The 57671-nt window shown below is 72.0% G+C and carries 50 protein-coding genes and 1 riboswitch (1 of these 51 only partly in view); of the genes, 33 read left to right on the top strand and 17 right to left on the bottom strand.

The window, feature by feature from the left end; all coding sequences use genetic code 11:
• Positions 1-1257: the 3' portion of an RsmB/NOP family class I SAM-dependent RNA methyltransferase gene (locus IEY91_RS25915; protein ID WP_189175889.1), read on the top strand. 210 nt of this gene lie to the left of the window's left edge; only the last 1257 of its 1467 coding nucleotides appear in the window; its start codon lies off the left edge, out of view; the stop codon is at positions 1255-1257.
• A 1-nt stretch (position 1258) separates the two neighbouring features.
• On the opposite strand, the gene IEY91_RS25910 is transcribed toward IEY91_RS25915, so the two are convergent.
• A complete protein-coding gene (locus IEY91_RS25910; protein ID WP_229697232.1) occupies positions 1259-3391 on the bottom strand; it encodes an MMPL family transporter in 2133 nt (710 codons plus the stop codon).
• A 236-nt stretch (positions 3392-3627) separates the two neighbouring features.
• Between IEY91_RS25910 and rpe the strand changes: the two genes are divergently transcribed.
• From rpe to IEY91_RS25875, 7 genes are all read left to right on the top strand, one after another.
• Positions 3628-4314, top strand: coding sequence for a ribulose-phosphate 3-epimerase (gene rpe / locus IEY91_RS25905; RefSeq protein WP_164326436.1), 687 nt, complete (start codon positions 3628-3630; stop codon positions 4312-4314).
• Between the two features lie 133 nt (positions 4315-4447).
• A complete protein-coding gene (locus IEY91_RS25900) occupies positions 4448-5500 on the top strand; it encodes a sugar-binding transcriptional regulator (protein ID WP_164326437.1) in 1053 nt (350 codons plus the stop codon).
• A 144-nt stretch (positions 5501-5644) separates the two neighbouring features.
• Positions 5645-6052 (top strand): guanyl-specific ribonuclease, encoded by a 408-nt coding sequence (locus IEY91_RS25895; protein ID WP_189175887.1) that lies wholly within the window; start codon positions 5645-5647, stop codon positions 6050-6052.
• Positions 6053-6092: 40 nt separating this feature from the next.
• A complete protein-coding gene (locus IEY91_RS25890) occupies positions 6093-6488 on the top strand; it encodes a barstar family protein (RefSeq protein WP_164326439.1) in 396 nt (131 codons plus the stop codon).
• A 192-nt stretch (positions 6489-6680) separates the two neighbouring features.
• A complete protein-coding gene (locus IEY91_RS25885; RefSeq protein WP_164326440.1) occupies positions 6681-8123 on the top strand; it encodes a GuaB1 family IMP dehydrogenase-related protein in 1443 nt (480 codons plus the stop codon).
• 341 nt (positions 8124-8464) lie between these two features.
• Positions 8465-9958: an amino acid permease gene (locus tag IEY91_RS25880; protein ID WP_164326441.1), complete on the top strand. Its 1494-nt coding sequence runs from the start codon at positions 8465-8467 to the stop codon at positions 9956-9958.
• A gap of 25 nt (positions 9959-9983) precedes the next feature.
• A complete protein-coding gene (locus IEY91_RS25875; protein ID WP_164326442.1) occupies positions 9984-10439 on the top strand; it encodes an Lrp/AsnC family transcriptional regulator in 456 nt (151 codons plus the stop codon).
• Between the two features lie 59 nt (positions 10440-10498).
• Here IEY91_RS25875 and IEY91_RS25870 read toward each other — a convergent pair whose 3' ends face one another.
• Positions 10499-11131, bottom strand: coding sequence for a Repetin (locus IEY91_RS25870; protein WP_189175886.1), 633 nt, complete (start codon positions 11129-11131; stop codon positions 10499-10501).
• A gap of 386 nt (positions 11132-11517) precedes the next feature.
• Between IEY91_RS25870 and IEY91_RS25865 the strand changes: the two genes are divergently transcribed.
• Both IEY91_RS25865 and IEY91_RS25860 read left to right on the top strand, forming a co-directional pair.
• Positions 11518-12351: a carbon-nitrogen hydrolase family protein gene (locus tag IEY91_RS25865; protein ID WP_189175885.1), complete on the top strand. Its 834-nt coding sequence runs from the start codon at positions 11518-11520 to the stop codon at positions 12349-12351.
• Between the two features lie 69 nt (positions 12352-12420).
• On the top strand, positions 12421-14115 hold the full coding sequence (locus IEY91_RS25860) for a flavin monoamine oxidase family protein (protein ID WP_189175884.1): 1695 nt from the start codon (positions 12421-12423) through the stop codon (positions 14113-14115).
• Positions 14116-14121: 6 nt separating this feature from the next.
• On the opposite strand, the gene IEY91_RS25855 is transcribed toward IEY91_RS25860, so the two are convergent.
• Together IEY91_RS25855 and IEY91_RS25850 are read right to left on the bottom strand one after the other, a co-directional pair.
• Positions 14122-14844 (bottom strand): DUF5995 family protein, encoded by a 723-nt coding sequence (locus tag IEY91_RS25855; RefSeq protein WP_268240911.1) that lies wholly within the window; start codon positions 14842-14844, stop codon positions 14122-14124.
• Between the two features lie 198 nt (positions 14845-15042).
• Positions 15043-16425, bottom strand: a complete 1383-nt coding sequence (locus IEY91_RS25850) for a uracil-xanthine permease family protein (RefSeq protein WP_189175883.1) — start codon at positions 16423-16425, stop codon at positions 15043-15045.
• A 193-nt stretch (positions 16426-16618) separates the two neighbouring features.
• On the opposite strand from IEY91_RS25850, the gene IEY91_RS25845 reads away from it, so the two are divergent.
• Positions 16619-17926 (top strand): alginate lyase family protein, encoded by a 1308-nt coding sequence (locus IEY91_RS25845; protein WP_189175882.1) that lies wholly within the window; start codon positions 16619-16621, stop codon positions 17924-17926.
• 88 nt (positions 17927-18014) lie between these two features.
• Here the strand turns inward: IEY91_RS25845 and IEY91_RS25840 are convergent, their stop codons facing one another.
• A complete protein-coding gene (locus tag IEY91_RS25840) occupies positions 18015-19262 on the bottom strand; it encodes an MFS transporter (RefSeq protein WP_189175881.1) in 1248 nt (415 codons plus the stop codon).
• Between the two features lie 169 nt (positions 19263-19431).
• On the opposite strand from IEY91_RS25840, the gene IEY91_RS25835 reads away from it, so the two are divergent.
• A complete protein-coding gene (locus IEY91_RS25835) occupies positions 19432-20604 on the top strand; it encodes an ROK family transcriptional regulator (protein WP_189175880.1) in 1173 nt (390 codons plus the stop codon).
• 196 nt (positions 20605-20800) lie between these two features.
• Here IEY91_RS25835 and IEY91_RS25830 read toward each other — a convergent pair whose 3' ends face one another.
• Entirely contained in the window at positions 20801-23125 is a 2325-nt protein-coding gene (locus IEY91_RS25830) for a chitinase C-terminal domain-containing protein (protein WP_189175879.1), read from the bottom strand.
• Positions 23126-23363: 238 nt separating this feature from the next.
• A riboswitch (FMN riboswitch) is annotated at positions 23364-23494 on the top strand.
• 205 nt (positions 23495-23699) lie between these two features.
• On the opposite strand from IEY91_RS25830, the gene ribD reads away from it, so the two are divergent.
• From ribD to IEY91_RS25775, 10 genes are all read left to right on the top strand, one after another.
• On the top strand, positions 23700-24971 hold the full coding sequence (ribD, locus tag IEY91_RS41960) for a bifunctional diaminohydroxyphosphoribosylaminopyrimidine deaminase/5-amino-6-(5-phosphoribosylamino)uracil reductase RibD (RefSeq protein WP_373288022.1): 1272 nt from the start codon (positions 23700-23702) through the stop codon (positions 24969-24971).
• Positions 24972-25610, top strand: coding sequence for a riboflavin synthase (locus tag IEY91_RS25815; protein WP_189175878.1), 639 nt, complete (start codon positions 24972-24974; stop codon positions 25608-25610). It begins immediately after the preceding gene.
• Positions 25607-26272, top strand: coding sequence for a nicotinamide mononucleotide transporter family protein (locus IEY91_RS25810; RefSeq protein WP_164326451.1), 666 nt, complete (start codon positions 25607-25609; stop codon positions 26270-26272). The genes IEY91_RS25815 and IEY91_RS25810 overlap by 4 nt, the downstream gene beginning before the upstream one ends.
• Positions 26269-27600 (top strand): bifunctional 3,4-dihydroxy-2-butanone-4-phosphate synthase/GTP cyclohydrolase II, encoded by a 1332-nt coding sequence (locus IEY91_RS25805; protein WP_268240910.1) that lies wholly within the window; start codon positions 26269-26271, stop codon positions 27598-27600. The genes IEY91_RS25810 and IEY91_RS25805 overlap by 4 nt, the downstream gene beginning before the upstream one ends.
• Before the next feature lie 45 nt (positions 27601-27645).
• On the top strand, positions 27646-28152 hold the full coding sequence (ribH, locus tag IEY91_RS25800; protein ID WP_164326452.1) for a 6,7-dimethyl-8-ribityllumazine synthase: 507 nt from the start codon (positions 27646-27648) through the stop codon (positions 28150-28152).
• 13 nt (positions 28153-28165) lie between these two features.
• On the top strand, positions 28166-28438 hold the full coding sequence (locus IEY91_RS25795; RefSeq protein ID WP_016641674.1) for a phosphoribosyl-ATP diphosphatase: 273 nt from the start codon (positions 28166-28168) through the stop codon (positions 28436-28438).
• 52 nt (positions 28439-28490) lie between these two features.
• Entirely contained in the window at positions 28491-29339 is an 849-nt protein-coding gene (hisG, locus tag IEY91_RS25790; protein WP_189175877.1) for an ATP phosphoribosyltransferase, read from the top strand.
• A 20-nt stretch (positions 29340-29359) separates the two neighbouring features.
• Positions 29360-29854, top strand: a complete 495-nt coding sequence (locus tag IEY91_RS25785; protein ID WP_189175876.1) for a PH domain-containing protein — start codon at positions 29360-29362, stop codon at positions 29852-29854.
• 254 nt (positions 29855-30108) lie between these two features.
• A complete protein-coding gene (locus IEY91_RS25780) occupies positions 30109-31644 on the top strand; it encodes a hemolysin family protein (RefSeq protein ID WP_189175875.1) in 1536 nt (511 codons plus the stop codon).
• Positions 31641-32732, top strand: a complete 1092-nt coding sequence (locus IEY91_RS25775; RefSeq protein WP_189175874.1) for a hemolysin family protein — start codon at positions 31641-31643, stop codon at positions 32730-32732. Before IEY91_RS25780 ends, IEY91_RS25775 begins: the two co-directional genes overlap by 4 nt.
• A gap of 174 nt (positions 32733-32906) precedes the next feature.
• Here IEY91_RS25775 and IEY91_RS25770 read toward each other — a convergent pair whose 3' ends face one another.
• Positions 32907-33587 (bottom strand): response regulator, encoded by a 681-nt coding sequence (locus tag IEY91_RS25770; RefSeq protein WP_164326457.1) that lies wholly within the window; start codon positions 33585-33587, stop codon positions 32907-32909.
• A gap of 499 nt (positions 33588-34086) precedes the next feature.
• On the opposite strand from IEY91_RS25770, the gene IEY91_RS25765 reads away from it, so the two are divergent.
• Positions 34087-34275, top strand: a complete 189-nt coding sequence (locus IEY91_RS25765) for a hypothetical protein (protein ID WP_189175873.1) — start codon at positions 34087-34089, stop codon at positions 34273-34275.
• 143 nt (positions 34276-34418) lie between these two features.
• Here IEY91_RS25765 and IEY91_RS25760 read toward each other — a convergent pair whose 3' ends face one another.
• The 3 genes from IEY91_RS25760 to IEY91_RS25750 form a co-directional block, all read right to left on the bottom strand.
• Entirely contained in the window at positions 34419-36449 is a 2031-nt protein-coding gene (locus IEY91_RS25760) for a sensor histidine kinase (protein ID WP_189175872.1), read from the bottom strand.
• A 186-nt stretch (positions 36450-36635) separates the two neighbouring features.
• The gene (locus IEY91_RS25755) at positions 36636-38507 is read right to left on the bottom strand and encodes an AAA family ATPase (protein ID WP_189175871.1); all 1872 of its coding nucleotides are present in this window, start codon (positions 38505-38507) and stop codon (positions 36636-36638) included.
• Positions 38508-38971: 464 nt separating this feature from the next.
• Complete coding sequence (locus IEY91_RS25750; RefSeq protein WP_189175870.1) at positions 38972-39640, bottom strand: uridine kinase family protein; 669 nt, start codon at positions 39638-39640, stop codon at positions 38972-38974.
• Between the two features lie 231 nt (positions 39641-39871).
• Here IEY91_RS25750 and IEY91_RS25745 point away from each other — a divergent pair, with 231 nt between their 5' ends.
• Complete coding sequence (locus IEY91_RS25745) at positions 39872-41287, top strand: C39 family peptidase (RefSeq protein ID WP_189175869.1); 1416 nt, start codon at positions 39872-39874, stop codon at positions 41285-41287.
• A gap of 67 nt (positions 41288-41354) precedes the next feature.
• Here IEY91_RS25745 and IEY91_RS25740 read toward each other — a convergent pair whose 3' ends face one another.
• On the bottom strand, positions 41355-42842 hold the full coding sequence (locus tag IEY91_RS25740) for a M1 family metallopeptidase (protein WP_189175868.1): 1488 nt from the start codon (positions 42840-42842) through the stop codon (positions 41355-41357).
• Positions 42843-43048: 206 nt separating this feature from the next.
• Here IEY91_RS25740 and IEY91_RS25735 point away from each other — a divergent pair, with 206 nt between their 5' ends.
• A complete protein-coding gene (locus IEY91_RS25735) occupies positions 43049-43210 on the top strand; it encodes an SCO1431 family membrane protein (RefSeq protein WP_164326463.1) in 162 nt (53 codons plus the stop codon).
• Here IEY91_RS25735 and IEY91_RS25730 read toward each other — a convergent pair.
• Genes IEY91_RS25730 through IEY91_RS25720 form a run of 3 tightly spaced genes read right to left on the bottom strand, consistent with a single transcriptional unit; the run spans position 43188 to position 45766 of the window.
• A complete protein-coding gene (locus tag IEY91_RS25730; RefSeq protein WP_189175867.1) occupies positions 43188-44156 on the bottom strand; it encodes a hypothetical protein in 969 nt (322 codons plus the stop codon). The genes IEY91_RS25735 and IEY91_RS25730 overlap by 23 nt on opposite strands.
• A gap of 42 nt (positions 44157-44198) precedes the next feature.
• Positions 44199-45161, bottom strand: coding sequence for a DUF6114 domain-containing protein (locus tag IEY91_RS25725; protein WP_189175866.1), 963 nt, complete (start codon positions 45159-45161; stop codon positions 44199-44201).
• The gene (locus tag IEY91_RS25720; protein WP_164326465.1) at positions 45152-45766 is read right to left on the bottom strand and encodes a DUF6230 family protein; all 615 of its coding nucleotides are present in this window, start codon (positions 45764-45766) and stop codon (positions 45152-45154) included. The genes IEY91_RS25725 and IEY91_RS25720 overlap by 10 nt, the downstream gene beginning before the upstream one ends.
• 140 nt (positions 45767-45906) lie before the next feature.
• Here IEY91_RS25720 and IEY91_RS25715 point away from each other — a divergent pair, with 140 nt between their 5' ends.
• Complete coding sequence (locus IEY91_RS25715) at positions 45907-46575, top strand: TetR/AcrR family transcriptional regulator (protein ID WP_164326466.1); 669 nt, start codon at positions 45907-45909, stop codon at positions 46573-46575.
• Positions 46576-46631: 56 nt separating this feature from the next.
• Here IEY91_RS25715 and IEY91_RS25710 read toward each other — a convergent pair whose 3' ends face one another.
• Positions 46632-47894, bottom strand: coding sequence for a glycoside hydrolase family 18 protein (locus IEY91_RS25710; RefSeq protein ID WP_189175865.1), 1263 nt, complete (start codon positions 47892-47894; stop codon positions 46632-46634).
• Between the two features lie 383 nt (positions 47895-48277).
• Between IEY91_RS25710 and IEY91_RS25705 the strand changes: the two genes are divergently transcribed.
• Positions 48278-49450, top strand: coding sequence for an acyl-CoA dehydrogenase family protein (locus IEY91_RS25705; RefSeq protein WP_164326468.1), 1173 nt, complete (start codon positions 48278-48280; stop codon positions 49448-49450).
• On the opposite strand, the gene IEY91_RS25700 is transcribed toward IEY91_RS25705, so the two are convergent.
• Positions 49413-49982: a hypothetical protein gene (locus IEY91_RS25700; RefSeq protein WP_189176031.1), complete on the bottom strand. Its 570-nt coding sequence runs from the start codon at positions 49980-49982 to the stop codon at positions 49413-49415. The genes IEY91_RS25705 and IEY91_RS25700 overlap by 38 nt on opposite strands.
• A gap of 322 nt (positions 49983-50304) precedes the next feature.
• On the opposite strand from IEY91_RS25700, the gene IEY91_RS25695 reads away from it, so the two are divergent.
• Both IEY91_RS25695 and IEY91_RS25690 read left to right on the top strand, forming a co-directional pair.
• The gene (locus IEY91_RS25695) at positions 50305-51432 is read left to right on the top strand and encodes an Rv3169 family protein (protein WP_189175864.1); all 1128 of its coding nucleotides are present in this window, start codon (positions 50305-50307) and stop codon (positions 51430-51432) included.
• Between the two features lie 32 nt (positions 51433-51464).
• The gene (locus IEY91_RS25690) at positions 51465-52565 is read left to right on the top strand and encodes a phosphotransferase family protein (protein ID WP_164326470.1); all 1101 of its coding nucleotides are present in this window, start codon (positions 51465-51467) and stop codon (positions 52563-52565) included.
• Between the two features lie 43 nt (positions 52566-52608).
• On the opposite strand, the gene IEY91_RS25685 is transcribed toward IEY91_RS25690, so the two are convergent.
• A complete protein-coding gene (locus IEY91_RS25685) occupies positions 52609-53049 on the bottom strand; it encodes a hypothetical protein (RefSeq protein WP_164326471.1) in 441 nt (146 codons plus the stop codon).
• 237 nt (positions 53050-53286) lie between these two features.
• On the opposite strand from IEY91_RS25685, the gene IEY91_RS25680 reads away from it, so the two are divergent.
• The 4 genes from IEY91_RS25680 (at position 53287) to fxsA (ending at position 57542) form a co-directional block, all read left to right on the top strand.
• The gene (locus IEY91_RS25680; RefSeq protein ID WP_016642637.1) at positions 53287-53727 is read left to right on the top strand and encodes an Lrp/AsnC family transcriptional regulator; all 441 of its coding nucleotides are present in this window, start codon (positions 53287-53289) and stop codon (positions 53725-53727) included.
• A gap of 113 nt (positions 53728-53840) precedes the next feature.
• A complete protein-coding gene (locus IEY91_RS25675) occupies positions 53841-55496 on the top strand; it encodes an amidohydrolase (protein WP_189175863.1) in 1656 nt (551 codons plus the stop codon).
• A 530-nt stretch (positions 55497-56026) separates the two neighbouring features.
• The gene (locus IEY91_RS25670; protein WP_164326473.1) at positions 56027-56821 is read left to right on the top strand and encodes a polyprenol monophosphomannose synthase; all 795 of its coding nucleotides are present in this window, start codon (positions 56027-56029) and stop codon (positions 56819-56821) included.
• 124 nt (positions 56822-56945) lie between these two features.
• Positions 56946-57542 carry an FxsA family membrane protein gene (gene fxsA / locus IEY91_RS25665; protein WP_189175862.1) on the top strand — a complete coding sequence of 199 codons (597 nt, stop codon included), beginning with the start codon at positions 56946-56948 and terminating at the stop codon, positions 57540-57542.
• Positions 57543-57671: the final 129 nt, after the last annotated feature.

Here is a 57671-nt window from a genome sequence, read left to right as displayed (position 1 = left end):
TTCGACGCGCGGGACGCGGCGTTCGCGACGGAGCTGGTGTACGGGACGCTGCGCAGGCAGGGGACGTACGACGCGATCGTCGCCGCCTGCATCGACCGGCCGCTGCGCGAGGTCGACCCGCCCGTCCTCGACGTACTGAACCTGGGCGTCCACCAGCTGCTCGGCACCCGCATCCCGTCGCACGCCGCCGTGTCCGCGTCCGTGGAGCTGGCGCGGGTCGTGCTCGGCGACGGGCGGGCCAAGTTCGTGAACGCGGTGCTGCGGAAGGTGGCGCGGGACGATCTCGACGGCTGGCTGGAGAAGGTCGCGCCGCCCTACGACGAGGACCCCGAGGACCATCTCGCGGTCGTGCACTCGCATCCGCGCTGGGTCGTCTCCGCGCTGTGGGACTCCCTCGGCGGCGGCCGCGCCGGGATCGAGGACCTGCTCGAAGCCGACAACGAGCGGCCCGAGGTCACGCTGGTGGCGCGGCCGGGTCGGTCCACCGCCGACGAGCTGCTCGACTCGCTGGACGCGGATTCGGTGCTTCCGGGGCGCTGGTCGCCGTACGCCGTTCGGCTCAGCGAGGGCGGCGAACCGGGATCACTGGAGCCGGTGCGCGAGGGGCGGGCCGGAGTCCAGGACGAGGGAAGCCAGTTGGTGGCGATCGCACTCGCGAACGCGCCGCTCGAAGGACGCGACGAGAAGTGGCTCGACGGCTGCGCGGGCCCCGGCGGCAAGGCCGCCATGCTCGCCGGTCTCGCCGCCGAGCGCGGCGCCGTGCTCCTCGCCGCCGAGAAGCAGCCGCACCGGGCCCGCCTCGTGAGCCAGGCCCTCGCGGGAAACCCCGGCCCCTACCAGGTCGTCGCCGCCGACGGGACCCGGCCGCCGTGGCAGCCCGGGACCTTCGACCGGGTGCTGATGGACGTGCCGTGCACGGGACTCGGCGCCCTGCGGCGGCGGCCGGAGGCGCGGTGGCGGCGCCGGCCGGAGGACCTGGAGGGCTTCGCCCCGCTGCAACGTGGGCTGTTGCGCACGGCGTTGGAGTCCGTGCGGGTCGGCGGCGTCGTCGGATACGCCACGTGCTCCCCGCACCTCGCCGAGACCCGCGCCGTCGTCGACGACGTGCTCAAGCAGTGGGGTGCCGCGGAGCTGGTGGACGCCCGCGCGTTGATGCCCGGGGTGCCGGCGCTCGGGGACGGGCCCGATGTGCAGCTGTGGCCGCATGTGCACGGTACGGACGCGATGTATCTGGCGGTCATCCGGCGTACGGGGTGAGTCACCGCTTCTCGGCTCGTCCTCGATCGCCGGGCGGGCTTGAAGTACGAGCGTCGGTCTCGTGCGCCAGCTTGCTCGGCCACCACACCTTCGGGCCCACGTCCAGGAACAGGGACGTGACCAGGACCGAGCGGACGATGAAGGTGTCCAGGAGCACGCCGAGTGCGACTGCGAAGCCGATCTCGACGAAGGCGACCATCGGGATCGTGCTGAGGGCGGCGAAGGTGCCCGCGAGGACCAGGCCCGCCGAGGTGATCACGGCGCCGGTCGCGGAGAGGCCCGTCAGGACACCGGGGCGGGTGCCCTGACGGGCCGCCTCCTCGCGGATGCGGGTCGTCAGGAAGATGTTGTAGTCGATGCCCAGCGTCACCAGGAAGACGAACACGAACAGCGGGAAGTCCGTGGATTCGCCGGGGAAGTCGAAGACGTGGCGGAACACGAGCGCGCTGATGCCGAGGGCCGCCGAGAACGACAGGATGACCGTCCCGATCAGCAGCAGCGGGGCGACGACCGCGCGCAGCAGGGCGCCCAGGATGAGCAGCACGACCAGCAGGACGAGCGGGATGATGAGCTTGTCGTCACGGATGGTCGCCTTGTCCATGTCGAGCAGCGTCGCCGTGCCGCCGCCGACGTGGGCGTCCGCGCCCGGCACGTCGTGCACGGCGTCACGGACCCGCTCCACGGTGTCCTTGGCCTTCTTGCCGTCGGCCGGATCGGTGAGGGTCGCCTCGAACAGCACCTTGCCGTCGTGTTCGGCCTTCGTCCCCGGCGGTACGCCGACGCTGCCCTCCTGCACGCCCCGGGTGCCCTGGACGGCGCGGCTGACGTCCTCGGCCCGGTCCTTGTCCGCGATGACGACCATCGGGTCGCCGCTGCCCGCGGGGAAGTAGTCGGCCTTGACCTTCTGACCCGTCACGGAGTCCGGTTTGTTGATGAAGGAGTCCTCGTTGCTGACCCCGGCCGCGCGCAACTGGAGCAGGCCGAGGGCGAGGGCCGCGAGCGCCAGCGAGGTGACGATCCAGGTCTTCCGCGGCCGCCCGGCGATCCGGCGGCCCATCCGCGCCCACACGCCCTGCTCGGCGGGGTCGGCGCTGCCGTGGTGCGGGACCACCGGCCAGAACAGCCAGCGCCCGAAGATCACGAGCAGTGCGGGGAACAGCGACAGCATCGCGAGCACCGCGACCGCCACGCCGATCGCCGCGACCGGGCCGAGCCCGCGCGTGGAGTTCATCTCGGACGCGAGCAGCACCAGCATGCTCAGGACGACGGTCGCGCCGGACGCGAGCACGGCGGGCCCCGCGCGGTGCAGGGCGAGCGCCATCGCCTCGTGCCGGTCCTCGTGCCGGCGCAGCTCTTCCCGGTAGCGGGCGACGAGCAGCAGGGCGTAGTCCGTGCCCGCGCCGAAGACGAGGACGGTGAGGATGCCCGCGCTCTGGCCGTTGACGGTCAGGCCCGCGTGCTCGGCCAGCAGATAGATCAGCGCCTGCGCGCCGTACAGCGACACGAACGCGGAGATCAGGGGGATGAAGAGCAGGACAGGGCTGCGGTACGTGATCAGCAGGGCCACCACGACGACCGCGCCCGCCGTGAGCAGCAGCGTCGAGTCGATCTCGGCGAACGCCTCGGAGAGGTCGGCCGAGACGCCCGCGGGCCCGGTGACGTACACCTCCAGGCCGTCACTGCCCTCGCCCACCTTGTCCTTGACGTCGTCGACGGCGTCCGGCAGGTCGTTCCAGAGGTCGTTGTCCATCGTGAGCGGCACATACACCTGCGCCGCCCGCGCGTTGGCGCCGGACTTGTCGAAGGCCGGGCCGCGCGTCTCGTCGCCGCGGATGAAGTGCGAACGCAACTGCTTGATCTCGCTGACGCCGTCCGCGATCCGCGCCCGGTCCTTGTCGGTGAGCGGGCCGTCCTCGCGGGCGAACAGGATCACCATCGGCATGGTCTCGGGCCGGAACCCGTCGGAGGTGTTCAGGACCCGGGTGGACTCCGCGGACCGCGGCACCCAGGACGAGGCGGTGTTGTCCTGCTGGTCCGCGAGCTTCGACGCGAGCGGCGCGGCCACGACCAGGGCCACCAGCCAGAACAGGAGCACCAGCCACTTCGTGCGTGGCCCGCAGACCAGCCAGGCCACTCCCTGGCGTGCAGGGCCCTTCCCGTTCGCGTTCCCGTCCGAGCGAGTACCAGACCGAACTCTGGGAGTACTGGGCATGGCTGTCCCCCTGCCGCCCCACGCGCTGCCGGTGGACGGACAGCATGGCACGCGGTGCGCGGGCCGGGGGAGGTCGCTTTCACACCCCGTACGCGCCCCTTCGTGACCTTGGCGGGACCGCGGCGGGCAACCACCGCCGGGCATGGCAGGCTTGGGGCATGGCCGCGCAGATCAACCCCAGCATCCTCTCCGCCGACTTCGCCCGCCTCGCTGACGAGGCGCGGGCCGTTCAGGGCGCAGATTGGCTCCATGTCGACGTCATGGACAACCACTTCGTACCGAACCTCACCCTGGGGGTGCCGGTCGTAGAGTCTCTGGCACGGGCGACGGACACGCCCCTGGACTGCCATCTGATGATTGAGGACCCCGATCGCTGGGCCCCGCAGTACGTCGAAGCGGGCGCGGGTTCGGTCACGTTCCACGTCGAGGCGGCCGCGGCGCCCGTGCGGCTCGCGCGCGAGATCCGCGCGAAGGGCGCCCGCGCCTCCATGGCCCTGAAACCGGCCACGCCCATCGAGCCGTACGAGGACCTGCTGCCCGAGCTGGACATGCTCCTGATCATGACCGTCGAGCCCGGCTTCGGCGGCCAGTCCTTCCTCGACATCATGCTTCCCAAGATCCGCCGCACCCGTGAGCTCATCAGCAAGCACGGTCTCGAGGTCTGGCTCCAGATCGACGGCGGGGTCTCGCCCTCCACCATCGAGCGCTGCGCCGAGGCCGGCGCCGACGTCTTCGTCGCCGGATCGGCGGTGTACGGGGCGGACGACCCGGCGGAGGCGGTACGTGCACTGCGCACTCAGGCCGAGTCGGCCACGGCGTCCGCCGGGTGGGCGTGCCGCCACTGAGCCGTACAACGGGCACGACAAAGCCGCCGCGCGGCCGACGGCTTGGCCACGGGAACGTGAACGCGGCCCATCAGGGCTGATCAGGTACGCCGGATCTGCAAGGATGAACAGCGAATCCAGGTGTACGAATGTTGTGAACAGCAGTGAGGAGAGCGCCGTGTCGGCCATGTCGGCGGGTCGGTCAGCCATGCGGATGGGCCCCGCGGAGCTGGTGCAGGCGGCGGCCATGGCCCGCCGCTTCTACCTCGAGGGCAAGTCCAAGATCCAGATTGCCGAGGAGTTCGGCGTCAGCCGCTTCAAGGTGGCGCGGGTCCTGGAGACCGCTCTTGAACGTGACCTTGTACGAATCGAGATCCGTGTGCCCGCGGAACTGGACGCCGAGCGCTCCGACGCGCTGCGCGCCCGCTACGGCCTGCGGCACGCCGTCGTCGTGGAGTCCCCGGCGGCCACGGAGGACATCGAGGATTCGCCCGACCCGGAGAACCTCGGAGAGGTCGCGGCCGGGCTCCTCGGCGAGCTGGTCAACGAGGGCGATGTGCTCGGCCTCGCCTGGGGGCGCTCCACCATCCACATGGCGGCCGCGCTCGATGTGCTGCCGCCGTGCACGGTCGTGCAGCTCACGGGCGTGTACGACGCCGGGACGGCTGAGCGCGGCTCGGTCGAGGCAGTCCGGCGGGCCGCGCAGGTCTCCGGGGGCGACGCCCACCCGATCTACGCGCCGATGCTCCTGCCGGACGCGGCGACCGCCACCGCGCTGCGCCACCAGACCGGCATCGCGCGGGCCTTCGAGTACTTCGACAAGGTCACCGTCGCCGCCGTGTCCATCGGCTCCTGGGAGCCGGGCATCTCCACGGTCCACGACATGCTCACCGACGAGGAGCGCGCGCACTACGCCTCGCTCGGCGTCGCCGCGGAGATGTCGGCGCACCTCTTCGACGCGGAGGGCCGCCGGGTCGGGCGGGACCTGGGCGAGCGGTGCATCACCGTCGAGGCGGACCGGCTCCGCCGCATCCCCGAGGTCGTCGCCATCGCCGGGGGCCAGCGCAAGGCCGCCGCGATCGACGCGGTGCTGCGGTCCGGCCTGGTCACGAGCCTGGTCACGGACACGGCCGCGGCGGACCAGCTCCTGGTCGCCGGGTCTGCGCCGCGGCCCGCGCTGGACCGGGCGGACCCGGACGGAGAGTAGGGCTCGGGGCGAGGGCAGGGGGCACGGGGGTGCTGGGGGGCCTTGGGCGGTGGGGCTGCTCACCGTGGGGGTGGTGACCGGCGCGTGGACGTCGGTGCGGACGCCGGCGCGCGCCGGTGCGCGGAAGCTGACAGCATCGGGCGCATGATCCTCCGGTCCCTGGGCCGTCCGCTGAGCGCGCTCCTCCTCTGTCTCGTCGTCCTGGTGACCGGCTGCGGCACGGAACGGCAGAGCGCCACGGGCGACACGGCGTCTACGCCCGCGTGGGCCCGCGGCATGGACACCGTCGAGGCCGCCCGGCTGCCCGCCGAGGCACGGCGGACGCTGCGCCTCATCGACAAGGGCGGGCCCTTCCCGTACGGCAAGGACGGCAGCGTCTTCGGCAACTTCGAGGGCGAGCTGCCGCGCGAGGCCCGCGGCTACTACCGCGAGTACACCGTCCGCACGCCAGGAGAGCGCGACCGCGGGGCCCGGCGCATCGTGACCGGCCGCGAGGGAGAGACGTACTACACGGACGACCATTACGCGTCGTTCAGGGCGGTGCTGAGATGAGGGCCGTTCGGAGCGGTACCGAAGTGAGGGAGGCGACGCCGTGACGACGGCTGACAGTGCGGATCAGGTACCCGAGGGCGGCCCCCTCGCGCCCGTGCTCGACGCCGTGCGTGGCGGCGGCTGGGCCACGCTCCCGCTCGACCTGAGCGGCGTGCGCGACAAGGCCGCCTTCCTGGACCGGTGCGCCACGGCGCTGACCCTGCCCGACTGGTTCGGGCGCAACTGGGACGCGCTCGCCGACTGCCTCTCCGACCTGTCCTGGGCGCCGGGGGAGCGGGGGCGGCTTCTCGTCGTCTCCGGGTGGCGGGAGTACGCCGATCAGGCACCGGGCGACTGGGGCGTCGCGCAGGACGTGTTCGCCGACGCGGTCGCGTACTGGCGGGGCCGGGAGCAGGGCCTGGAGGTCGTGCTCGTGGTGGAGCCCCCGACGGGCTGAGCCACCGCCGGAGTCCCGTGGCCCGGACCGTGGCCCGGACGCGCGCTTGGAGGATCCGACCAGGGGCTTCGCGGGCCGTCTGGGGGATCGTCCCAGGCGGCGCGATCCCCGCGGCATGGGACAATGAAGTACGTGCTTTCCCCCGGCTGTCCTGTTCGGGGGCCACCTCTGAACGACTGGGATGAGCAGCACGTGCGTTTCCTCAACGACATCCAGCCCGCGTACGACCTGACGTACGACGACGTCTTCATGGTGCCGAGGCGCTCCGCCGTGGGCTCGCGCCAGGGCGTCGACCTCTCGTCCCCGGACGGCACGGGCACGACGATCCCGCTGGTCGTCGCCAACATGACCGCGATCGCGGGCCGCCGCATGGCCGAGACCCTCGCCCGCCGCGGCGGTCTCGTCGTCATTCCGCAGGACATCCCGATCGAGGTGGTCACGGACGTGATCTCCTGGGTGAAGACGCGTCACCACGTGCTGGACACCCCGATCGTCCTGGACCCCGCGCAGACCGTCGCGGACGCCCTCGCGCTGCTGCCCAAGCGCGCCCACAACGCGGGCGTCGTCGTGGACGCCGACCGCAGGCCCGTCGGCGTCGTCACGGACACCGACCTGACCGGCGTCGACCGCTTCACGCAGCTCTCCGAGGTCATGTCCAAGGACCTGCTGCTGCTCGACGCGGACATCGACCCGATCGACGCCTTCAACAAGCTGGACGGCGCCAACCGCCGCTACGCCCCCGCGGTGGACAAGGACGGCCGCCTCGCCGGCATCCTCACCCGCACCGGCGCCCTGCGCGCGACGCTCTACACCCCGGCCGTGGACGCGAACGGCAAGCTCCGCATCGCCGCCGCCGTCGGCATCAACGGCGACGTGGCGGGCAAGGCCAAGCAGCTCCTCGACGCGGGCGTCGACACGCTCGTCGTGGACACCGCGCACGGCCACCAGGAGTCGATGATCGCCGCGGTCAAGGCCGTGCGCGCGCTCGACCCGCAGGTCCCGATCGTGGCCGGCAACATCGTCGCCGCCGAGGGCGTGCGCGACCTCATCGAGGCGGGCGCCGACATCATCAAGGTGGGCGTCGGACCCGGCGCCATGTGCACCACGCGCATGATGACGGGCGTGGGCCGCCCGCAGTTCTCCGCGGTGCTCGAATGCGCCGCCGAGGCCAAGAAGTTCGGCAAGCACGTCTGGGCCGACGGCGGTGTCCGCCACCCCCGCGACGTCGCCATGGCGCTGGCCGCCGGCGCGTCGAACGTCATGATCGGCTCCTGGTTCGCGGGGACGTACGAGTCCCCGGGCGACCTCCAGCACGACGCGCAGGGACGTGCGTACAAGGAGTCCTTCGGCATGGCATCGGCCCGCGCCGTGCGCAACCGCACCAGCGAGGAGTCGGCCTACGACCGCGCCCGCAAGGCGCTGTTCGAGGAGGGCATCTCCACCTCCCGGATGTTCCTCGACCCGGCCCGCCCCGGCGTCGAGGACCTGATCGACTCGATCATCGCGGGCGTCCGCTCCTCCTGCACCTACGCGGGCGCGGCCTCCCTCGCGGAGTTCGCCGAGAAGGCGACCGTCGGCATCCAGAGCGCCGCCGGTTACGCCGAGGGCAAGCCCCTGCACGCCAGTTGGAGTTAGGGCACCCCAACTCCCCGACGGCCCCCGCGAGTTGATCGCGGGGGCCGTCCGCGTTTCCGCCCCGGGAGCCCTTCTCGCGAGCCGCCGTCCAACCCGGGACAAATCCTCCCCGACGCAACGGACGAAACGGACGGCGCAACGAACACGCGCTCAGCCCCGTCGCACGCAACGATCTTGTGTGGATGCGCAACGTTGCTGCATTACGGGCGGGAACTGACACCTCATAGAGTCATGCGCTGTACGTGGCGTGGCGGGGACTGCCTGCTCGGTGGTTCCCGTTTCCTGTGTGGACTGCCGCGGCTCCCTGCCACCTCGACCGGCAGCGATGAAGGAGCCAGCGCGTGCTCGATCAGGGCGCACCCCCGCAGTCCCGCCAACGCCCCCAGGGCGCGGCGGGCCTTGGCACTCGACTGATGCGGCGCAAGCCGGTGGAACGCCTGGTCGCGGAAGGCGGCCAAGGTGAGGGCGGCTCGCTGCGGCGCACCCTCGGCATGTGGCAGCTGACCATGATCAGCATCGGTGCGACGCTCGGCACCGGCATCTTCGTGGTGCTCGGCGAGAGCGTCCCCAAGGCCGGTCCCGCGGTGACGGTGTCCTTCGTCCTCGCCGGGCTCACCGCCCTGTTCTCCGCCCTGTCGTACGCCGAGCTGGCCGGCTCGATACCGGTCGCCGGCTCCTCGTACTCGTACGCATACGCAACCATGGGCGAACTCGTCGCCTGGGTGTGCGGCTGGTGCCTGGTCCTGGAGTACGGCGTGTCCGTCGCGGCCGTCGCCGTCGGCTGGGGCGAGTACCTGAACGAGCTGCTCGACGGCACCATCGGCGTCACCATCCCGGACGCGCTCTCCGCCGCGCCCGGCGAGGTCGACGGCGCCATCATCAACCTGCCCGGCCTGATCGTGGTGCTGCTCGCCATGGTCTTCCTGCTGGGCGGTGCCAAGGAGTCCGCGCGCGCCAACACGATCATGGTCGTCGTGAAGATCGTGGCCCTCGTGCTGTTCTGCGCCGTCGGCTTCACCGGCTTCAAGTCCGGCAACTACGCCGACTTCATGCCGCTCGGCGTGGCCGGCGTCAGCGCCGCCGGAGCGAGCCTGTTCTTCTCCTACATCGGCTTCGACGCCGCCTCCACCGCCGGTGAGGAGGCCAAGAACCCGCAGCGCGACCTGCCGCGCGCGATCATGCTGTCGCTGATCATCGTCACCGCGCTGTACGTCCTGGTCGCCGCCGTCGCCGTCGGCGCCTGGCACTGGAAGGAGTTCGAAGGCTCCGAGGCCTCCCTGACCGCGATCATGAACGACGTGACCGGCCAGAGCTTCTGGGGCACGCTGCTCGCGGCCGGCGCGGTCATCTCCATCGCCAGCGTCGTCCTGACCGTCCTCTACGGCCAGACCCGCGTGCTGTTCGCGATGTCCCGCGACGGACTCGTCCCCAAGACCTTCGCCAAGGTCAGCGGCAAGACCGGCACGCCCCGCGTGAACACGGTCATCGTGTCGCTGTTCTGCGGCGCCCTCGCCTCCGTCATCCCGCTCGGCAAGCTCGTCGACGCCACCAGCATCGGTACGCTCTTCGCCTTCGGCCTGGTCAACATCGCCGTGATCGTGCTGCGCCGCACCCGCCCGGACATGCCGCGCACCTTCCGGGTGCCGCTCGGCTGGCTCTTCCCGGTGCTCGGCTTCGGCTTCTGCGCCTACAACATGTACAACCTCGACGTGGCCACCTGGAAGGTGTTCGGTGTCTGGATGGTCGTCGGGCTCGTGTTCTACTTCCTTTACGGGATGCGCCGCTCCCGCCTGGAGACCGATCCGCCCGCCGCGGAGGTCCCCGCAGTGAAGTGACACGCAGAGAAGTGAACGACCCCCAGTGCGACTGAACGATCTCGACGAACGCATCGTGCACGCCCTCGCCGAGGACGCCCGCCGCTCCTACGCCGACATCGGCCAGCTCGTCGGCCTGTCCGCGCCCGCCGTGAAGCGGCGCGTGGACCGGCTGCGGGCCACCGGAGCGATCACCGGGTTCACCGTCCGCGTCGATCCGGCCGCGCTCGGCTGGGAGACCGAGGGGTTCATCGAGATCTACTGTCGCCGCAACACCTCGCCGGAGGCGATTCAGCGGGGTCTTGAGCGGTACCCGGAGATCGCGTCCGCCTCCACCGTCACCGGGGAGGCAGACGCGATCGTCCAGATTTTCGCCGAGGACATGCGGCACTTCGAGCGGGTTCTTGAGCGGATCGCGGGGGAGCCGTTCGTGGAGCGGACCAAGTCCGTGCTGGTGCTCTCGCCGCTGATGCGGCGCTTCTCGTCCGGCTCGCCCGCCTAAAGGGGTGCCTTCAGGGTGCTGCCGCCTGACCCCCGTCCGGGCGGCAGCACCCTGGTGTGTCAGGACGTGGGGTACGGAACCTTCCACGGGACCACGTTGAAGTCGCCCGTGCCCTTCTTGACCTTCTCGAACGGGGCCGCGCTGTTGCACTTGGTGAGCTTCTTCGTGCCGTCGGGGCCGCCTGTCGCGGCCCAGCTGTAGCCGAGGCGGTCGTTCCTGCCCTGGTCGTGGACGCTGAAGCCGACGCGGCTGCCCTTCAGCTTCTTGATGTTGGTCTCGGTGATGATGCCGGTCGTCGTCGCCACCTTGCCGCCGGTCACCAGGCAGTCGATGCGGCCCTTGGCCCAGCCGCCCTTGCCGCCCGGCTTCTCCAGGTGCACGAACTTGAAGGTGCCGGTCGCCCTGTCGGGGCGCTTGACGTCCTTCTTGGCCAGGTGCGCGTCGAACGTGAAGGTGATGTCCTCCGTGGTCTTGCGGAACAGCTTGGCCTTGCCGGTCAGCGCGGCCGCCTCGCGGGGCTCGGCCTGCTCACGCGGCTCGGCCTGCTCGGCGGCCGCGTGCCCGCCGACCTGCTTGCCGGGGTGCGTGACGTCCTCCCCGGACGCCACGGCCACTCCGGCCGCGCCCGCGGTGATCAGGAGCGCGGCGCCCACGGCGAAGGCGCGGTTGCGGGTGAAGGCGTTACGGCTCACGGGAAGCCCTCCGTCTTTCGTTCAGGCTGGTCACCCGGCGTTTCCGGGTGAGAGAACGATCCCGCGGCAGGGGCCTTCGGGGCGTCCGGCCCAGGTCTGCACTGTGCTTCCGCCGCGCGGGGGAGGAGCCGCCGCCGGGCATGCGCCCGCAGGCTGAGCCCTCACAGGCTGAGCCCCCGCACCACCCCGGCCGTGCACCGCGCGCGACGACCGGCCCCGGACGGCGCGCAACGAATCGCTGCCGCCCCCGCCCCACGCGCAACAAATCGCCCAGAGGGGTGCAACGGTCGCGCCTTGCCCGGTCATGGCCGCGGAACGTACCGTCTTTGCGAACCCCTGACGCGTTTTCGCCCCTTCCTGTCCCTCCGCACGCCCCGAGGTCAGCCATGCCGCCGCTGCGCACCGCCCTGCTCCAGAGCTCGGGGCGTCCCGGCTCCGTCGCCGCCAACCTCAAGGTCATCGAGGAAGCGGCGGAGCGCGCCGCCGCCGCGGGCGCCCGGCTGCTCGTGACGCCCGAGATGTTCCTGACGGGCTACGCGATCGGCGACGACGTGCCCCGCCTGGCCGAGCCCGCCGACGGCGAGGCCGCGGACGCGATCGCCGACATCGCCGCACGCCACGGCCTCGCCGTCGCCTACGGTTACCCCGAGCGCGCCGGAGGGGGGCACCTCCCGCTCGAGCGAAGCCGAGAGTGGGGGAAGGTCTTCAACTCCGTCCAGCTCATCGGCCCCGACGGCGCCCGCCTCGCGAACTACCGCAAGACCCACCTCTTCGGCGGCTTCGAGCGCGATCACTTCACGCCCGGCGAAAAGACCGTCGTCCAGGCCGAGTTGGACGGCATGCGGATCGGCCTGATGATCTGCTACGACGTGGAGTTCCCGGAGAACGTGCGCGCGCACGCCCTCGCGGGCACCGACCTGCTGCTCGTCCCGACCGCGCAGATGCACCCCTTCCAGTTCGTCGCCGAGTCCGTCGTGCCGGTGCGCGCCTTCGAGAACCAGATGTACGTGGCGTACGTCAACCGCGTCGGCCCCGAGGGCGAGTTCGAGTTCGTCGGCCTTTCCGCGCTCGCCGGGCCCGACGGTGTCGCCCGCGCGCGTGCCGGGCGCGGCGAGGAGCTGGTGTTCGCCGACGCGGACCCGGCCTTCCTGGCCGCGTCCCGCGAGGCCAACCCCTATCTGAGCGACCGCCGCCCCGGCCTGTACGCGTCCCTGACCTGAGGGTCCGAGCCTCCCCACCTCCTCTTCTGCTTCCCCCGTTCTGCCGTTCCCGCAAGGAGTCCGTACCTCATGACGTCCACGGTGCCCAACGCCGTCCAGCACACCGACGCGCAGCCGCCCATCACCATGTTCGGTCCGGACTTCCCCTACGCGTACGACGATTTCCTCGCGCACCCCGCGGGCCTCGGCCAGATACCCGCGACCGAGCACGGCACCGAGGTCGCCGTCATCGGCGGCGGGCTCTCGGGCATCGTGGCCGCGTACGAACTGATGAAGATGGGCCTCAAGCCCGTCGTGTACGAGGCCGACCAGATCGGCGGGCGCCTTCGCACCGTCGGGTTCGAGGGCTGCGATCCGTCGCTGACCGCCGAGATGGGCGCCATGCGGTTCCCGCCGTCCTCGACGGCGCTGCAGCACTACATCGACCTGGTGGGCCTCAAGACCCAGCCCTTCCCCAACCCCCTCGCGGAGTCGACGCCTTCGACGGTCGTCGACCTCAAGGGCGAGTCCCACTACGCGACGTCCGTCGACGACCTCCCGCAGGTCTACCGCGACGTGATGAACGCCTGGAACGCCTGTCTGGAGGAGGGCGCCGACTTCTCCGACATGAACCGCGCCCTGCGCGAGCGCGACGTATCGAAGATCCGGGAGATCTGGGCGAAGCTCGTCGAGAAGCTCGACAACCAGACCTTCTACGGCTTCCTCTGCGAGTCCGAGGCGTTCAAGTCCTTCCGGCACCGCGAGATCTTCGGCCAGGTCGGCTTCGGCACCGGCGGCTGGGACACCGACTTCCCGAACTCCATCCTGGAGATCCTGCGCGTCGTCTACACCGAGGCCGACGACCACCACCGCGGCATCGTCGGCGGCAGCCAGCAGCTCCCGCTGCGCCTGTGGGACCGCGAGCCGCAGAAGATCGTGCACTGGGCGCTCGGTACGTCGCTCAGCTCGCTGCACGAGGGCGGCGCGCCGAAGCCCGCCGTGACGCGCCTGCACCGCACCGCCGGAAACCGTGTCACCGTCACGGACGCGTCGGGCGACATCCGCACCTACCAGGCGGCGATCTTCACCGCCCAGTCCTGGATGCTGCTCTCGAAGATCGAGTGCGACGACACGCTGTTCCCCATCGACCACTGGACGGCGATGGAGCGGACCCACTACATGGAGAGCTCGAAGCTCTTCGTGCCGGTGGACCGGCCGTTCTGGCTGGACAAGGATGAGGAGACGGGTCGTGACGTGATGTCCATGACCCTCACCGACCGTATGACGCGCGGGACTTACCTGCTCGACGACGGGCCGGACAAGCCCGCCGTCATCTGCCTCTCCTACACCTGGTGCGACGACAGCCTCAAGTGGCTGCCGCTGTCGGCGAACGAGCGCATGGAGGTCATGCTCAAGTCGCTCGGCGAGATCTATCCGAAGGTCGACATCCGCAAGCACATCATCGGCAACCCGGTGACCGTGTCCTGGGAGAACGAGCCCTACTTCATGGGCGCGTTCAAGGCGAACCTGCCGGGCCACTACCGCTACCAGCGGCGCCTGTTCACGCACTTCATGCAGGACGACCTGCCCGCGGACAAGCGCGGCATCTTCCTCGCGGGCGACGACATCTCCTGGACGGCCGGCTGGGCCGAGGGCGCCGTGACGACCGCGCTGAACGCCGTGTGGGGCGTCATGCACCACCTGGGCGGCGCGACGGACGCGACGAACCCCGGGCCGGGCGACCTGTACGAGGAGATCGCGCCGGTGGAGCTGCCGGAGGACTGAGGCTGCTCAGTCCGGCAGCGGTGTGAGCAGCATCCGTCCCACGAGCCCCACCGCGTCGTCCAGGCGCCCCCGCAACTCCTCCGCCACGCCCGGGAAGTCCCGCAGCGCCCACAGCACGCGGGCCGCCGACCACGCGCCGTCCCGGGCGCGGTCCAGGCTCCAGGAGCCGAGCAGGTGGGTGAGCGGGTCGGCGACCTGGAAGAGGTCCGGGCCCGGCATCAGGTCCTCGCGGATGCGCTCCTCCAGGGAGACGAGGATGTCGCCGACCCGGTCGAACTCGTCCTCCAGGTCGGCCGGTTCGCAGCCGAGGCCGTGGCAGGTGTCCACGACGGCGAGCGCCAGGTCGTGGCCGATGTGCGCGTTGATGCCGGCGAGCGCGAACTGCAGGGCCCGTACGCCGGGGTGGCGGCGGAGCTGGAACAGGGGGCGCCAGCACGCGGGCGTGAGGCGGTCCGCCGTGGCCGCCTCCACCGCCTCCAAGTAGCGCTCGGCGAACCGGACGTCGAGGGTGACAGCCGCCCGCGCGTCCGGGAACCGGCCGACGGCGACGCCGCGGCCGACCTCCTGGGTCACCGCCAGATACACGCGGTTGAAGACGGCGACGCCGTCGCGGCGCGGCCAGGAGGCGTCGAGGACACGCATCCGCGCCGCCACCGCGTCGACTCCACGCGCCGCGGCCGCTGCGCGCGTCGCGTGCGTGCGGTCGGCCAACCCCTCGGTCTGCCCCATGGGGGCAGGGTCCCAGGCGGGGGCCGAGGCGGCGCGGCGGCTGGCTGAGGTTTCCCCGAAACGGGGGATCTGGCGGGGCGCCTTGTGCGGACTGTACGCCTTGGGCCAGGGGCCTATGGGGCCTTCGCCCCCCCTCCCCCCTTTTCGGCCTTCGGCCTCGTCCTCAAGCGCCGGACGGGCTGGTTGTCTCCGGGCCGGCTATCTCGTCTGCTCGTCGTCGTACTTCGACGTTCCCGCGTCCAGGAGGGGTTCCTGGGTCTTCAGGTGGGGCGGGGCGAATGCCCGCAGTACGTGGTAGCCGGTGATGACGACGATCGTGCCCAGGGCGATGCCGCTCAGGGAGAAGGTGTCGGTGAACTCCAGGGAGACGTTGCCGACGCCGATGATGATGCCCGCGGCGGCCGGGACGAGGTTCAGCGGATTGCGCAGGTCCACGTCGGCGTTGATCCAGATCTGCGCGCCGAGCAGGCCGATCATGCCGTACAGGATGACCGTGATGCCGCCGAGGACACCGCCGGGGATCGCGGCGACGACCGCGCCGAACTTGGGGCACAGGCCGAAGAGGAGGGCGAAGGCGGCCGCCGCCCAGTACGCCGCGGTGGAGTAGACGCGGGTCGCGGCCATCACGCCGATGTTCTCGGAGTACGTCGTGTTGGGCGGGCCGCCGACCGCGGTGGAGAGCATGGACGCGGCGCCGTCCGCGGAGATCGCGGTGCCGAGCTTGTCGTCGAGCGGGTCGCCGGTCATCTCGCCGACGGCCTTGACGTGCCCCGCGTTCTCCGCGACCAGCGCGATCACGACGGGCAGTGCCACGAGGATCGCCGACCACTCGAAGCTCGGCGCGTGGAAGGACGGCAGGCCGATCCAGTCCGCGTGGCCGACCGCCGACAGGTCAAGGCGCCAGTGGTCGGTCAGCTTGCCGGCGGCGTCCGTCGAGTGGATCTTGCCGAAGACGGAGTCGAGGACCCAGGACAGGGCGTAGCCGAAGATCAGGCCCAGGAAGATCGCGACACGCGACCAGAATCCGCGCAGGCACACCACGGCCAAACCGGTGAACAGCATCACGGACAGCGCCGTCCACTGGTCCTGCGGCCAATAGGTCGCGGCCGTCACCGGCGCCAGGTTGAAGCCGATCAGCATCACGACCGCGCCCGTGACGATCGGCGGCATCGCGGCGTGGATGATCCGCGCCCCGAACTTCTGCACCGCGAGCCCCACCAGGAACAGCGCCGCGCCGACCACGAACACCGCGCCCGTCACCGTCGCGCTGGACCCGCCCTGCGCCCGGATCACCGCGGCCACGCCCACGAAGGACAGCGAGCAGCCGAGGTAACTGGGCACCCGGCCGCGCGTGGCGAGCAGGAAGATGACGGTCGCGACGCCCGACATCATGATCGCGAGGTTGGGGTCGAGGCCCATCAGGACCGGGGCGACGAACGACGCCCCGAACATCGCCACCACGTGCTGGGCGCCGAGGCCGAAGGTCCGGGGCCAGGACAGCCGTTCATCGGGGCGGACGACGGCTCCGGGCGCGGGGGTGCGCCCGTCCCCGTGCAGTCTCCAGCGCACGCCGAGATCCATGGTGAGTTCGCTTTCTGTGCGCGAGGACGAGCGGTGTCGTCGCAGGGACGGGCCGTGTCGTCATGTCGACGATCAGCGTCGACATGTTAATGCGACGTAAGGGTGGCTTCTTTCCGGCGTTCTTCCGGTACGTTGACATGGCCAGATCACTGAACAGAGTTCACGTATCTGAATCACGGATGATGGGAGAGGGATGAGTGCCCGTACGCGCATCGGCGCCCTGCTCACCGCCACGGCCGCCGTCGCCGCCGTCCTGGTGACGGCCGTCCCGGCGGCACCGGCACCGGCGGCCCCGGTGGCCCCGGAGTTCGCGGCCGCCGCGAAGCCCAAGGTCCCCGACACCGCCGTCCTCGACGGCAGTCGCCTGGCCGACGCCAAGCGGCGCCTCGACCGGGGCGACCCCCAACTCCGCCGGGCCCTCGGGGACTTGACGGCCCGCGCCGACAAGTGGCTCGGCAAGGGCCCGTGGACGGTCGTCGACAAGCCGAAGCCCGCGCCCGGCGGCGACCCCCACGACTATCTGAGCCAGGCCCCCTACTGGTGGCCGACCAAGCCCAAGACCCCCGACAACCCCTGGGGCTGCCCGTACGAGCAGCGCGACGGCGAGCGCAACCCCGAGGTCGACACCGGCACCGACCGGCGCGACGTGGAGAACGTCTTCGACTCGACGTACGAACTGTCCCTCGCCTGGTACTACACGGGCGACAAGAAGTACGCCGAGCACGCCGCGAAGGTCCTGCGCACCTGGTTCCTCGACCCGGCGACCCGGATGAACCCGAACCTGGACCACGGGCAGTTCATCCCCTGCAAGTACGACGGCCGGGCCATCGGCATCATCGACTTCTCGCAGTCGTACACCTCGGTGGTCGACGCCATCGCCCTCCTCGGCGCGGGCGCGCCGGGCTGGACGAAGTCCGACCGCACGAAGATGACGTCCTGGACCAAGAGCTTCCAGAAGTGGCTGGTGAACAGCGACTTCGGCAAACAGGAGGCCGCCGCGAAGAACAACCACGGCACCTTCTACGACATGCAGCTCGCCGCCCTCGCGTACGCCAACGGCGACAAGGCGCTGGCCCGCAAGACCGTCCTGAACGCCCGCGCCAAGCGCATCGACCCGCAGATCGCCGCCGACGGCAGCCAGCCGCAGGAGCTGACCCGCACCCGCAGCTGGCACTACTCGACGTTCGACCTGGTGGCGTACACGCGCCTCGCCGACATAGGCAAGCGGGTCGGCGTGAACCTGTGGGCGTACGAAGGCTCCGACGGGCAGAGCCTGTTCAAGGCCGTGGACTATCTGCTGCCCGCCGCGACGGGCGCCGCGAAGTGGCCGCACCCCGAGCTGGAGTTCTTCCGGTTCGCGGCGAGCGACATCGTGCACGCGGCCGCCGACGCCGGTTCGGCCACCGCCAAGGCGGCGGTGCCGAAGCTGGAGACGCCGCCCGGCGGGGACCTTTGGGCGCTGCGGCCGGCGGCGGAGCAGTTGGACTCGATCGCGGGGTGAGGTGCGCCCGCCGCGTGGCGCTTCCGGGCGGGGGTGCCGACTCCCGCCCGGAGGCGGTCGGTCGACCACCCAGGGGCCCGCAGGCCCGTCAGGACTTGCGGTCCGCCGGTGCCGTCTTCGCCTCCGCCTCCGCCGAACCGGCCCGCACCGACGGCGCCGGGCGGCCCGCCGTGCGCAGTACCCCCGCGAACGCCATGAGCCCGCAGGCCAGCACCGTGACCAGGCAGAAGGACGCCACCAGGCTTGTCGCGTCGGCGAGTGCGCCGATCATCGACGGGGCGACCAGGCTGGAGGTGTACGTGATGGTGGCGACGCCCGCGATGGCCTGGCTCGGGTTCGTGCCGCTGCGCCCGGCCGCGGCGAACGCCAGCGGGACGACGACCGCGATGCCGAGGCCCATGAGCGCGAACCCGGTCATGGCCATCGGCGCGTTCTGCGCCGTCACCACGAGCAGCCCGCCGAGCGCGGCGCACGCCCCGCCCGCGCGCACTGTGCGGACCGCGCCGAACCGGTCGACCACCTTGTCGCCCGCGAACCGCGCGACGGCCATCGTGAGCGTGAAGCCGGTGGTGCACGCGGCGGCCAGGCCCGCGGAGGAGTCGAGCACGTCCTTGAGGTACACCGCCGACCAGTCCAGGCTCGCGCCCTCCGCGAACACCGCGCAGAAGCCGACCGCGCCGATGAGCAGCGCCGACTTCGGCGGCAGCGCGAACCGCGGCGGCGCCTCCTCCTCGGGCGCGCTGCGCAGGTCGAGCACGCCCTGACAGGCGATCAGGCCGAGCGCGGTGAGCACCGCGGCGGCGAGGACGTGGTGCACGCGGGCGTCGACGTGCAGATGGGCGGCGACCGTGCCGCCCGCCGAGCCGATCAGGGCGCCCGCGCTCCACATGCCGTGCAGGCCGGACATGATGGACTTGTCCATGCGGTGCTCGATCTCGACGCCGAGCGCGTTCATCGCGACGTCCGCCATGCCCGACGTCGCGCCGTACACGAACAGCGCCGCGCAGAGCGTGACCAGGTTCGGCGCGAGCGACGGCAGGGTGAGCGCGAGCGTCCACAGGGCGAGCAGCCCGCGCAGCGCGGTCCGGGCGCCGAAGCGGTGGCTCACCCAGCCCGCCAGCGGCATCGCCACGGAGGCCCCGATCGCCGGGAAGGCGAGCGCCAGGCCGAGCAGGCCCGCGCTGATGTCCGCGTGGTCCTGGATCCACGGCACCCGGGTCGCGAACGACCCGGCGACCGATCCGTGCACGCAGAAGATCACCGCGACGGCGATCCGGGCCCGGCTCAACTGCTGCTTGCTGTAGACCGCCTGGCCCCGCGGGCCCTGTCCGCTCATCCGCTCCACCCCTCACACGGTCCCGTCCCGGCTCGCCGCAGTAAACTATCAGGAACCCTGCCTGATAAAAGGGATTCAGGGAACTGATCGAGCGCGACGACGAGTTGGGGTGCCCGACAGCGAGGTCGGGCGGTCCGGCGCGGCGCGAGCGCTGTGGAAGGATCCCGCCATGCCCGCATCTCCGAGCACCGCTCGGGCCATCAACGACCGGCTCGCGCTGGGTCTGCTGCAGAGCGAAGGGCCCTTGACGGCGGGACAGTTGAAGCAGCTCACCGGCCTGTCCCGGCCCTCCGTCGCCGATCTCGTGGAGCGTCTGCAGGGCGCGGGACTGATCGCGGTGGTGGGCGAGACGGGGGAGCGGCGCCGGGGGCCGAACGCCCGTGTGTACGGGATAGTCGCCGACCGGGCCCACCTCGCCGCGATCGACGTGCGCACCGAGAGCGTGTCCGTGGTCGTCGCCGATCTGCTCGGCGAGCAGCTCGCGGAGGCGTCCGTGCCGATCGGGGACGGCATCGGGACCGGGGCCGCCGTGGAGCGTGCCGTGGCCCTGGTCGAGCACACGGCCCTCGCGGGCGGCGCGAGCAGGCTGCACACGGTGGGCGTCGGCGCCCCCGGCCTCATCGACCCGGCGACCGGCGACCTGCGCGACTCGGCGGGGCTTCCCGCCTGGCACCGGCGCCTGGTCGCGGCGCTCACCGACCGGCTGCCCGCGCGCGTCCTGGTGGAGAACGAGACCAACCTCGCCGCCCGCGCCGAGCAGCGCGACGGCGCCGCGCACGACCGGGACACGTTCGTGCTGCTGTGGCTCGGCGCGGGCACGGGCGCGGCCGTCGTCCTCGACGGCACGCTGCGCCGCGGGGCCTCCGGCGGCACCGGGGAGATCGGCTTCCTGCCCGTGCCGGGCACCGCGGGGCTGCCGTCCGCGACCGCTTGCGACGGCGGCTTCCACTCGCTGGCCGGTTCGGCGGCCGTCGAGGACCTCGCCGCGGACCACGGCCTGAAGGAGCCGCCCGCCCCGCACGAACTCCCCGCCGCCGCACTGGTCCGCCGAGCCGTCGAGGAGGGCCACGCCGCGTTCCTCGACGCCCTGGCCGACCGCGTGGCCATCGGCGCCGCGTCCGTGGCCGCCGTCCTCGACCCCGGCTGCGTGGTCCTCGGTGGCGAACTGGGCCGGGCGGGCGGCGAGGTGCTCGCGGGGCGGGTGGGGGAGCGGGTGGCCGCGATGTCGCCGTTGCGGACGGAGGTGCGGGCCAGTGCGCTGGGTGGGGCGGCGGTGTTGAGGGGGGCGTTGCTCACGGCGCGGGATGCTGCGCAGGAGGAGTTGTTCTCGCCGGGGGCGTGAGGTGGTCACCCGGTCCGTAGGGCAGGAGGGGGGCACCCCCTCCAAGCAAGCGTGACGTAGTCACCGAGCGCCCGAAATGAGAGCCCGGCGGCGGGGCAAGGGCGTTTCTACCCGCCGCCGGGCGTTTGTGGGGGGAGCCGTCCGGGGTGCCGCCGGGGTCAGGACCCGGCGGTCGCCGTCGTGCGGTGTCGTGCGGTCAGCAGGCGCCCAGGTCCTGCCACACGCCCCAGTCGCCGGTGGTGCCGGGCTCCTCGCCCTTCGTCCACCACTTGGCCTTCCAGTGGTGCGACTTGTGGGACACGGTCGTCCCGTTGCCGTACTCGGACGACGCGGCCCACGCGGGCGACGTGCACGTGCCGGGCGGGTCCGTCGGGTCCGGCGGGTCGGTCGGTCCTGTGCCCGTGCCGGGCTCGACCACGGTCGTGCCGCGCGCCAGATCACCGGCCAGCGCGTACTTCGTACCGGCGATGTCCACCGTCCAGTTCGACGGCGTCGACACCGGCAGGTAGTAGTTGAAGGAGAGGTCCACCGACGCGCCGGGGGCCAGCGTCTGCCAGGCGGGCAGCTTCAGCGAGACCCGGTGGACGTCGCCCTTGAGGCCGCCGACGTTGTTGCCGGTGTGCCCGCTGCTGATCACCTTCGTGCCGAAGCCGGACTGGTCGGACGCGTTGGCGGGAGCGGAGGTCGAGTAGTCGAACTGGAACTCTGTGCCGCCGGGGAGCGTCGTCTTCGTCTTGTTGGTGATCTTCAGCTTCGGAGTGATCGGGTAGTTGGAGTCGCCGAGCTTGAAGTCGCCGAACTCCACGCCGATGTCGACGGCCTTGGTGGGCAGGTCCTTGCCGGCCACCTTCGCGCCGTACGGGGACGCCGACTTGAACTTGTCGTACATCGCCGTCGTCAGCGTGTCGCCGATCTCGTACTGCCCCTTGGCGGAGTCGTACGTGTAGTCACCGGCGAGCTCCCACACCATCGTGCCGCCGATGCCCTTGTCGACCACGTAGTCGGCCTTGGCCTTCACCGACTGCTCGTCCTCGGTGGACAGGAAGACCTTCTTCTCGGCGTTCCACAGCCAGGGCGCGACGAGCGTCGAGTCGTACTTGCGGGCGTAAGCGCCGGTGAGCTTGGTGTCGGCGGGGAAGCCGTACTTGGTCACGTAGTCCCCGACGACGCCCTTCTCCAGGTTCTTGGCGTGCCACATCGGGTTCGAACCGGCCGGGGACTCCTTGCCGTTGTCGTCCTTGTCGTGCCACAGGTTGTCGATGCCGACGGCACCGTCACCGCACTTGGTGAGCCCGGAGCCCGCCGGACAGTTCGTCGAGGCCGCCTTGCCCCACAGCCCGTCCGTGCCGCCCTGCACGTTCTTGAAGCCGCGGGTGTAATACGGCAGGCCGATGTTGATGCGGCCCGCGGGCATCGAACCGCGGAAGTAGTGATAGGCCCAGTCGGTGTTGAGATAGCCGACCCCGCCGTACTGCTGGCTGCCGTACACACCCGCCGCCGCGAGTTCCGCGTCCTTGCCGTCGTCGTACAGCGAGGCGTTCGGGCCGACGTATTCGTTCCAGGCGCCATGGAGGTCGTACGACATGATGTTGACGTAATCCAGGTACTTCTGGACCTGGAACGTCTCCATGCCGCGCAGCAGATAGCCGGACGACGGTGCGGCCACGGTCAGCATGTAGTGCTTGCCGTCGGCGGCACCTGCCCGGTCCAACTTCTCGCGGAGCGTCTTCATCAGGATCGCGTAGCCCTTGACCAGGCCCGCGCGGCGGCCGTTGGCGAGCTGCCAGTCCAGCGGGTTGCCCGCGTCCTTCATGGTCGTCGGGTATTCGTAGTCGATGTCGACGCCGTTGAAACCGTACTTCTTGATGAAGTCGACGGTGGAGTCCGCGAAGGTCTCGATGCCCGCCTGATTCACCGAGCCGTCCGCGTGGGTGGCCATCGAATAGAAGCCGCCGGAGTTCACGCGCTTGCCGTCGTCACCGAAGTAACCGCCGGTCTCGGCCCAACCACCCACGGAGACGAGCGTCTTCACGTTCGGGTGCTTCTTCTTGAACTTATTCAGCAGATTGAAGTGACCCTTGTAGGAGTACGCGGGGTCCATCTCCGCGCCCGCGACTCCCGGCCAGGTCATTCCGGTGGCGGCGTTCTTCTCGCCGTCACCGCCCACGGAGATCTTGTTGTCGCTCCCGATGTGCGCGAAGGCGTAGTTGAGGTGGGTGACCTTGTCCCAGGGGATGTCGGACGCGAGATAGGCGGGCTCGCCGTTCTTGCCGGTGCGCCAGCCGGTGAAGTAGCCGATGACGCGGCGCTGGTGGTCGGCGCCCATCTTCTCGCGGCCGTCGGCGTCGTAGACGGAGCAGTAGGGGACGTCGACGCCGGGAGTCCGGTAGAGGCCGTCGGGCCGACAGGACTCGTTGTCGGCGGCGTGCGAGGCCGTCGCGGCCAGAGTGCTCATCAGCAGCCCGGCGACCGCGGCGCCGACTGCCAGGAGCGTGGTTCTCGCTCGGGTGGGGGTGGGCACGTCGGTTCCTCCTGGGGAGGTTCGGTGTCGCACGGCGAACGGGGACGGCGGCCCACGGCGTGCGCACACCGGGTGGGCCTCTCCTCGGAGTGACGCAGACGTTAAAAGGACTAGACCAGTGCGTCAATAGGTATGGACCAATCCCTTTACGGGATCTTGCGCGTTCCTGTGAGCCAGCCCACAGACACTCGCCCGCATGGTCGTGACCAGGCGTGGCACACTGGCCTGGTACCAGAAGCAGCGCACTCCGGGGTCGGTGCAATTCCGAACCGGCGGTTACAGTCCGCGACCCGGCCGCCTCCAGCGGTCGGTTGACCAGGTGAAACTCCTGGACCGACGGTGAAAGTCCGGATGGGAGGCAGTGCGCGGCGAGCGGACACATGTGTCATGTGTGGCGCCTCGTCGTAATGGCTCGGTTCCCCAGGGGACCGGTCTCTTTCGGCGTCGGCGGTCCCGGCGATCCAGCGATGCCGGTGTTCCTGCTCGTGAGAACTCTGTCGTCATCGACAGGCCCCGGAGTCCGTGCCCGAAGAGGCAGGAGGACCCGGTGGCCACCGCAGCCGAAGCAGCCGCCATGCGCCGCGCCGTCGCGCTCGCAGCCCGCGGACTCGGCTTCACCAGCCCCAATCCGGTCGTCGGCTGCGTCGTCCTCGACGCCACCGGCGAGACCGTCGGCGAGGGCTACCACCAGCGCGCGGGCGGACCGCACGCCGAGGTGCACGCGCTGCGCGCCGCCGGAGAGCGGGCCCGCGGCGGCACCGCCGTCGTCACCCTCGAACCCTGCAACCACACCGGCCGCACCGGCCCCTGCGCCCAGGCACTCCTCGACGCCGGCATCGCCCGCGTCGTGTACGCCGTCGCCGACCCCACCCCCGACGCGACCGGCGGCGCCGCCACCCTGCGCGCGGCCGGCGTCGACGTCGAGCACGGCCTGCTCGCCGACGAGGCCGAGACGGTCAACACCGCCTGGCTGACCTCGGTCCGCACCGGCCGCCCGCACGTCACCTGGAAGTACGCCGCCACCCTCGACGGCCGCGTCGCCGCCGCCGACGGCAGCAGCCGCTGGATCACCTCCGCGGCCTCCCGCGCCGACGTGCACCGGCTGCGCGCCGAGTGCGACGCCGTGGTCGTCGGCTCCGGCACCCAGCGCGCCGACGACCCGCACCTGGCGGCGCGCGGCATCGAGGGCGCCGCCCAGCCGCTGCGGGTCGTCGTCGACACCCACGGCACCGCCGTACGGCCGGGCGCCCGCGTCCTGGACGACGCGGCGCCCACGCTGGTGGCGGTCGCGGAGGGCGTGGAGCCGCTGCCCGGCGTGGCGACGCTGCACCTTCCGTACGCGGACCAGAACGCGGACGCGGAACACCTGCCGTACGTGGAACGCGCCCCGCGGGCGGGCGGGAACGACGACGGGACGTCCGCGCGGCCGGGCACAGAGGACGACGAGGACCGGCTCGAACACCGCTTCACCGCCAGCGGCGGCGCCTACCGCGCACAGCGCCCGGCCCCCCGCCCCGGCAGCCCTACCCCGCAGCAGCCCGCGCAGCCCGCGCGCGGCCTCGACATCCACGCGCTGCTCGCCGAACTGCACGCCCGCGGCGTGCGCTCCGTGCTGCTCGAAGGCGGGCCGACGCTGGCCGGCGCCTTCGTGGCAGCGGGCGCCGTCGACCGCGTCGTCGGCTATCTGGCGCCCGCCCTGCTCGGCGCCGGACCCGCCGCCCTCACCGGCGGCGGAATCACGACCATCACCGAGGCGTTGCGCCTCGACGTGCGCGAGTGCGTCGCGCTCGGACCCGATCTGCGTATCACCGCGACCGTCGCGGCCCCCGGAACGAAGGAGCACTGAGTGTTCACCGGAATCGTCGAAGAGCTGGGCGAAGTCACCGCCGTCGAGAACCTGGACGACGCGTCCCGCTTCCGTCTGCGCGGCCCCGTCGTCACCGAGGGCGCGAAGCACGGCGACTCCATCGCCGTGAACGGCGTATGTCTGACGGTCGTGGAGCACGACGGCGACGAGTTCACCGCCGACGTCATGGCCGAGACGCTCGACCGGTCCAGCCTCGGCGCCCTCGTGCCCGGCTCGAAGGTCAACCTGGAGCGCCCGACGGCCGTCGGAGACCGCCTCGGCGGGCACATCGTGCAGGGCCACGTTGATTCCGTCGGCACGGTCCTTGACCGCAAGCCCTCCGAGAACTGGGAGATCGTCAAGGTCTCGCTGCCCGACGGGCTCGCCCGCTACGTCGTCGAGAAGGGCTCGATCACCGTCGACGGCGTGAGCCTGACCGTCGTCGACGCCGGGCCCGACTACTTCACCATCAGCCTCATCCCCACCACGCTCGCCCTGACCACGCTCGGCATCAAGCAGCCCGGCGACCCGGTCAACCTGGAGGTCGACGTCATCGCCAAGTACGTCGAGCGGCTGCTCGGCGCGCGCGCCGAAGCTCCCGCCGGGGCCGCGACGGCTGCCGAGGAGGTCCGCCGGTGAGCGCCTTCGACTGGCTGAACACGGAGGCCTTCACGGCCTTCGGGCAGCACATCATGTACTCCGACATGGTCGGCAACAGCGTCGGCCTGATCGCCCTCGCGCTCGGCTGGCGCCGCTCCATATGGACCTGGCCCGCGCAGTTCCTGTCCGGCGTCATCCTCGTGGCGGCGTACGCGTCCGCGCAGCTGTCCGGCGGTGTCGGCAAGCAGCTCCTCGTCATCGCCGTCGCCGTGTGGGGCTGGCGGCAGTGGACCTCCCGCGGCACGCAGCGGGCGCAGGACGGCAGCGTCGCCGTCCGCTTCGCCACCTGGAAGGAGCGCGGCTACCTGCTCGCGGGCACCGCAGTCGGCACCCTCGCGGTCGGCGCGCTCTTCACGGCCCTGCCCGACCTGTCCTGGAACCCCTGGCCGGACGCCTACATCTTCGTGGGCACGCTCGCCGCGATGGTCGCCCAGGCACGCGGCCTCGTCGAGTTCTGGTTCGCCTGGCTGCTCGTCGACATCGTCGGCGTCCCGCTCGCGTTCTCCAGCGGCCTCGCCTTCTCCGGTCTTGTGTACGTCGTCTATCTCGCCCTCGTCCTCTGGGGCCTGCGCGACTGGTGGCTGCGCTCGCGGCAGACCGCCCCCCAGCAGCGGACCGCTCTGGAAGGAGCCCCGGCATGACAGCCCAGCCCACTCCCGCCCCCCTGGACGAGGAGCCGACCCCGGCCCGTCCGGCCTACTACACGGCCGACAACACCGAGGACCTGTGCCTCGACCCGGTCGAGATGGCCATCCGCGACATCGCCGCGGGCCGGCCCGTCGTGGTCGTCGACGACGAGGACCGCGAGAACGAGGGCGACCTCGTCATCGCGGCCGAGAAGGCCACCCCCGAGATCGTCGCCTTCATGATGAGCGAGTGCCGCGGCCTGATCTGCGCGCCCATGGAGAGCGACGAACTGGAACGCCTCCAGCTGCCGCAGATGGTCGAGAACAACACCGAGTCGATGACCACGGCCTTCACCGTGTCCGTCGACGCGAGCGGCGCCCACGGCGTCACCACCGGCATCTCCGCCGCCGACCGCGCCACCACCCTCCAGCTCCTCGCGAGCGGCAGGGCCGACGCGGGCGACTTCGTGCGCCCCGGCCACATCTTCCCGCTGCGCGCCAAGGAGGGCGGCGTCCTCGCGCGCGACGGCCACACCGAGGCCGCCGTCGACCTCGCCCGGCTCGCGGGGCTGCGTCCCGCCGGGGCGATCGTCGAGATCGCGGGCGAGGACGGGCGGATGCTGCGGCTGCCCGAGCTGATCCCGTTCGCCCGCAGGCACGGCCTGACGATCATCTCCATCGAGGACCTGATCGCCTACCGCCGCACCGCCGAGCCCACCGTGCGCCGCGAGGCCGAGGTCCGCCTGCCCACCTCCTACGGCGAGTTCACCGCGTACGGCTACCGCTCCACCGCCGACGGCGTCGAGCACGTCGCCCTCGTCCACGGCGACATCGGCACCGGCGAGGACGTCGTCGTACGCATCCACTCCGAGTGCCTGACCGGCGACGTCTTCCACTCGCTGCGCTGCGACTGCGGGCCGCAGCTCCAGGAGTCCATGCGGCGCGTCACCGACGCCCGGCGCGGCGTCGTCGTCTACCTGCGCGGCCACGAGGGACGCGGCATCGGCCTGCTGTCCAAGCTGCGCGCCTACGAACTCCAGGAGCGCGGCAGCGACACCCTGGACGCCAACCTCGAACTGGGCCTGCCCGCCGACGCGCGCGACTACGGCGCGGGCGCCCAGATCCTGGAGGACCTCGGCGTACGCAGCCTGCGGCTGCTCACCAACAACCCGGACAAGGTCGAAGCCCTCTCCCGGCACGGCCTGAAGATCACCGCGCGGGAGCCGATGCCGGTCACCGTCGGCGAGCACAATCTGCGCTACCTGCGCACCAAGCGGGACCGCATGGGCCACGACCTGCCCTGGCTCGACACCCCGGACATGTCCGCCTGCGGCAACCAGTAGACACACCACCACCCGTCATCTGAAGCAGAACTCAAGGAGTAGCGCGTGAGCGGCAAGGGTGCCCCCGAACTGAGCGTGAAGAACTGTGGCGACCTGCGCGTCGCCGTCGTCGCCGCCCTGTGGCACGAGCGGATCATGGACGGCCTCGTCGACGGCGCGCTGCGCGCCCTGCACGAGCTCGGCATCGACGAGCCGACGCTCCTGCGCGTGCCCGGCAGCTTCGAGCTGCCGGTCGTCGCCAAGGTCCTCGCGGGCCGCGGCTACGACGCGATCGTCGCGCTCGGCGTCGTCGTCCGCGGGGGCACCCCGCACTTCGAGTACGTGTGCCAGGGCGTCACCCAGGGGCTCACCCAGGTGACCGTCGACACCGGTGTGCCCATCGGCTTCGGCGTCCTGACCTGTGACACCGAGGAGCAGGCGCTGGACCGCGCGGGCATCGAGGGCTCCACCGAGGACAAGGGCCACGAGGCCGTCACGGCCGCCGTGGCGACCGCCGCGACCCTGCGCACGGTCTCGGAACCCTGGCGCCAGGGGCGCGGGACGGGCGCGTAGAGTAAGCGACATCATGTCCAAGAAGACTTTCGAGGAGCTCTTCACCGAGCTCCAACACAAGGCCGCCCACGGCGACCCCGCCACCTCCCGCACCGCGGAACTGGTGGACAAGGGCGTCCATGCCATCGGCAAGAAGGTCGTCGAGGAGGCCGCCGAGGTCTGGATGGCCGCCGAGTACGAGGGCAAGGAAGCCGCCGCCGAGGAGATCTCGCAGCTCCTCTACCACGTCCAGGTGATGATGGTCGCCCGCGGCATCTCCCTCAACGACGTGTACGCCCACCTCTAGAGCACGCGTCCCGTTCACCGCTCTCACTCTTCACGCAAAGGAATCCGACCTCATGCTGCGCATCGCCGTCCCCAACAAGGGTTCACTGTCCGGACCTGCGTCGGCGATGCTGCATGAGGCCGGATACCAGCAGCGCAAGGAGTCCAAGGAACTCGTCCTCGTCGACCCCGGGAACGAGGTCGAGTTCTTCTACCTGCGCCCGCGCGACATCGCCATCTACGTGTCCTCCGGCAAGCTCGACATCGGCATCACCGGACGCGATCTGCTGATCGACTCCGGCGCCAACGCCGAGGAGATCCTGCCGCTCGGCTTCGCCCGGTCCACCTTCCGCTTCGCCGCCAAGCCCGGCACCGCGCAGGGCATCGACGACCTGGCGGGCCGCACCGTCGCCACCTCCTACGAGGGCATCGTCGGCAAGCACCTCGCCGACAGCGGCGTCGACGCCTCCGTCATCCACCTGGACGGCGCCGTCGAGACCGCCATCGAACTGGGCGTCGCCCAGGTCATCGCGGACGTCGTCGAGACCGGCACCAGCCTGCGCAACGCGGGCCTCGAAGTCTTCGGCGAGCCGATCATGAAGTCCGAGGCCATCGTCATCCGGCGCACCGGAGCCGACGCCGACGAGCCGAAGGTGAAGCAGTTCCTGCGCCGCCTCCAGGGCGTCCTCGTCGCCCGGACGTACGTGATGATGGACTACGACTGCCGCGCCGAGCACCTCGAACAGGCCGTCGCCCTCACCCCCGGCCTGGAGTCGCCGACCATCTCGCCGCTGCACAACGAGGGCTGGGTCGCCGTGCGTTCCATGGTCCCCACCAAGGACGCCCAGCGGGTCATGGACGATCTGTACGCCATCGGGGCGCGGGCCATCCTGACGACGGCCATCCACGCCTGCCGCCTGTGACCGCGCCGGAGAGTGCCGCCATGTCCGACCAGACCGGGCAGCCCGCGCCGGCGGCCCTGCCCGCGCTGCCCGTCACCTTCCGGCCCGCCCGCACCCGGGCGGTGCTGCTCACCGCGGGCGTCGCGGTCTTCGTGGCCCTCGCCGTGATCTCCGTGCTGCTGCCCAACCTCAGCCCGGGGGAGCGGACCAGCTTCGTCTTCACCGGCGCGCTGCTGCTCGGCGCGCTCGTCACGCTGAGCAGGCCCAAGGTCGTCGCCGACGAGACCGGCGTGACCGTCGTGAACATCGCCACGAGCCGCCGCCTGGAGTGGGCCGAGATCGTGCGGGTCAATCTGCGCCCGGGCGACCCCTGGGTGTTCCTCGACCTCACCGACGGCACCAGCCTGCCCGCCCTCGGCATCCAGCCGGGCATCGCCAAGCAGCAGGCCATCACCGACGCCCGCGCGCTGCGTGCGCTGGCCGACGCGCGCTCGGGCAGCGAGACCGCCGGTTCCGGGGACACGGACGCGGACTAGGGGATCACCCCGGGCACGAATCCGGGAGGACTCGGGGATCCCGAACTGCCGCACCGGCGCCCGTCTTGATTAATGTGGTGTGCGGGGCAGGCATGCTGGGCCGGCCCCGCCCCGGAAGGCCGGCGCGGCCCGCACGGGGCTTCTGATCTACCCGAGGAGTGACCCCCTCCGGCGATGGACGGATCGTCCTGTAGTACCTGCGCCGCCCCCTCCCACCATCCGGGCCTTCGCGCACCGGGCGAGGCGGCGGCATCATGACCACCCCCCTGCTGCTCCTCGGAGCGGCCCTCCTGCTGATCCTCGCCAACGGCTTCTTCGTGGCCGCCGAGTTCGGCCTCGTCACCGTCGAACGGCCCGACGCCGAGAAGGCCGCCGCCGACGGCGACCGCCGGGCGCGCACGGTCGTCGGCGCCCTCAAGGAACTCTCCTTCCAACTGTCGGGCACCCAGCTCGGCATCACCCTCACCTCGCTCGTCATCGGCATGCTCGCCGAGCCCGCCCTCGCCCGCCTCCTCGCGGGCCCGGTCACCTCAACGGGCATACCGGAAGGCATAGTTCCAGGGGTGTCGGTGGCCGTCGGCATGCTGCTCGCCTCCGCGGTGCAGATGGTGATCGGCGAGCTGGTGCCCAAGAACTGGGCGGTGTCGCGGCCGCTCCAGGTCGCGCGGTTCGTGGCGGGACCGCAGCACGCCTTCTCGCGCCTGTTCCGGCCGGTGATCGCCGCGCTGAACGCGGTCGCGAACCGGCTGGTGCGGGCCTTCGGCGTCGAGCCCGCCGAGGAGCTCGCCTCCGCCCGTACCCCCGGTGAACTCGTCTCCCTCGCCCGGCACTCGGCCCGCGCGGGCGCCTTGGAGCAGGACACCGCCGACCTGTTCGTGCGTACGCTCATCCTCGGCGAGCTCACCGCGCAGCACGTGATGACGCCCCGCGTGAAGGTCAGCGCCCTGCAGTCCTCCGCGACCGCCGAGGACGTGGTCAACCTGACCCGCGCCACCGGCCTGTCCCGCTTCCCGGTCTACCGGGACCGGATCGACGAGGTCGTCGGCATGGTCCACCTCAAGGACGCCCTCGCGGTCCCCGCCCACGAGCGGCTGCGCACCCCCGTGGGCCGCATCGCCGAATCCCCCCTGCTCGTCCCGGAGACGCTGCCCGTGCAGCGCCTCCTGGAGCGGCTGCGCAGCGAGCAGCCGATCGCCGTCGTCGTCGACGAGTACGGCGGTACGGCCGGGGTGGTCACCCTGGAGGACATCGTCGAGGAACTCGTCGGCGAGGTTCGCGACGAGCACGACCGCCCCGGCGGCCCGCCCGAACTGGCCGCCGCGCCGCCCGAGGACGGCCGCCCCGCCTGGGACGCCGACGGCGGCTGCCGCGTCGACACGCTCCAGCGCATAGGCCTCGACGTCCCGGAAGGCCCGTACGAGACCGTGGCGGGCCTGGTCGCCGACCTCCTCGGCCGCATCCCGGCCCCCGGCGACCACGCCGAACTCCCGGGCTGGCGCCTCTCGGTGCGCCAGGTGGGGCACTACCGGGCGGAGCGGGTGCGGTTGGTGCGGGCCGATGGCTCGGAGCGGGACGGGGCTTGGGGCGGGGCTGGAGCTCCGGGCAAGGCCGGTGCTTTGGCCGGGGCTGGAGCTCTGGGCGAGGCGGGTGCTTTGGGCAAGGCCGGTGCCTTGAACGGGGCCGGTGCCTTGGGCAGGTTCGGTACCGCGGATGGTGCCGGTGCCGGTGCCGGTGTCGCGGACCGGGGCGGTGCCTCGGGCAGGGCGGGTGTCGCGGAGGCTGTGCGATGAGTGCGTTGCAACTTCTCTTCGCTCTTCTGCTCGTGCTCGCCAACGGCTTCTTCGTGGGGGCCGAGTTCGCGCTCGTGTCCGTGCGGCGCAGTCAGATCGAGCCGCTGGCCGGTCAGCGGGCGCGGGCACGCCAGGTGCTGTACGGCCTGGAGCACCTGCCGCAGATGATGGCCGCCGCCCAGTTCGGCATCACCATCTGCTCGTTGACGCTCGGCGCCGTCGCGGAGCCGACCGTGGCGCGGCTGCTCGAACCACTCTTCCACGCGGCGCACCTGCCCGAGAGCATGATCCACCCCCTCGGGTACGTGATCGCGCTGGCCGTCGTCGTCTTCCTCCACCTCGTCATCGGCGAGATGGTCCCGAAGAACCTCGCGATGGCGGCGCCCGAGCGGACCGCGCTGTGGCTCAGCCCGGGCCTGGTCGCGTTCGCCCGCCTGTGCCGCCCGGTCACGGTGGCCCTCGGCGCCTGTGCCCGCCTCATCCTGCGGCTCTTCAAGGTCGAGCCCAAGGACGAGGTGGAGGCGGTCTTCACCAGCGTCCAGCTCGGCCGCCTCGTGGAGGACGCGGGCCAGGCGGGCCTGATCGACCCGCGGGCGCAGGAGCGCCTGGAGGACGCCCTGGAGCTGGGCTCGCGCCCGGTGACGGACGTCCTGCTCGACCGGGCGTCCCTGGTCACCGTCGGCCCGTCGGTCACCCCGGCCCAGGTCGTCGAACTCACCGGCCGCACGGGCTACTCCCGCTTCCCGGTCCGCGCGGAGAACGGCGCCTTCATGGGCTACCTGCACGTGAAGGACGTACTGGACCTGGAGGACACCGACCGCGCGGTGCCGCAGCACATCTGGCACCAGATGACCACGCTGCGCGCCGAACTCCCCCTGGACGACGCCCTGACGGTGATGCGGCACGCCGCGACGCACCTGGCGCAGGTCGCCGACGCCTCCGGCAAGGTGCTCGGCCTCGTCGCCCTGGAGGACGTGCTCGAACTCCTCGTGGGCGAGGTACGGGATCCGGCGCACCGGGTGGCCGTGCCGCGGGCTCCGGGGAGCGGGAGCGCGGGGGACTTGCGGGGGAAGGAGCTGGTGGGCTGAGGCGAGGCGGTGGGTGCGGGGCGGCTGCGGCGCGCCCCCGCCCACCGGTCGCGGGTGCGGAGGCGGCCAGGGCCCGCGCCCGAGCCCCGCGTGCGGAGGCGGCCAGGGCCCGCGCCGGAGCCCCGCGTGCGGGGGCGGCCAGGGCCCGCGCCGGAGCCCCGCGTGCGGAGGTGACTAGGACCTGCGCCCGAGCCCCGCGTCCCGCGCCCGGACGATCGCCGTAGCGCGGTCGGCCACCCGCAGCTTCATGAAGATGGCCGAGACGTGGTTGCTGATCGTCTTGGGCGCGAGCCGGAGTGTGCGGGCGATGGCCGGGTTGGCCATGCCCGCCGCGATCAGGTCGAGCACCTCCAGCTCGCGGACCGTCAGCTCCGGGAACGGCGAGGACGCCGCCGCGTCCGCAGGGCGGGACATCCACTCGGCCACCCGGCGCGCGATCCGCGGCCCGAAGATGGCCTCTCCGGCGGCGACGCACCGTACCGCCCGGACGATCTCGTCCTGTCCCGCGCCCTTCAGGATGAACCCGCGCGCCCCCGCCCGCATCGCCGCGAACACCGACTCGTCGTCCTCGAACATCGTCAGGACCAGGACGGCCGTCTCCGGCGCCGCCGCCACCACCTCGCGGGTCGCCGACACCCCGTCCAGGTCGGGCATCTCCAGGTCGACGACGAGGACCCGCGGCCGGTGAAGGAGCGTCTCGCGCACCGCGTCCCTGCCGCCCGCGGCCTCGCCGACCACCGTGATGCCGTCGATGGAGCCGAGCAGCGCCCGCAGCCCGCCGCGCACCACGGGATGGTCGTCGGCGATGACCACGGTGAGTTCGGCGAGCTCCGGGGACTCGGCGTGCGTCGTCAAGGCGCGGCTCCCCACAGCAGGTCGGCACGAGGTCGTGGGCGGTGTCCGCCCGTATCTACCCATCGTCGGCCGGGCGGACCCTCCTTGTCCCGGGTGCCTGCACCCGCCCGGACCGGGAGGTCTTCCCGCCCCGGTGAGGGCCACGCGCCCTGACCTGCGGGGGTGCGCGAGCGGCACGCTGTGGGTCACGGCAGAGCAGCGGGGCTCTCCCCTCGCTGAGGCCCAGCGGGGCTCCTCCTTGCGGAGGCGCTCCCCGGCCGGGCCCGGTCTCTCCCCGGGCCCGGCCGGTCGGCGGCGACGTCGGCCCAGCCGCGCGCCGCACCCCACCTGGCTGCGCCCTCGCGGGCGCACTCGGCGCCGCACCGGCCGGCGCCGTCCCCACGGCGGTGGCCGGCCCCTCGCCCACCGCCGTGGCGGACGCCCAGCCCTTCATCCGCGGCAGCCATGCCCCTCGCGCCGACCACGACTGCCGACCACGACTGAGGAAGGCCGACTCCCCATGAAGCACTGCAAGACCCAGACCCCGTACGCCACCACCACTCCGGTCACCGGCTCGCCGTCAGCGGCATTCACCGCAGGGACAGCCGGGGCGGGCCACCGGCCGGAGGAGAGACCAGGCGCCCCGGCGCCGCCCGCCAGCACCTCGTACGGCCCGATCGGCGGCGACAAGGGGTGGTACCTGCCATGAGACCGCGCCGCGCCTGCCCGCTTCTCGGGGGAGGCGGCAACGGATGGCGGCGCCAGGGCTGTTGGCGCGGCCGTCCGCGCGGCGACGGGCCCTCGCGCCGGTGCAGCCACTGGCACCGGCGCCGGGGCTGAGGGGGCCGCCGGTCACGGCGGCTGCCGGTCCAGGGGGCCGGCAGCCCGCCCGTCACGGGGACGCACGGGGGCGTCCTCGCGCGGGCCCGGTCTCAGCGGGAGGACGGCGCTGACCACGCCGCCCTCCGGACCGGGCCCGGACCGGCAGCGGCCGGCGAGTTCGGCGGCCCGCTCCGCCATCGTGGAAAGCCCGACACCGGGCTGCCACGGGACGGCGGACGGGCCGCCGTTGTCGGTGACGTCGACGCGCAGCGCGTGGTCGATGCGCAGCCGCACCAGGGCGTGGTCGGCCCGCGAGTGCCGGGCGGCGTTCGTCAGCGCCTCCGTCGCGATGCGGTACGCGGCCACCTCGACGGCGGCGGGAAGCGGGGGGAGCCTGCCGGGTGCGTCGATGGTGATGGCGAGCGGCGCCCCGCCGACGCGGTGGCTCAGGCGCTCCGCCTGCCGGGTGAGCGCGGCGACGAGGCCCAACTCGTCGAGCGCGGGCGGGCGCAGGCCCTCGACGAGGCGGCGGATCTCGTCGATCGCGCCGGTCGCGTGCCCGCGCAGTTGGTCCAGGAGCCGCTCGGCGGTGTCGGGATCGGAGCGGACCAGGTTGCGGGCGGCGTCGGTGGTGAAGGCGAGGCCGGTGAGGGTGGGGCCGAGCCCGTCGTGCAGATCGCGGCGCAGCCGTCGGCGCTCCTCCTCGCGGGCCGACACCAGGCGCTCCCGCGACGACTGGAGTTCCGCGGAGAGCACGGTCGCCCGCACGGCGACCCCGAGCGGCACCACGAGGGCCCTGAGGGTCCGCAGGTCCTCCGCGTCGAGGCGGGCCTGCCCGCGGCGGGTGCCCACGACGAGTTCGGCCTCCTTCGTGCCGGGGGCGGGCAGCGCGATCACCAGGCTGCCGGGCCGCTCCGTGCCGGACGCGGCCACCGCCCGGCCCTCAAGGCGGAACGCGGCGTACGGCAGCCGCAGCGCGTCGCGGACCGCGAGCAGCAGCCCGTCCAGGCCGGACTCGGTGGAGAGCCGCGCCCCCAGCCGGTCGAGCGCGCGCACGGGGTCACCGCGATCGCCGTACAACAGCCGGTCGATGAGCCGCTGCAGCCGGGCCCGCACCGGATGGAAGGCGATCGCGACGCCCACCGCGACAAGGGCGGCGCCGCCGAGGTGGAAGGTGTCCCGCAGCACGCGGTCGAGGAACAGCACCACGCCCGCGTACACGCCGAGGACCGACAGCGAGAGCACCAGATAGAGCAGGGCACGCGAGACCACCCACTGGATGTCCAGGAGTTGGGGCCGCAGTATCGCCACGGCCATCGCCACCGGCTGGGCGATGATCAGCACCTGCAGCGCCTCCGCCCGCATGCCGAGCGGCCACCACGGCACGGCGCACAGCCCGGCGAGCATCAGCCACAGCAACTGGCGGCGCAGCAGGTCGTCGCCCCACCGGTAGCGGACCATCAGCGCGGTGAGGTCGACGAGCATCGGTACGAAGATGCCCGCGAGGACGATCTGATAGCGGTGCGGTTCGAGCGCGGGCACCGACAGGACGTGCAGGTGTCCGACGGGACCGCCGACCGCGTACGGAAGAGGCGTGGTCGCGCACCACAGCCAGAACAGCGCGCCGACCGCGCCGGTGGCCCAGGCGACGCGGCGCCAGGCGGGACCCGGAAGACGGCCCGTCGGGAAGAGCAGCAGCGCGAGCGGCACGAACAGACGCAGGCCCAGCGGCCAGGCGGCAAGGGCCGTGGTGACCAGGGCGCGCAGCGTCGACTCGCTCCAGCCGTCCCGCAGCCCAAGCGCGAGCAGGCCGACCGCCATGACGGTCACGGCGTGCGCCGCGCCGCCGCAGAGCAGCAGCCAGCCCACCGGGTTGTGCGGCCTGCGCCAGGCGATGGGGACGCCGCAGGCGGCGAAGACGGCGGCCAGCGCGACGTCGGTCACCAGGAAGCTGTCGACCGCGAGCCGGAAAGTGAGCCCGCACTCCATCCACAGGCCCACGCCCGTGCCCGCCGCGGCCGCCACGGCGGCGAAGAAACCCCATGCCAGCCAGGTGGTCACCGTCCGCACCCCCACCGCGTCCTTCCCTCACGGCAAGATTCCCGGACCCGGCGCCGGATCCGAACGCGGTTGCGCCCAAACGCCTCGAACGGATGACAAATCGGCCCGGCGGCTCCGGCTGCGCTCGGGTGGTGCGGCTCAGATCCCCGGAGAGGGCGTGGCTCAGATCCCCGGAGAGGGCGTGGCTCAGATCCCCGAAGGGTCGGTCGGTCCCCTCCCCGAGAGGACCTCCCCGTACGCCTGCATCAGATCCGGCAGCCGCAGCGTCGACAGGTCGGCCCTGGTCGGCGCCCCGGGATACCCGGAGAGCCGCAGGTCCCGGTAGGCGCAGCTCTTCTCGTACAGCGTGCGCAGGAACCTTCCGTTGCCCAGCTCGTCGATCCACGACTGGTCGACCACGTGCCCGCTGATGGAGCGCAGTTCGTCGAGCGCCTCCTCGTCCCACACGTCGCCGTTCTCGGCGGCGAGGACCTCGCCGATGGCGGTGAGTTCGAGGGGTCGGTACGAGGGGAAGTCGACGCGGGTCGTGAAGCGGGAGGAGAGTCCGGGGTTGGCGGCGAGCAGCCGGTCCATGCCCTCGGGGTACCCGGCGAGGATCACCACGAGGTGGTCGCGGTTGTCCTCGGCGCGCTTGAGGAGCACCTGGAGGGCCTCGTCGCCGTACGCGTCGCCCTTGCCGTAGCCGGAGTTGGAGAGGGAGTACGCCTCGTCGACGAAGAGGACGCCGCCGATCGCCGAGTCGATGAGTTCGTTGGCCTTCACGGCGGTCTGGCCCAGGTACTCGCCGACGAGATCGGCCCGCTGGGCCTCGACGAGGTGGTCGCCGCCGAGCAGTCCGAGGGCGTAGAAGACCCGGCCGAGGATCCGGGCCACGGTGGTCTTGCCGGTGCCGGAGGGTCCTGAGAAGACGAAGTGTCGTTTCGGCGGTTGCACCGGAAGGCCCTGCGCGGCCCGCAGGCGCGCCATGTTGAGCTGCGCGGACAACGCCTTGACCTGGCGTTTGACGGGTTCGAGGCCGACCATGCGCTCCAGTTCGGCGAGCGCCTGCTCCAGGAGGGCGGGGTCGGTGGGTCCCGGCGGGAGCTGCGGGGGAGCGGGCTTGATCGGGATGACGGCCTTCTCGCGCACCGTGTCGGCCTCGGACGGGCCGCCGCCGGGCGGCAGTTCGGGCTCGGTGACCTTCAGGTCGCGGCCCTCGGCGCCGAACAGGGCGTCCACGCCGTCGGGTCCGTCGAGTGCGTCCTGACCGATGCCGGTGAGGGAGATCGCGGCCAGGTCGGTGCCTTCGTCGTAGCCGTCGCCCTCGGCGATCGCGTCGAGGCGCGCGGAGGTGTCCATGAAGGCGGGGTCGACGCGGTGCACCGCGCGGTACAGGGGCAGGGCGGCGGCCGAGCGGCCGGTGCCCTCGTGCGCGCGGGCGAGCCAGTAGCGCAGTTCCTTGCGCTGCGGCTGTTCGCTGCGGCAGCGCATCAGGGCGGCGGAGAGCAGCGGTTCGGCCTGTCCGTACATCTCCAGGCGCACCCGTGCCATGCCGCCGAAGAGGCCCGCCTCGATGCCGAGCATCGCGTCGTCGATGAGCGGGTCGGTGTGCCGCACCAACTGCTCCCAGTCCTTGACCAGATAGGCGCGGCAGGCGTGCAGGAAGCGCACCTGCACGTCGGCGTCGACGGGCGGCAGTCCGGCGAGTGCCCGGTCCAGCTCGGGCACATGGCGGCCGTCCAGCCAGTGCGAGGCGTGCGCGAGCAGCAGGTCGCGGGTGGACTCCAGGACGGGCTGCACCCACCAGCCGAGCCAGTACCAGGAGTTGAGGGTGCGCACGTGCCGGGCGCGCTGTTCGCCGAAGCGGTCGCGGTGCTGGAACATCCGCAGGAGCGCCGTCGTCGTGTCGATGCGCAGTGCGTGCAGCCCGAGCCAGCCGTCGGCCATCCCCGGGTCCATGCGCACCGCGGCCCGGAACTCCTCCTCGGCCTGCGGATAGGCGCCCATCGTGTAGGCGTCGACCCCCCGCAGCCAGGCGAGGTCGGCCGGGGCGGTGGCGCCCTGCGTGCCGAAGTCCATCACGTCCCCCACAAACCGTGCCCCCGTTTGTGTACCACCGGGCCGGTGCCCGCCGGCAACTGAGCTGAACCGCCGTGCTGCGGACGGGAGTTGACTCGGTGCGCCGTAGCAGTCGTCCGAATTCGCACCGAGATGCATCGTACCTGCGTGGGAGCGTCCGGCCGTAGGGTGCGGCGGCGTTTGGATCGCCGATGTGGGCGCGCGCGGGCCCGGAGGAGCCGAGGGCAGGGAGGGGCCCGATGGTGACCCAGGGTGAGCGATCGGCGGCTCGTGGCGTCCGAAGCGGAGGGGTGAAGGGCAGAACGAAGCCCCCGATCACGGGGGAACAACCGGGGGCTTCGCGTCTGTGGGCGACCCGAAAGGCCGCACATTGAGAACGTAAGTCCTGTAAGGCCCCTCGGTCAAGCAGAGTTGGGGCACTCGCGGAAACTGGCCACGCGGTCCGGAAGGAGGGCTGTGAGGGTTCAGCGCACTGCCGACGGACCTTCACCCTGAGTGACGATTTGGGTCAGTGCTGCCGTCCCGTCGGGCCCCTCCAGCACCTCGTATCCCTCCCGCAACTCTCGTACGAGCACCTGGGCGAAGGGGCGGGACGGGTCTTCGGCGAAATGGCGCCGCTCGGCGGCCTCCCAGCCGTCCCAGAAGCCGCTCAGTGCCTCTCCGTCGCGTCGGCGCCCGCGGGCCCAGGACGCCTCGCGGGGCAGGTCCATCCACAGCAGCCCCGCCAGGAACGGCCGTAGCATCCGGCGGCCCGCGCCGACACCCTCCAACAGGACCACGGGGTCGGCCGGCAGGGGGCGGTCGGCAGGACCGAAGCGGCGTGCGTGCCAGTCGTACGCCGCGTAGTGCGCCGTTTCGCCGCGGGTCAGGGGCTCGACGACCTGCCGCCGCAGCCGCTCCGTCCAGTCGAACAGCTCGGCGTGGCTGGCGATGTCGTCGAGCCGCAGCACCGGTGCTCCGCCGAGCGCTTCGGCCAGTCGCGTGGTGAAGGTCGACTTGCCGGAGCCCGCGTGTCCGTCGACGGCGACGAGCCGGACGGGTCCGCAGGACGGTGACAGGCGGCTCAGGGCGCGGGCGAGGCGGGGGAGGGGGGTGGGGTCCGGGAGGGGCGCGGGGCGGTGCGTATCGGTCATCGCCGGTCAGCCTACGGGCCGGGGGCGCGCAGGGGCCGTTCGCGCCCCTTGTGCGCGGTTCAGCGCGCCGTCCCAGGTCATACCAGTGGTGAAGGCCAATATTGGTGGGCGCCGTCAGGGTCGGAGCGCTGGCAGAACCCGTCGGCGACCGGCCATAGTTGGCGCACTGTCGTGTACCTGACCATCACCGTCCGGCTGCGGCCGGAAACCATCGACCGGGGGTTCCCGTCCATGGACCGAGCTGAAGACATGTCCCGCAGAAGACTCCTCGCCACGGCGGCGGGCGCCGCGGCGGTGGCCGCCGTCGCGGCCACAACAGCCACAGTGGCCACGGCAGCCACTACGTCCCCCACGGGGGCCACTCCCGCGGCCCGCCGCCGCACGCGCCGCGCCGACCGCCTCGTGGACAACCGCTTCTGGACCTCCCGCAAGGACTGGAGCGCCGGAACGGCGAGCGGCACCCGCACCGTCCCCAAGGGCCGCCCCGGCGTGGAGATCGCCACCCCGGCCGGCACCCTCGACTACACCGACCCGCACACCGGCAAGGCCACCACCTGGGAGTACGCCCGGTGGACCGGCCCCGCGCACCGCGGCGCCGTGCCCGCCACGGAGGTCATCGCCTCCTGGAACGCCCGCACCCCCACCGGGACCTGGATCCAGGTCGACCTGGAGGCCACGTACTCCGACGGCGCCACCTCCCCCTGGTACGTCCTCGGCCGCTGGAACTCGGGCGACGACCGGCAGGAGGCGCAGGCCGCCGTCATAAGGCGGACGTCGGTGGACGACCAGAGCGACGGCAAGACGAGCGTCTGGACGGACACCCTGTCCGTCGACGACACCGCGAGCGGCCTGCGCGTGGTCTCGTACCGGCTGCGTCTGACGCTGTACCGCAAGCCGGGCAGCGCGGTCACGCCCACGGTGTGGCGGCTCGGCGCGATGGCCTCCGCGGTTCCCGACCGCTTCACGGTGCCGGCCTCCGAGCCGGGGCTCGCCAAGGAGCTGAAGGTGCCGCGCTACTCGCAGGAGATCCACAAGGGGCAGTACCCGGAGTACGACAACGGCGGCGAGGCCTGGTGCAGCCCCACGTCGTCGCAGATGATCCTCGAGTACTGGGGGCGCAGGCCCACGGCGGACGACCTGGCCTGGGTCGACCCGGCCTTCGCCGACCCGCAGGTGTGCCACGCGGCCCGCTTCACCTACGACTACCAGTACGGCGGCTGCGGCAACTGGCCGTTCAACGCCGCGTACGCGGCCACGTACAAGGACATGCAGGCCGTCGTCACCCGGCTCGGCTCGCTCACCGAGCTCGAGACGCTGATCCGCGCGGGCATCCCGGCCATCACGTCGCAGTCCTTCCTCAAGGAGGAGCTGACCGGCGCCGGTTACGGCACCGCGGGCCATCTGATGACCGTCGTCGGCTTCACCGAGAGCGGCGACGTGATCGCCAACGACCCGGCGTCGCCCAGCAATCCGGCGGTGCGCCGCGTCTACAAGCGGCGCGAGTGGGAGAACATCTGGCTGCGCACCAAGCGCAAGAACTCCCAGGGCACGGTGGTGTCCGGGACGGGCGGGGTCTGTTATCTGTACTTCCCCGTGACACCGACGAAGGAGCAGGCCCGCGCGCTGGCCGCTGTCGGCGTGCGCTGAGGGGAGGGCCCCGTCCCGTTCTCGATGAGACGGGGCCCCTTGCCCAGGTCGCTCAGATCCGGATCTCTCAGGTAGCCGGATCCACCACCCAGTCCGGGTGCCCCGGCATCGGCGGGGTCTTCGGGCCGTACAGCCAGGGCTTGAGGAAGCCCGCCAGGTCCTCGCCGGAGACCTTCGACGCCAGGTCGATGTAGTCCTGGGTGCTCGCGGTCTTGCCGCGGTACTTGCTGACCCAGGCCCGCTCGATCTTCTGGAAGGTGGCGTCGCCGACCTTCTCGCGCAGCGCGTACAGGACGAGTGTCGAGCCGTCGTAGCGCATGCGCTTGAAGAGGTTCGGCTCGGTGGGCTCAGCGGGCGCGCCGAAGTCGCGGCGCCACTGGTCGTGCGCCTTGTACGCGGCCTTCATGGCGGCCTCGAAGCTGTCGCCGCCGTGCTCCTCGGAGTACAGGCGCTCGTAGAAGCGGGCGTGGCCCTCGCTGACCCACAGGTCGGACCAGCTCTCCAGGGCGACGCTGTCGCCGAACCACTGGTGGGTCAGCTCGTGCACCAGGTTCCGCTCGGCGTCGACCTGCGTGCCGAGCAGGTCGGCCTTGGGGACGAGCGACAGGGTCTGGGTCTCCAGGGCGACGCCCAGGTCGGTGTCGCCGACGAGGATGCCGTAGCGGTCGAAGGGGTACTTGCCGAGCTTCTTCTCCAGCCACGCCACATGGTCGGGGGTGAGCTTGCGGTACTTCGCGGTCGGCTCGACCAGCGCGTCCGGGACGATGTCGCGCAGCGGCAGGCCGCCGGGCCCCGTGCTGTCGACCATCGTGAACTTGCCGACGGCGAGCTGCACGAGCTGGGTGGAGAGCGGCTGCTCGGAGTCGTACGTCCAGCGCACCCGGTCCCCGGCCACCTCGGCCTTGCCGGTCAGCTTGCCGTTGGCGACGGCCGTCAGGTCCTTCGGCGTGGTGATGCGGAAGGTGATGGGCGCGCGCTGGCTCGGGTGGTCGTTGGCGGGGAAGATCAGGCGGGCGCCGTTGGGCTGCGGGTAGACGACCGTGCCGTCGGGCGTGGGGATCCAGCCGTAGTCCTCGATGGCGTCGTCGCGGTGCCTGGTCTGGGTGGGGTCGGCGGTGTACGTGACCTTGACGGTGAACGAACGGCCCTTGGCGATGGGCGACTTGGGCGTGACCGTCAGCTCGTCGCCCTCGCGCGCGGTGCCGGCCGCCTTGCCGTCGACGGTGACCGCGTGCAGGGTGTTGCCGCCGAAGTCGAGGTTGAAGCGGGACAGGGACTGGGTGGCGGTGGCCTTGATGGTGGCCGACGCGCCGAAGGGGGTCTTCGGGGCCTGCCAGTCGAAGTCCAGGTAGTAGCGGTCGACGGTGTATCCGCCGTTGCCGTCGAGGGGGAACATCGGGTCGCCGAGCCCGGGAGCCCCGGGCGTGGGCTTCTCCGCTGCCGCGGGAGTGGCGTACGAGACCGGTCCGGTGAGGGCGGCCGCCGCCGTCACGGCCGCCGCGAGGGCGAGCCCTGCTCTGCGGTTCCTGCGGCGGGGCGTCCTGATCGTGCTCATCGGAAACCTTTCGGTCGGATGCTGCGCGGACGTACGCCGTCTTAGACGCACGGCGATCCGCCGCAGTTGTGGTCATGGGTGACCAACGTCTCGCCCACGATTCCGGGTACGGCTGGCATGGTGGGAGGAGCCAGTGGGGGGAATGTCCACTGTCGGCGCGGCCGGGGGAGGCCGAGCGCCGCCGAAGAACGTCAGCGAGAAGCCATATGACCGCGACCTCAGCGACCGCCGCGACCTCTGCCGCCGCCGCCCGCCCCAAGGCCCGCACCGGCGGCCCCAAGGACGGACCGAACGTCCTGGAGCACCTCGCAGGCTGGACCCTCGTCGTCGTTCTCGCGATGCTGGTCAGCCAGACCGGCCTTCTGTGACCTGAGTCTCACCGCCGGGACCAGGTGAGCCCTGGCCCGGTGAGCCGGGTCCGGACACAGCCGAGCCGGACCCCTCCGTCAGGTCGAGATCCGCCCGCCAATGCCGGTGCGGCACCCCCACCAGGCCGTACAGCCGCCGCACCGGCGACCGCCCCGGCAGCAGTACGACACCCGCGAGCACCGCGAACAGCGGCAGCCCCAGCCACCCGCCGAGCAGCCGCACCAGCGCGCTCGCGGTGACCGCGCCGAGGAACGGCAGGCCGTACACCCCGGCACCCGCGATGGCGATCGCGAGCACGCGGTGGACCTTGCGGTCCTCGTCCGCGCCGGGCAGCGACCAGCCCTCCATGAGCCAGCCGATCTCCGTCATCAGCATCGTCCCGATGACGGCGGCGCCGAAGACGAGCAGCGCGAGGAACGTGCCGGACGTCAGGAAGTCCAGGGCGTTGTTGACGACGCTGTCCTGCGGCCAGTCCGCCCAGTCGCGCGCGCCCGGGGACAGGAACCGTTCGTAGCCGCTGCCGTCCCACCCGTGCACGAGCGTGCCGAACAGCAGGAAGTAGCCGCCCACGCACTGCAGGTACGCCCAGTACCCGGCGCCCACCAGCACCAGCGTCTGGGCCGCGAGGAACCCGAGGACCGCGGCGACGGGGATCCCGCCCGCGTAGAACAGGACGAAGCCCGCCCACACGTCGTCGTGGCCGCCGGCCACGTGCATGGTCGCCCACGACGGGTTCTGCCAGAGGACGAACAGGCCGGTCGGCACCATCAGGACGGCCGCGAACAGGACCGTCAGCGCCAGATAGGGGTTGGCGGCGCGGCTGCGGGTGCGCGGGCCCTCGCCCGCGTTGATCCGCTCCCACACCTGGAGCTGGCGGCCCGCGGCGAGCGCGAACGTCGCGCCCGCCGCGTACGCCCAGAACAGCGCGGCCTGAATCTGGATCACGGCGGCGCTCCCTTCCGGATCACGGGGGCCAGGCTGCCCGGGTCACGCCCGCGCCCCCAGCTTCAGCCCGCCCGCGACGATCGAGTCGGAGGTGACGAGCGCCTGCTCGGCGCTGACCTCCGTCATGAAGACGAACGGCGGGACGAGCGGCGGCACCGGCAGCTTGTCCGGCGTGAAGGTCAGACAGAGGATGCCCTCGATGCAGCCCTTGAACTTGGTCAGATAGAGCGTGACCTGGCCGCTGAGGTCCAAGGTGTCGGCGCCCAGGGTGAGTTCACGGCTGCCGTCGCGGGTCGTGAGGCGGTAGTCGGTGAGCGAGGCCGCCTTCATGCGCAGCACCATCACCTTCAGCGGGCCATCGGCGGTGGGGACGTCGGTGACGCCCGCGACGATGAAGCCCTGCGGCGCGAACAGCGTCGTCGTGATCGTCGGCGGCGTCCGGGCCGCCACGACCGCGTCGTCCCCGGGCGCCGCCCGCGCCGGGACGGCGCCCCACAGCACCGCCCCGGCGAGCACCACCGGCAGGAGTACGGCAAGCGTCCGCGTGCCCTGCCCGTCGCGCACCCTCGGCCGCCCGGCCGCCTCCTGGTCGTCGTCCGGGACGGGCGTCCAGCCGAAGCCCATCGCGCTGCCCACGATCCCGAGCAGCATGCCGATCAGGAACCCGCCGAGATTCGTCGCCGCGAACGAGAGCACCGACAGGATCAGGGCGTTGACGGACACATAGTGGTGTGTGTGCGGCAGCAGCCACAGGAACAACCCGGCGGCCATCAGTGCGATCCCGATGCCGATCGCGGCGATCCCGCCGATCCCGAGACTCACCAGGACCGTCAGCGGCGACAGCGGCACGAGCAGCAGCTCGGCCCCGCCCAGGATCAGCAGCAGACCGCCCCAGAAGGGCCGGGTGCGCCGCCACTTGCGCAGGACGCGCCGCAGGTCCCGCAGCGGAAGGCGTTCGTCGAGCCAGCCCCCGGCGCGCGGGGTGGCAGGGCCGCTCAGAAGCACTTCTTGCCGCCGAGGCTGACGTCGACCTTCATGCCTTTGAGGCGGAAGTTCCCGCCGGTGGCCGACCAGGCGTGGGAGCGGACCTTGGCCACCTCGATGTCCCCGGCCTGGAGCCCGAACTTGCCCTTGTCGCCCTTGACCCCGGGCACCTCGTCCAGCGTCGAGGCGTCCCGGCCGATCTGCGCGGTCCCGAAGCGGGCGTCGCCCACCAGGTCCTCGCCGTCGATGATGAGGCTGCTCGCGGTGACGTTGCCCGCGGAGCCGCCCGCCGTCAGCTTGAACACCACCGTGCCGATCGGGGTCTTGACCTCGGCCGCCTGACAGATGTCGGACAGCGTCGCGTCGCCGATGCCGAGCAGCGCCACGGGGTGGCCCTTGCCGTCGACGTCCCGGTCGATCTGCACATAGCTCGCGAGGCCCTGGCTGGTCAGCTTCCCCGACGAGACCTGGAAACTGGTGCCGGACACCGCGAAGGACGCGGCGAGCGCGCCCTCCGCCATCACGGACGCCATCGCGCCGACCGCGAGGACCGCGGGCAGCGCGACGACAGCCGTCTTCTTCCAGTTGGTTCTGCCCTCGGGCAATGCTCTCTTCGCCGTGCTCACTGTCTTCCTCCCGTACGTCGTTCCGGTGCGTAAGGGGAGTGCGTGGCGATGCGCCTTCGGGTCTCGCGCCGGTCCGGGCAGGCGACGTGGGTCTGCCATACTGCGGCTGATTCCGAGGCAGTTGGAGACTAGGGCCGAAATTGAATAATAGTCAACAGCGCGGTACCGATCGTTCCCGCGACGGCGAACGCCCGCAGGCACGCGGCACCGACCGCTCCGTGGCGCGCCGCGCCGAACTCATCGTCATCGGCCGGAAGCTGTTCGCCGACACGTCCTACGACGCGCTGTCGATGGACGACATCGCAAGACAGGCGCGCGTCGCCAAGGGGCTGATCTACTACTACTTCAAGTCCAAACGCGGCTACTACCTCGCGATCATCGAGGACTCCGTCGCCGACCTGGTCGAACGCGCGGGCAGCGGCACCGAACTCCCGCCCACGGAGCGGGTGCACCGCACCATCGACGGCTATCTGCGCTACGCCGAGCACCACCAGGCGGCCTACCGCACCATCGTCAGCGGCGGCGTCGGCTTCGACGCGGAGGTCCACGCCATACGCGACGGTGTGCGCGAGGCCATGATCGGCACGATCGCCGACGGGGCGTACGGACGGCGCGACGTCCCGGCCCTGGTGCGCACGGCGCTGCTCGGCTGGCTGTGCAGCGTGGAGGGCGTCACGCTGGACTGGATCGGGGCGGCGCGGGAGCTGGAGCGCGACACCGTGCGCGACTACCTGGTGCGCATGCTGCGCGAGACGCTGGGCGTCATCGAGGAGTTCGAGCCCGCCTTCCCCGCCCCGCCGGCCGCATGACGAAGGGGCGGGAGCCCGTCGGCTCCCGCCCCCCCATAACTGTCGTACGGCGACTGCTACTTGATGGCCTTGATCAGCTCACCGTTGCCGGTGTCGCCGCTGAGCTCCCAGAAGAAGGTGCCTCCCAGGCCCTGCTGGTTCTTGTAGTTCATCTTTCCGGCGATGGTCGCCGGGGTGTCGTAGCTCCACCAGTTGTTGCCGCAGTGGGCGTACGCGGTCCCGCCGACGGTGCCGTTGGCCGGGCACTTGGTCTTGAGGACCTTGTAGTCGTCGATGCCCTGCTCGTACTTGCCCTGCGCGGGGCCGGTCGCGGTGCCGCCCGGCTCCTTCTGCGTGACGCCGGTCCAGCCGCGGCCGTAGAAGCCGATGCCGAGCAGGAGCTTGTCGGAGGGGATGCCGAGGCCCTTGAGCTTGGCGATCGTCGCCTGCGAGTGGTACTCGGCCTTCGGGATGCCGGAGTAGGGGCTGAGCGGCGAGTGCGGCGCCGTCGGTCCCTTGGCGTCCCAGGCGCCGAAGAAGTCGTACGTCATCGGGTTGTACCAGTCGACGTACTGGGCGGCGCCCGCGTAGTCCGCGGCGTCGATCTTGCCGCCGGACGAGGCGTCGGCCGGGATGGCGGCCGTCACCAGGTTCTTGGAGCCGAACTTCGCCCGCACCGCGGACATCAGGTTCTTGTACGCGGCCCGCCCGCTGGTGTCACAGGTCAGACCGCAGGCGTTGGGGTACTCCCAGTCGATGTCGATGCCGTCGAAGACGTCGGCCCACTTGGAGTTCTCGACCAGGTCGTAGCAGGACTGGGCGAACGCCGCCGGGTTCTGCGCGGCCTGCGTGAAGCCGCCCGACCAGGTCCAGCCGCCGAAGGACCAGAGCACCTTGATGTTCGGGTGCTTCTTCTTCAGCTCGCGCAGCTGGTTGAAGTTGCCGCGCAGGGGCTGGTCCCAGGTGTCGGCGACGCCGTCGACGCTCTGGTCGGCGGTGTACGTCTTCTCGGTGGCGGCGAAGTTGTCGCCCATCGTGCACTTGCCGCCCTGGACGTTGCCGAAGGCGTAGTTGATGTGGGTGAGCTTGCTGCCCGAGCCCGAGGTGTCGATGTTCTTGACGTGGTAATTCCGGTCGTAGACGCCCCATTCGGTGAAGTAGCCGACCACACGGGAGCCGGCCTTGGCGTCGGCGTCGGAGGCGGCCGCCCGGGGAACGCCGGAGTTCGGGTCCGCCGTGGCGGTGCCCGCGCCGGCGAGCAGACCCGCGCCGAGTACGGCACAACAGGCGGTGGCCAGAAGCGCCTTGAGGCGGGCGCGGGGACGGAACGGTCTTGGCATCGCTGTTCTCCTCGTGGGGGAGGGGAGCAAGTGGGGGTGGTGCGGACCTGCACGTAGTCGCGCGTTGAATTGGCATGAACGCGAAGACGTCTTGTGCCGCTGGACTCTAGGAGGACTAGACCATTGCGTCAATGGTTCGGACCAATTCCCGCGGGCTGCCGCGCCCGTACCGCCCGACCGGACACGGGTCGATGAAGATCAGCCGATCGGTCCGTGAACCCGTGACGGCGTGCCGCCGATCGGGCATACTCAACGCGCCACAGTCGCTGGTCAGCCGCCTCCGCGACCCGGAGGGGGAGCATCGGCTTGGCAGTGTCCCCGGCGGCGGCGCCACACCCCGTGCGCGAGCCCGCTGAAGCGCCCTACAGGGAGAGGAGAGCGCCATGTCCGAGGGAGCCGCACAGCCGGTGGAGCGTCACCTGCCCACCGAAGAGGCCCGGGATCTGTTCGCGCTCGTGCGTGAGCTGATCCAGCGCGAGATCGCGCCGCACGCGGCCGCGGAGGAGGAAGCCGGCCACTTCCCGCGCGAACTGTTCACCCTGCTCTCCGAGTCGGGCCTGCTCGGCCTCGCCTACGACTCCGAGTTCGGCGGCGGCGACCAGCCGTACGAGGTGTATCTCCAGGTCCTCGAGGAACTCGCCGCCGCGCGCCTGACCGTCGGCCTCGGCGTCAGCGTGCACTCCCTCGCCTGCCACGGCCTGGCCGGCTACGGCACCAAGGAGCAGCAGACCGAGCACCTGCCCGACATGCTCGGCGGCGGACTGCTCGGCGCCTACTGCCTGTCCGAGCCGTCCTCAGGATCCGACGCCGCATCGCTGCGCACCAAGGCGGTGCGCGACGGCGACGACTGGATCATCACCGGTACGAAGGCGTGGATCACGCACGGCGGCATCGCCGACTTCTACACCGTCCTGGCCCGCACCGGCGGCGAGGGGGCGCGCGGCGTCACGGCCTTCCTGGTGCCGGGCGACGCCGAGGGGCTCGCGGCCGCGGCGCCGGAGAAGAAGATGGGCATGAAGGGCTCGCCGACGGCGCAGCTCCACTTCGACGGCGTACGGGTGCCGGACGCGCGCCGCATCGGGGACGAGGGGCAGGGCTTCGCGATCGCGCTCTCGGCGCTCGACTCGGGGCGGCTCGGCATCGCGGCGTGCGCGATCGGCGTGGCTCAGGCGGCGCTCGCCGAGGCGCTTCGGTACGCGACCGAGCGGCGGCAGTTCGGACGCCCGATCGCGGACTTCCAGGGGCTGCGCTTCATGCTCGCGGACATGGCGACGCAGATCGAGGCGGGCCGGGCGCTGTATCTCGCGGCGGCCCGGCTGCGGGACGCGGGCAGGCCGTTCTCCAAGGAGGCGGCGATGGCCAAGTTGCTGTGCACGGACACCGCGATGAAGGTCACGACGGACGCCGTGCAGGTGCTCGGCGGCTACGGCTACACCGCCGACTTCCCGGTCGAGCGCTACATGCGCGAGGCCAAGGTGCTGCAGATCGTCGAGGGCACGAATCAGATCCAGCGCATGGTCATCGCCCGCCATCTCGCGGGGCCCGACTCGCGCTGAGCCGCTGGTCGGCGGAAAGCCCCGGGGCCGTCCCGAAGTCGGTGGGCAGGCCCGGCGACGTGCTGAACGAATGGCTCCGGTCCGTGCCGAACTGACGGTCCCGGTCCGTACCGAACTGGCGGTCCCGGTCGGCGCCGAAGCGGGGGTCCGTGCCGGTGCTGAACGAGTTGTCCCCACCCGTCCCGAACGTGCCGTCGCCGCCCGTCCCGTAGTGCCCGCCGAACTGGCCGCTGCGCACGGGCGGCGCCGCGAGCCTGACCCACTCCGGGTCGTGGCGTCCCGGCAGGGTCCGGCCGCGCTCGGCCCAGTGGCGCAGCAGGGCGCGGTAGATGGGCGGGTCCTGCTGCGGGACGGGCTGGGGCGGGGGCGGGACCGACTGGGTCTGCTGCGGGTACGGGGGCTGTGGTGAATACTGCGGCGGCTGTGTGTAGTGGGTGTACTGAGGCCGGTGAGGAACCGATTCTGCTGTGGCAGGAGCGGGGGCGAGCGGGCGCCTGCGGTGGCCGGCCGGAGCGTGTGTGGGGGTGGTCATGCCGGGCCAACGCGCGGCGCGAGGGCCAGGTCACCATCGGGTCGAATCGTGCGTGCGTTCATGCCCCGTCCGGCCGCGGCGCACACGGCGCACGGCGCCCGCGCCGCCGGTGGCACTCGGGGTGAGGCGTGCGTGGCGCCGCCGGCAATCGGGGTGAGGCGGCGTGGCCCCTGGCCCGGCGCAGGCAGGCCTGACACAGCCGTCGCCCCCGGCCTGACACGTGTATGGCCCCCGCAAGACATCTGACGTACCGTCATCTCCGCGCCGGGGCCCCGCCGCACACCGGGCGGCGCCGGTTACCCCGCGCCCAGGGAGGTGTGCCGTGCCGGAGGACCGTCCCGTACCGCTCGACGAGTACCCCGTCCACCAGGTGCCGCTGTCGATGAAACACGTCGCCACCGGCGACCGCAACGCCTACGACCGCTGCATCTTCCACCTGCTCGACCATCGGGGCCGTGCCCTGCTCATCCTCGGGCTCGGCGTCTACCCCAACACCGGGGTCATCGACGCCTACGCCACCCTCCGCACCGGCGATACGCTGCGCGCCGTACGCGCCTCGGACGCCCTGGGCGATGACCGGATGAACCTGTCCGTGGGCCCGCTGCGCATCACCGTGGAGGAGCCGCTGCGCAGGCTGCGCCTGACGTGCGCGGCCGATCCGGACGACACCGACTCGCTCGCGTACGACATCGAGTGGAACGCCGACTTCCCGGCCCTGTGGGAGCCGCACCACACCCAGCGCCGCGGCGGCCGCCTCACCCTCGAAGGCCGCCGTTTCGTGCAGGCGGGCGGCTGCGCGGGGGTGATCCGCGCGGGGGGCGAGGAGATCGCAGTGACGGCGGGGGAGTGGACGGCGACCCGTGACCGGAGCTGGGGCGTGCGGCCCATTCCGGGCGAGGAAGGGGGCCGGATGGGCGAGGAGTTCCCGACCGAGGGCTTCCACTGGATCTGGTGCCCGGTGCGCTTCGACGACCGCTTCCTGATGGTCATCGCCCAGGAGGACGCGGACGGCTACCGCACCTTGAACGACGCGACGCTCGTCCGCCCCGGCCGCCCGGACCGCCAACTCGGCTGGCCCCAGGCCGACATCACCTACCGCTCCGGCACCCGCCACCCCGCACGCGCCGTCGTCCACCTCACCGACCCCGAGACCCGCAAGCCGCTGGAGCTCGGCGTCGAGCCGCTCACCTCCCTGCCGCTCGCCGTCGGCGCCGGCTATCCGCCCGCCGACGACTGGCAGCACGGCACCTGGCGCGGCCGCGACTGGGTGGACCGGCGCACCTACGACCTCTCCGACCCGGCCGCCCACCCGCTCGCCGCGTACGGCGTCATCGACCACGCGGCCCGCTTCACCCTGGACGGCCGCGTAGGCCACGGCATCTTCGAGCACGGCACGTTCGGCCGCCACGACCCGAGCGGCTTCACCGGATTCGGTTCCGTGGCGCCCTGAACGGCCGCGCGCCCCGAGGCAGGAGTACGCACATGGCAACGGCACCCCGGCAGCCCCGACTTCGGACCACGACCCGCGAACCGGAGGAACTCGCCCGTCGTCTCACGGCCTGGCTCGGCGGACACCTGCCCGGCGCGAAGGCCGTCGACGTCTCCGTCCCGGAGTCCAACGGCATGTCCAGCGAGACGCTCCTCTTCGACATCGAACACCCCCAACCACCGCTGCGTGCCTGCGCGTTGAGGCTCGCGGCGGACCCGGCCGCGTACACGATCTTCCCCGTGTACGACATGCCGCGCCAGCACCGCACCATGCGCCTGGTGGCCGAGCACACCGACGTGCCGGTGCCGCGCGTGCTGTGGCTGGAGGAGGATCCGGGACCGCTCGGCGCGCCGTTCTTCGTCATGGAGCGGGTCGCGGGGCGGGTGCCGCCGGACGTCATGCCCTATACGTACGAGGGCAATTGGCTGTACGAGGCGAGCGACGCGGAGCGCGCGCACCTGGAGGACGCGACGGTCCGGGTCCTCGCGCGGCTGCACGACCAAGTCCCGGCCGCCGAGGCCGGATTCCTCGCGCTGGAGGGCGAGGGCGGCGCCCTGCGGCGGCACGTCGCGTCCCAACGCGCCTACTACGCCTGGGTGGTCGACGGACTGCCGCGTTCCCCGCTCATTGAAAGCGCTTTCGCGAAACTGGAGGACCTGTGGCCGCGCGACGAGGGCGCGGCGGTCCTCAACTGGGGCGACGCGCGTATCGGCAACGTCATCTACGACGGCTTCGAACCCGCCGCCGTGCTCGACTGGGAGATGGCGTGCCTGGCCCCGCGCGAGGTCGACATCGGCTGGACCGTGTACCTGCACCGGTTCTTCCAGGACCTCACGGTGAGCTTCGGGCAGAGCGGGCTGCCCGACTTCCTGCGCCGCGAGCGCATCGAGGAGCGGTACGCCGAACTCACCGGGCACCGGCCGCGCGACATGGAGTTCTACACGCTGTACGCCGCGCTGCGGCACGCCGTCGTCATGCTGCGGGTGGCCTACCGGCAGGTGCACTTCGGGGAGGCGACGGTGCCGGACGACCCGGACGCGCTGATCCTGCACCACGCCAGCCTCGCGGCGATGGTGCAGGGCAGCTACTGGTGACCGGTGCCGGGCGTCCGGCGGCGCGTCTGCCTCGGGTGATGCCTCAGGCGGCCGCGCGGTGCGACTGCTGGGGCACCCGCATCGGGCGGGACCCCGGGCCGCCCACGTGCGAGAACGGCTGGGTGCGCCAGTCGAGCCCTTGAGGGAGCGTCAGGAGCAGCGCGGTGTCCTGCTCCTGGGCCTCCAGGGTCTCGTCGGCGGCCTTCGCCTCGGACGCCGCGCGGCCGGTGCCCGCGCAGACGGTGAGCCCGAACGGGTTCCACGGCGTGGGGCACAGCGCGTGCTCGGGCAGGCTGTCCTCGTCCGCCAGGAGCGCGATGGGCTGCCCGCAGTCCGGGCAGAGCACGCGGTACATCTCGAAGGTGTCGTAGGCGTCGAGCTCGTCGGCGGCGTCGGTCTGTTCGACGCCCTCCGGTACGGGCTCGAGCTCGACGGGCTGCTGCTTGCGGCGCGTGGAACGACCGGGGCGCTTCAGGTTCTGCATGGGAATCTCCCCCTTGGGTGGGCCGACAAGGCACTGCGGCCTCGACCACAGCAAGCACTTCCCGTCCCGCCCTGGGGGTAATCGCTCCTGCCCGGTGGACACGGTTATAGGTCTGTGGTGTTCGTCACATGCCCCGTGAAGGTGCCACTCCGCTCGGGGCGGCCGAGGCGCCGTTCTGCCTCATCCCATGCGTCGCTCAGGTATCGATGAGGATCAAGAGGCCTGTAGGTTCGGGCCATGGAGGAGCTGGACCGACAGATCGTGGAGCTGCTCGTCAAGGACGGGCGGATGAGCTACACCGACCTGGGCAAGGCCACGGGCCTGTCCACGTCGGCGGTGCACCAGCGCGTGCGCCGTCTCGAGCAGCGAGGAGTGATCCGGGGGTACGCGGCGGTCGTGGACCCCGAGGCGGTCGGCCTGCCGCTCACGGCGTTCATCGCGGTGAAGCCGTTCGACCCCAGCGCCCCCGACGACATCGCCGAGCGGCTTGCCCCCGTGCCCGAGATCGAGGCCTGCCACAGCGTCGCCGGCGCGGAGAACTACCTGCTCAAGGTGCGCGTAGCGACCCCGCACGAGCTGGAGAACCTGCTGGCCAGGCTGCGTACGCTCGCGGGCGTCTCCACGCACACGACGGTGGTCCTCTCGACGCCGTACGAGGCGCGGCCGCCGCACATCTGAGGCCGCTCCGCGGGGGCGGACCGCACCCGATCCGACCGTGCTCCGCGAGGGTGAGCCGCACCCCGTGGACCCCGCGAACAGCCGTCCCCCGGGCAGGCGCGAGACTGTTCCCCATGAGCGAGCGCATCACCCCCGAAAGCGGACACCGCACCGTCCTGCTGCGCGGCGGAGAAGTCCACAGTCCCGCCGACCCCTTCGCGACCGCGATGGTCGTCGAACGGGGGCATGTCGCCTGGGTCGGCTCCGAGGGTGCCGCCGACGCGTTCGCCGAGGGTGTCGACGAGGTGGTCGACCTCGAAGGGGCCCTGGTCACCCCGGCGTTCACCGACGCCCATGTGCACACGACGTCCACCGGGCTCGCGCTCACGGGGCTCGATCTTTCGGGCGCGCGGAGCCTCGACGAAGCGCTTGTTCTCGTACGCGAACACGTCGCTGCCCGACCGGGGGACCGGGTGCTGCTCGGCCACGGCTGGGACACCGCCCGCTGGCCCGGCGGCCGTCCGCCCACGCGCGCGGAGCTCGACGAGGCCGCCGGCGGCCGCCCGCTCTACCTGTCGCGCGTCGACGTGCACTCCGCCGTCGCCACCACCGCGCTCCTCGACCTCGTCCCCGGGGTGGCCGACGCGGCGGGCTTCCACGCCGACGCGCCCCTGACCGCCGAGGCCCACCACGTCGTGCGCGCCGCCGCGCACGCGGCGGTCACGCCCCAGCAGCGGGCCGACGCCCAGCGCGCCGCGCTCCGGCACGCCGCGTCCCTCGGCATCGGCTCGGTCCATGAGTGCGCGGGCCCCACCATCTCCAGCGAGGACGACTTCACCTCGCTGCTCCGCCTGGCCGAGGAGGAGGCCGGGCCGCGTGTCGTCGGTTACTGGGCCGAGCAGGGCGTCGAAGGGGTGGCCCGCGCGCGGGAGTTGGGCGCGGCGGGCGCGGCCGGTGACCTGTTCGTGGACGGGGCGCTCGGCTCGCACACGGCGTGGCTGTGCGAGCGCTACGCAGACAGGGGTGCTGAGGGTGCCGGGGACGGGGTTCATGGCAACTCCTACCTGTCCGCCGCCGACGTCGCCGCGCACATCGAGGCCTGCGCGGACGCGGGCCTCCAGGCCGGTTTCCACGCCATCGGCGACGCCGCCGTCACGGCCGTCGTGGACGGCGTGCGCGCCGCCGCCGAGAAGGTCGGCCTGGCCCGTGTGCGCGCCGCCCGGCACCGCGTCGAGCACGCCGAGATGCTCACCCCCGAGACGATCGCCGCGTTCGCCGAGCTCGGCCTCACCGCGTCCGTGCAGCCCGCCTTCGACGCGCTGTGGGGCGGCGAGGACGGCATGTACGTCCAGCGCCTGGGCGCCGAGCGGGCCCGCACCCTCAATCCGTACGCGGCCCTGCTGCGCGCCGGCGTACCGCTGGCCTTCGGCTCCGACAGCCCGGTGACGCCCCTCGACCCCTGGGGCACCGTCCGCGCTGCCGCCTTCCACCGCACGCCCGCGCACCGCGTGTCCGTGCGCGCGGCGTTCACCGCCCACACGCGCGGCGGCTGGCGGGCCGTCGGACGCGACGACGCGGGCGTCCTGGTGCCCGGCGCACCGGCCGACTACGCCGTGTGGCGCACCGGCGAGCTCCTCGTCCAGGCACCCGACGACCGGGTCGCCCGCTGGTCCACCGACCCGCGCTCCGGCACCCCCGGCCTGCCCGACCTCACGCCCGGCGCGGAACTGCCCGTCTGCCTGCGGACCGTGGTCGGCGGACAGCCCGTATTCGTACGGCCTAACGAGTGATGTAGCGCAGCGGCGCGGCTCCGAACGGGGCCACACGGCGCGTCGCGCGACCTGCGAGTCCTGGCCACTGACCTGCTGATCTGCACAAAGATCGCAGGTCAAACGGCTATTGACAGACGGCCTCCGTCGACGGGTAGTTTCGGCCGCGTCCACCACAGGACGTCCGACCGGCGAACCCGCGCACAGCCGTCGACCGCCGCTGGATCACGGGCGGTGCGCCATCCCGGCACACCGCCACTGGGAGCCAGGTCCAGCGCCCACGACGCACGCACGCGGGAACGCATCCGCCGGAAGGGGGTCGTCCCTCCTGCTCCCCGGAGCACGGGGGAGGTGCGACCCGGGTGGGGCCCGGACGCTCAGTAGACAACGGCTCTCGGTCGATCCGCAGCCAGCGGGTCCCAGGCCGGCCCGAAGGGCGCCGGGCCCGATCCGCAGGATCGCCGCTGTGCGACGGCCGAGGTCCGTGGCGTCGCAACACCCCAGGCCCGGCCCACTATGGTGGTCCCCTGCGTACGAACGAAGGGGCAGTAGTGAGCAACGGCGGCGGGATCAGCGAAGCAGCGGACGCGGAGCGGCAGTTCGGCCCGCTCGGCCAGGCCTTGGTGATCATCCCGACCTACAACGAGGCGGAGAACATCCAGGCGATCGTCGGCCGGGTGCGTACCGCCGTGCCCGAGGCGCACGTCCTCGTCGCCGACGACAACAGCCCCGACGGCACCGGAAAGATCGCCGACGAGGTCGCGGCCGAGGACGACCAGGTCCACGTGCTGCACCGCAAGGGCAAGGAAGGCCTCGGCGCCGCCTACCTCGCGGGCTTCACCTGGGGCCTGGAGCACGGCTACGGAGTCCTCGTGGAGATGGACGCCGACGGCTCCCACCAGCCCGAGGAGCTGCCGCGCCTGCTCACCGCCCTCAAGGGCGCCGACCTCGTGCTCGGCTCGCGCTGGGTGCCGGGCGGACGGGTCGTCAACTGGCCCAAGTCCCGCGAGTTCCTCTCCCGCGGCGGCAGCACCTACTCCCGGCTGCTCCTCGACGTGCCGGTCCGCGACGTCACCGGTGGCTACCGCGCCTTCCGCCGCGAGACCCTCGAAGGCCTCGGCCTCAGCGACGTGGCCTCCCAGGGCTACTGCTTCCAGGTCGACCTGGCGCGCCGTGCCATCAAGGCGGGCTACCACGTCGTGGAGGTGCCCATCACCTTCGTCGAGCGGGAGCTGGGCGACAGCAAGATGAGCCGCGACATCGTCGCGGAGGCGCTGTGGCGGGTCACGGCGTGGGGCGTGGGGGAGCGGGTCGGCAGGGTCCTGGGCCGCAGACCGTCGTCGTGACGCTCGTGCCCCTCTGACCTCCGGTCCCTCTGACCTCTGGTCTCTCTGACCTCTGGTCTCTCTGACCTTCGGTTTTGATCACCCGCTTATGCCGGTCTGAGGCGGGCCCAGGCACACTGGGAGCATGACGACTGGCACACCGCCTCCCACCCAGCCCGCCCGGCCCCGGCGTTCGCGCGTCCTCAGGTTCCTGCCGCTCTCCATCGCCGCGTGGCTGGTCCTGGAGATCTGGCTGCTGACGGTCGTCGCGGGTGCCAGCAGCGGCCTGATGGTGTTCCTGCTGCTCGTGGGCGGGCTTGTGCTCGGCTCCTTCGTCATCAAGCGGGCCGGGCGCCGTGCCTTCAAGAACCTGAGCGAGGCGCTGCAACAGCAGCAGAGCGGTGTCGCGCCCGCGCCGGAGGCCGGGGGCGGCAGTGCCCTCACGATGCTCGGCGGGCTGCTGCTGATCCTGCCCGGGCTGATCTCGGACCTGCTGGGTCTGCTTCTGCTGGTGCCGCCGCTTCAGAAGGTGCTCAGCCGTGGTGCGGAGCGGGCCTTCGAGCGGAAGGTGCGCGAGGCCGCGGCGGCTGCGCCCGGCGGGTTCGGGGACGCCTTCCAGCAGTCCCGCATCCACCGTCCCGACGGGAAGGTGGTCCAGGGCGAGGTGATCCGCGAGGACGGGCCTTCCGCGGGCCCGCGGGGGCCGGGCGGTGGCCCGGACGACCCTCAGCTTCCCCGCTGAGGTCGGGGCCCTCGCGGGGCGCCCCAGTCCCGCCCCTTTCCCGTAACCAGGGGGCTGCCGCCCCCTGGACCCCCGCTGTCGGCCTGGACGGCCTCGTCCTCAAACGCCGGACGGGCTAAAAGGGCGGGT

This window comes from Streptomyces lasiicapitis (assembly GCF_014646335.1).
GTDB lineage: Bacteria > Actinomycetota > Actinomycetes > Streptomycetales > Streptomycetaceae > Streptomyces > Streptomyces lasiicapitis.
Note: the sequence above shows the minus strand (reverse complement) of the source record. Positions and strands in the feature narration are given on the sequence as shown.

Coding starts and splice junctions, on each gene's coding strand:
- rpe (WP_164326436.1), top strand. CDS start 3,628: ATGGCCGCGCAGATCAACCCCAGCATCCTCTCCGCCGACTTCGCCCGC.
- IEY91_RS25895 (WP_189175887.1), top strand. CDS start 5,645: ATGATCCTCCGGTCCCTGGGCCGTCCGCTGAGCGCGCTCCTCCTCTGT.
- IEY91_RS25865 (WP_189175885.1), top strand. CDS start 11,518: ATGCCGCCGCTGCGCACCGCCCTGCTCCAGAGCTCGGGGCGTCCCGGC.
- IEY91_RS25860 (WP_189175884.1), top strand. CDS start 12,421: ATGACGTCCACGGTGCCCAACGCCGTCCAGCACACCGACGCGCAGCCG.
- IEY91_RS25855 (WP_268240911.1), bottom strand. CDS start 14,844: ATGGGGCAGACCGAGGGGTTGGCCGACCGCACGCACGCGACGCGCGCA.
- IEY91_RS25850 (WP_189175883.1), bottom strand. CDS start 16,425: ATGGATCTCGGCGTGCGCTGGAGACTGCACGGGGACGGGCGCACCCCC.
- IEY91_RS25845 (WP_189175882.1), top strand. CDS start 16,619: ATGAGTGCCCGTACGCGCATCGGCGCCCTGCTCACCGCCACGGCCGCC.
- IEY91_RS25840 (WP_189175881.1), bottom strand. CDS start 19,262: ATGAGCGGACAGGGCCCGCGGGGCCAGGCGGTCTACAGCAAGCAGCAG.
- IEY91_RS25835 (WP_189175880.1), top strand. CDS start 19,432: ATGCCCGCATCTCCGAGCACCGCTCGGGCCATCAACGACCGGCTCGCG.
- ribD (WP_373288022.1), top strand. CDS start 23,700: ATGCGCCGCGCCGTCGCGCTCGCAGCCCGCGGACTCGGCTTCACCAGC.
- IEY91_RS25805 (WP_268240910.1), top strand. CDS start 26,269: ATGACAGCCCAGCCCACTCCCGCCCCCCTGGACGAGGAGCCGACCCCG.
- IEY91_RS25795 (WP_016641674.1), top strand. CDS start 28,166: ATGTCCAAGAAGACTTTCGAGGAGCTCTTCACCGAGCTCCAACACAAG.
- hisG (WP_189175877.1), top strand. CDS start 28,491: ATGCTGCGCATCGCCGTCCCCAACAAGGGTTCACTGTCCGGACCTGCG.
- IEY91_RS25785 (WP_189175876.1), top strand. CDS start 29,360: ATGTCCGACCAGACCGGGCAGCCCGCGCCGGCGGCCCTGCCCGCGCTG.
- IEY91_RS25780 (WP_189175875.1), top strand. CDS start 30,109: ATGACCACCCCCCTGCTGCTCCTCGGAGCGGCCCTCCTGCTGATCCTC.
- IEY91_RS25775 (WP_189175874.1), top strand. CDS start 31,641: ATGAGTGCGTTGCAACTTCTCTTCGCTCTTCTGCTCGTGCTCGCCAAC.
- IEY91_RS25765 (WP_189175873.1), top strand. CDS start 34,087: ATGAAGCACTGCAAGACCCAGACCCCGTACGCCACCACCACTCCGGTC.
- IEY91_RS25755 (WP_189175871.1), bottom strand. CDS start 38,507: ATGGACTTCGGCACGCAGGGCGCCACCGCCCCGGCCGACCTCGCCTGG.
- IEY91_RS25750 (WP_189175870.1), bottom strand. CDS start 39,640: ATGACCGATACGCACCGCCCCGCGCCCCTCCCGGACCCCACCCCCCTC.
- IEY91_RS25745 (WP_189175869.1), top strand. CDS start 39,872: ATGGACCGAGCTGAAGACATGTCCCGCAGAAGACTCCTCGCCACGGCG.
- IEY91_RS25740 (WP_189175868.1), bottom strand. CDS start 42,842: ATGAGCACGATCAGGACGCCCCGCCGCAGGAACCGCAGAGCAGGGCTC.
- IEY91_RS25735 (WP_164326463.1), top strand. CDS start 43,049: ATGACCGCGACCTCAGCGACCGCCGCGACCTCTGCCGCCGCCGCCCGC.
- IEY91_RS25710 (WP_189175865.1), bottom strand. CDS start 47,894: ATGCCAAGACCGTTCCGTCCCCGCGCCCGCCTCAAGGCGCTTCTGGCC.
- IEY91_RS25705 (WP_164326468.1), top strand. CDS start 48,278: ATGTCCGAGGGAGCCGCACAGCCGGTGGAGCGTCACCTGCCCACCGAA.
- IEY91_RS25700 (WP_189176031.1), bottom strand. CDS start 49,982: ATGACCACCCCCACACACGCTCCGGCCGGCCACCGCAGGCGCCCGCTC.
- IEY91_RS25690 (WP_164326470.1), top strand. CDS start 51,465: ATGGCAACGGCACCCCGGCAGCCCCGACTTCGGACCACGACCCGCGAA.
- IEY91_RS25685 (WP_164326471.1), bottom strand. CDS start 53,049: ATGCAGAACCTGAAGCGCCCCGGTCGTTCCACGCGCCGCAAGCAGCAG.
- IEY91_RS25680 (WP_016642637.1), top strand. CDS start 53,287: ATGGAGGAGCTGGACCGACAGATCGTGGAGCTGCTCGTCAAGGACGGG.
- IEY91_RS25675 (WP_189175863.1), top strand. CDS start 53,841: ATGAGCGAGCGCATCACCCCCGAAAGCGGACACCGCACCGTCCTGCTG.
- fxsA (WP_189175862.1), top strand. CDS start 56,946: ATGACGACTGGCACACCGCCTCCCACCCAGCCCGCCCGGCCCCGGCGT.